48 protein-coding genes and 1 tRNA gene (1 of these 49 running past the window's edge) are annotated in these 57,671 nt (G+C 45.3%); 10 read left to right on the top strand and 39 right to left on the bottom strand.

Features of this window, described 5'->3' with window-relative positions; all coding sequences use genetic code 11:
• Positions 1 to 133: 133 nt before the first annotated feature.
• From FFM77_RS09005 to FFM77_RS09015, 3 genes are all read right to left on the bottom strand, one after another.
• Positions 134 to 952, bottom strand: coding sequence for a CAP domain-containing protein (locus tag FFM77_RS09005; protein WP_137635442.1), 819 nt, complete (start codon positions 950 to 952; stop codon positions 134 to 136).
• A 99-nt stretch (positions 953 to 1,051) separates the two neighbouring features.
• A complete protein-coding gene (locus FFM77_RS09010; RefSeq protein WP_137635443.1) occupies positions 1,052 to 1,924 on the bottom strand; it encodes an alpha/beta hydrolase in 873 nt (290 codons plus the stop codon).
• Positions 1,911 to 3,230 carry a PTS transporter subunit EIIC gene (locus FFM77_RS09015; protein ID WP_137635444.1) on the bottom strand — a complete coding sequence of 440 codons (1,320 nt, stop codon included), beginning with the start codon at positions 3,228 to 3,230 and terminating at the stop codon, positions 1,911 to 1,913. Before FFM77_RS09015 ends, FFM77_RS09010 begins: the two co-directional genes overlap by 14 nt.
• Positions 3,231 to 3,368: 138 nt before the next feature.
• On the opposite strand from FFM77_RS09015, the gene FFM77_RS09020 reads away from it, so the two are divergent.
• On the top strand, positions 3,369 to 3,809 hold the full coding sequence (locus tag FFM77_RS09020) for a universal stress protein (RefSeq protein ID WP_137635445.1): 441 nt from the start codon (positions 3,369 to 3,371) through the stop codon (positions 3,807 to 3,809).
• 437 nt (positions 3,810 to 4,246) lie between these two features.
• On the opposite strand, the gene FFM77_RS09025 is transcribed toward FFM77_RS09020, so the two are convergent.
• From FFM77_RS09025 to FFM77_RS09040, 4 genes are all read right to left on the bottom strand, one after another.
• Positions 4,247 to 4,471, bottom strand: coding sequence for a hypothetical protein (locus FFM77_RS09025; protein ID WP_137635446.1), 225 nt, complete (start codon positions 4,469 to 4,471; stop codon positions 4,247 to 4,249).
• Positions 4,472 to 4,516: 45 nt separating this feature from the next.
• Positions 4,517 to 5,332, bottom strand: coding sequence for an ImmA/IrrE family metallo-endopeptidase (locus tag FFM77_RS09030; protein WP_137635447.1), 816 nt, complete (start codon positions 5,330 to 5,332; stop codon positions 4,517 to 4,519).
• Complete coding sequence (locus FFM77_RS09035; protein ID WP_137635448.1) at positions 5,325 to 5,663, bottom strand: helix-turn-helix domain-containing protein; 339 nt, start codon at positions 5,661 to 5,663, stop codon at positions 5,325 to 5,327. Before FFM77_RS09035 ends, FFM77_RS09030 begins: the two co-directional genes overlap by 8 nt.
• Positions 5,664 to 5,782: 119 nt before the next feature.
• The gene (locus tag FFM77_RS09040) at positions 5,783 to 6,313 is read right to left on the bottom strand and encodes a DUF1697 domain-containing protein (RefSeq protein WP_137635449.1); all 531 of its coding nucleotides are present in this window, start codon (positions 6,311 to 6,313) and stop codon (positions 5,783 to 5,785) included.
• A 173-nt stretch (positions 6,314 to 6,486) separates the two neighbouring features.
• Between FFM77_RS09040 and FFM77_RS09045 the strand changes: the two genes are divergently transcribed.
• Entirely contained in the window at positions 6,487 to 7,209 is a 723-nt protein-coding gene (locus tag FFM77_RS09045; protein ID WP_137635450.1) for a hypothetical protein, read from the top strand.
• Positions 7,210 to 7,578: 369 nt separating this feature from the next.
• Here FFM77_RS09045 and FFM77_RS09050 read toward each other — a convergent pair.
• The 3 genes from FFM77_RS09050 to FFM77_RS09060 form a co-directional block, all read right to left on the bottom strand.
• Positions 7,579 to 7,651, bottom strand: a tRNA-Arg gene (locus FFM77_RS09050).
• Positions 7,652 to 7,699: 48 nt separating this feature from the next.
• A complete protein-coding gene (locus FFM77_RS09055; RefSeq protein ID WP_137635451.1) occupies positions 7,700 to 9,055 on the bottom strand; it encodes a DEAD/DEAH box helicase in 1,356 nt (451 codons plus the stop codon).
• Between the two features lie 12 nt (positions 9,056 to 9,067).
• Positions 9,068 to 10,078 (bottom strand): Gfo/Idh/MocA family protein, encoded by a 1,011-nt coding sequence (locus FFM77_RS09060; RefSeq protein WP_137635452.1) that lies wholly within the window; start codon positions 10,076 to 10,078, stop codon positions 9,068 to 9,070.
• A gap of 218 nt (positions 10,079 to 10,296) precedes the next feature.
• On the opposite strand from FFM77_RS09060, the gene FFM77_RS09065 reads away from it, so the two are divergent.
• Positions 10,297 to 10,683, top strand: a complete 387-nt coding sequence (locus FFM77_RS09065) for a DUF4828 domain-containing protein (protein ID WP_137635453.1) — start codon at positions 10,297 to 10,299, stop codon at positions 10,681 to 10,683.
• A gap of 254 nt (positions 10,684 to 10,937) precedes the next feature.
• On the opposite strand, the gene FFM77_RS09070 is transcribed toward FFM77_RS09065, so the two are convergent.
• The gene (locus FFM77_RS09070) at positions 10,938 to 11,711 is read right to left on the bottom strand and encodes a GH25 family lysozyme (protein ID WP_137635454.1); all 774 of its coding nucleotides are present in this window, start codon (positions 11,709 to 11,711) and stop codon (positions 10,938 to 10,940) included.
• 27 nt (positions 11,712 to 11,738) lie between these two features.
• A complete protein-coding gene (locus FFM77_RS09075) occupies positions 11,739 to 12,617 on the bottom strand; it encodes a MurR/RpiR family transcriptional regulator (protein ID WP_137635455.1) in 879 nt (292 codons plus the stop codon).
• Between the two features lie 411 nt (positions 12,618 to 13,028).
• On the opposite strand from FFM77_RS09075, the gene FFM77_RS09080 reads away from it, so the two are divergent.
• Positions 13,029 to 14,522, top strand: a complete 1,494-nt coding sequence (locus FFM77_RS09080) for a gluconokinase (RefSeq protein ID WP_137635456.1) — start codon at positions 13,029 to 13,031, stop codon at positions 14,520 to 14,522.
• Positions 14,523 to 14,547: 25 nt separating this feature from the next.
• Here FFM77_RS09080 and FFM77_RS09085 read toward each other — a convergent pair whose 3' ends face one another.
• The 5 genes from FFM77_RS09085 to FFM77_RS09105 all read right to left on the bottom strand — a co-directional run bounded on the left by FFM77_RS09085 (position 14,548) and on the right by FFM77_RS09105 (position 19,803).
• Positions 14,548 to 15,870, bottom strand: coding sequence for a hypothetical protein (locus FFM77_RS09085; protein WP_137635457.1), 1,323 nt, complete (start codon positions 15,868 to 15,870; stop codon positions 14,548 to 14,550).
• Positions 15,871 to 15,933: 63 nt separating this feature from the next.
• Positions 15,934 to 16,620, bottom strand: coding sequence for a matrixin family metalloprotease (locus FFM77_RS09090; protein WP_137635458.1), 687 nt, complete (start codon positions 16,618 to 16,620; stop codon positions 15,934 to 15,936).
• A 621-nt stretch (positions 16,621 to 17,241) separates the two neighbouring features.
• On the bottom strand, positions 17,242 to 18,564 hold the full coding sequence (locus FFM77_RS09095) for a DUF4097 family beta strand repeat-containing protein (RefSeq protein WP_137635459.1): 1,323 nt from the start codon (positions 18,562 to 18,564) through the stop codon (positions 17,242 to 17,244).
• Positions 18,557 to 18,907 (bottom strand): PadR family transcriptional regulator, encoded by a 351-nt coding sequence (locus tag FFM77_RS09100; protein ID WP_137635460.1) that lies wholly within the window; start codon positions 18,905 to 18,907, stop codon positions 18,557 to 18,559. Before FFM77_RS09100 ends, FFM77_RS09095 begins: the two co-directional genes overlap by 8 nt.
• 332 nt (positions 18,908 to 19,239) lie before the next feature.
• Entirely contained in the window at positions 19,240 to 19,803 is a 564-nt protein-coding gene (locus FFM77_RS09105) for a TetR/AcrR family transcriptional regulator (protein ID WP_137635461.1), read from the bottom strand.
• Positions 19,804 to 19,968: 165 nt separating this feature from the next.
• Here FFM77_RS09105 and FFM77_RS09110 point away from each other — a divergent pair, with 165 nt between their 5' ends.
• The 3 genes from FFM77_RS09110 (at position 19,969) to FFM77_RS09120 (ending at position 23,760) form a co-directional block, all read left to right on the top strand.
• Positions 19,969 to 21,414 (top strand): MDR family MFS transporter, encoded by a 1,446-nt coding sequence (locus FFM77_RS09110; RefSeq protein WP_137635462.1) that lies wholly within the window; start codon positions 19,969 to 19,971, stop codon positions 21,412 to 21,414.
• A complete protein-coding gene (locus tag FFM77_RS09115) occupies positions 21,411 to 22,127 on the top strand; it encodes a DUF4811 domain-containing protein (RefSeq protein WP_137635463.1) in 717 nt (238 codons plus the stop codon). Before FFM77_RS09110 ends, FFM77_RS09115 begins: the two co-directional genes overlap by 4 nt.
• 259 nt (positions 22,128 to 22,386) lie before the next feature.
• Complete coding sequence (locus FFM77_RS09120) at positions 22,387 to 23,760, top strand: NAD-dependent succinate-semialdehyde dehydrogenase (RefSeq protein WP_137635464.1); 1,374 nt, start codon at positions 22,387 to 22,389, stop codon at positions 23,758 to 23,760.
• 56 nt (positions 23,761 to 23,816) lie between these two features.
• On the opposite strand, the gene FFM77_RS09125 is transcribed toward FFM77_RS09120, so the two are convergent.
• From FFM77_RS09125 to FFM77_RS09185, 13 genes are all read right to left on the bottom strand, one after another.
• The gene (locus FFM77_RS09125; protein WP_137635465.1) at positions 23,817 to 24,959 is read right to left on the bottom strand and encodes an MFS transporter; all 1,143 of its coding nucleotides are present in this window, start codon (positions 24,957 to 24,959) and stop codon (positions 23,817 to 23,819) included.
• 663 nt (positions 24,960 to 25,622) lie between these two features.
• Entirely contained in the window at positions 25,623 to 26,993 is a 1,371-nt protein-coding gene (gene rlmD / locus FFM77_RS09130; protein ID WP_137635466.1) for a 23S rRNA (uracil(1939)-C(5))-methyltransferase RlmD, read from the bottom strand.
• A gap of 187 nt (positions 26,994 to 27,180) precedes the next feature.
• On the bottom strand, positions 27,181 to 28,197 hold the full coding sequence (locus FFM77_RS09135) for a diacylglycerol kinase (protein WP_137635467.1): 1,017 nt from the start codon (positions 28,195 to 28,197) through the stop codon (positions 27,181 to 27,183).
• 213 nt (positions 28,198 to 28,410) lie between these two features.
• On the bottom strand, positions 28,411 to 29,835 hold the full coding sequence (gene gatB / locus FFM77_RS09140; protein WP_137635468.1) for an Asp-tRNA(Asn)/Glu-tRNA(Gln) amidotransferase subunit GatB: 1,425 nt from the start codon (positions 29,833 to 29,835) through the stop codon (positions 28,411 to 28,413).
• A complete protein-coding gene (gatA, locus tag FFM77_RS09145; protein ID WP_137635469.1) occupies positions 29,836 to 31,299 on the bottom strand; it encodes an Asp-tRNA(Asn)/Glu-tRNA(Gln) amidotransferase subunit GatA in 1,464 nt (487 codons plus the stop codon).
• Positions 31,299 to 31,613: an Asp-tRNA(Asn)/Glu-tRNA(Gln) amidotransferase subunit GatC gene (gene gatC, locus FFM77_RS09150; protein ID WP_137635470.1), complete on the bottom strand. Its 315-nt coding sequence runs from the start codon at positions 31,611 to 31,613 to the stop codon at positions 31,299 to 31,301. Before gatC ends, gatA begins: the two co-directional genes overlap by 1 nt.
• A 364-nt stretch (positions 31,614 to 31,977) precedes the next feature.
• A complete protein-coding gene (locus FFM77_RS09155; RefSeq protein WP_137635471.1) occupies positions 31,978 to 33,156 on the bottom strand; it encodes a CamS family sex pheromone protein in 1,179 nt (392 codons plus the stop codon).
• Complete coding sequence (gene ligA / locus FFM77_RS09160; protein ID WP_137635472.1) at positions 33,153 to 35,195, bottom strand: NAD-dependent DNA ligase LigA; 2,043 nt, start codon at positions 35,193 to 35,195, stop codon at positions 33,153 to 33,155. The genes FFM77_RS09155 and ligA overlap by 4 nt, the downstream gene beginning before the upstream one ends.
• Positions 35,196 to 35,217: 22 nt before the next feature.
• Entirely contained in the window at positions 35,218 to 37,476 is a 2,259-nt protein-coding gene (gene pcrA / locus FFM77_RS09165; protein WP_137635473.1) for a DNA helicase PcrA, read from the bottom strand.
• A gap of 662 nt (positions 37,477 to 38,138) precedes the next feature.
• Positions 38,139 to 39,311, bottom strand: coding sequence for a 5-(carboxyamino)imidazole ribonucleotide synthase (locus FFM77_RS09170; RefSeq protein ID WP_137635474.1), 1,173 nt, complete (start codon positions 39,309 to 39,311; stop codon positions 38,139 to 38,141).
• A 424-nt stretch (positions 39,312 to 39,735) separates the two neighbouring features.
• Positions 39,736 to 40,275 (bottom strand): DUF2179 domain-containing protein, encoded by a 540-nt coding sequence (locus FFM77_RS09175; RefSeq protein ID WP_137635475.1) that lies wholly within the window; start codon positions 40,273 to 40,275, stop codon positions 39,736 to 39,738.
• 25 nt (positions 40,276 to 40,300) lie between these two features.
• On the bottom strand, positions 40,301 to 40,885 hold the full coding sequence (locus FFM77_RS09180; RefSeq protein WP_137635476.1) for a xanthine phosphoribosyltransferase: 585 nt from the start codon (positions 40,883 to 40,885) through the stop codon (positions 40,301 to 40,303).
• A 36-nt stretch (positions 40,886 to 40,921) separates the two neighbouring features.
• On the bottom strand, positions 40,922 to 41,566 hold the full coding sequence (locus FFM77_RS09185) for a glycoside hydrolase family 73 protein (protein ID WP_137635477.1): 645 nt from the start codon (positions 41,564 to 41,566) through the stop codon (positions 40,922 to 40,924).
• A 138-nt stretch (positions 41,567 to 41,704) separates the two neighbouring features.
• On the opposite strand from FFM77_RS09185, the gene FFM77_RS09190 reads away from it, so the two are divergent.
• The gene (locus FFM77_RS09190; protein ID WP_137635478.1) at positions 41,705 to 42,676 is read left to right on the top strand and encodes a Gfo/Idh/MocA family protein; all 972 of its coding nucleotides are present in this window, start codon (positions 41,705 to 41,707) and stop codon (positions 42,674 to 42,676) included.
• A 70-nt stretch (positions 42,677 to 42,746) separates the two neighbouring features.
• Here the strand turns inward: FFM77_RS09190 and FFM77_RS09195 are convergent, their stop codons facing one another.
• Positions 42,747 to 43,658 (bottom strand): 1,4-dihydroxy-2-naphthoate polyprenyltransferase, encoded by a 912-nt coding sequence (locus FFM77_RS09195; RefSeq protein WP_137635479.1) that lies wholly within the window; start codon positions 43,656 to 43,658, stop codon positions 42,747 to 42,749.
• Positions 43,659 to 43,779: 121 nt separating this feature from the next.
• Here FFM77_RS09195 and FFM77_RS09200 point away from each other — a divergent pair, with 121 nt between their 5' ends.
• Positions 43,780 to 44,757 carry a polyprenyl synthetase family protein gene (locus FFM77_RS09200; protein ID WP_137635480.1) on the top strand — a complete coding sequence of 326 codons (978 nt, stop codon included), beginning with the start codon at positions 43,780 to 43,782 and terminating at the stop codon, positions 44,755 to 44,757.
• A 360-nt stretch (positions 44,758 to 45,117) separates the two neighbouring features.
• Here FFM77_RS09200 and cydC read toward each other — a convergent pair whose 3' ends face one another.
• The 4 genes from cydC to FFM77_RS09220 form a co-directional block, all read right to left on the bottom strand.
• Positions 45,118 to 46,860 carry a thiol reductant ABC exporter subunit CydC gene (gene cydC / locus FFM77_RS09205; protein ID WP_137635481.1) on the bottom strand — a complete coding sequence of 581 codons (1,743 nt, stop codon included), beginning with the start codon at positions 46,858 to 46,860 and terminating at the stop codon, positions 45,118 to 45,120.
• The gene (cydD, locus tag FFM77_RS09210) at positions 46,860 to 48,593 is read right to left on the bottom strand and encodes a thiol reductant ABC exporter subunit CydD (protein WP_137635482.1); all 1,734 of its coding nucleotides are present in this window, start codon (positions 48,591 to 48,593) and stop codon (positions 46,860 to 46,862) included. The genes cydC and cydD overlap by 1 nt, the downstream gene beginning before the upstream one ends.
• Before the next feature lie 119 nt (positions 48,594 to 48,712).
• Positions 48,713 to 49,708, bottom strand: coding sequence for a cytochrome d ubiquinol oxidase subunit II (cydB, locus tag FFM77_RS09215; protein WP_137635483.1), 996 nt, complete (start codon positions 49,706 to 49,708; stop codon positions 48,713 to 48,715).
• A complete protein-coding gene (locus FFM77_RS09220; RefSeq protein ID WP_137635484.1) occupies positions 49,701 to 51,128 on the bottom strand; it encodes a cytochrome ubiquinol oxidase subunit I in 1,428 nt (475 codons plus the stop codon). Before FFM77_RS09220 ends, cydB begins: the two co-directional genes overlap by 8 nt.
• Before the next feature lie 234 nt (positions 51,129 to 51,362).
• Here FFM77_RS09220 and FFM77_RS09225 point away from each other — a divergent pair, with 234 nt between their 5' ends.
• On the top strand, positions 51,363 to 51,539 hold the full coding sequence (locus FFM77_RS09225) for a DUF2187 domain-containing protein (RefSeq protein WP_137635485.1): 177 nt from the start codon (positions 51,363 to 51,365) through the stop codon (positions 51,537 to 51,539).
• Between the two features lie 844 nt (positions 51,540 to 52,383).
• Here FFM77_RS09225 and FFM77_RS09230 read toward each other — a convergent pair.
• From FFM77_RS09230 to FFM77_RS09245, 4 genes are all read right to left on the bottom strand, one after another.
• Positions 52,384 to 52,974: an ECF transporter S component gene (locus FFM77_RS09230; protein WP_137635486.1), complete on the bottom strand. Its 591-nt coding sequence runs from the start codon at positions 52,972 to 52,974 to the stop codon at positions 52,384 to 52,386.
• Between the two features lie 189 nt (positions 52,975 to 53,163).
• Positions 53,164 to 54,588, bottom strand: a complete 1,425-nt coding sequence (locus FFM77_RS09235) for an amino acid permease (RefSeq protein ID WP_137635487.1) — start codon at positions 54,586 to 54,588, stop codon at positions 53,164 to 53,166.
• Between the two features lie 249 nt (positions 54,589 to 54,837).
• Positions 54,838 to 55,809, bottom strand: a complete 972-nt coding sequence (locus FFM77_RS09240) for an AEC family transporter (RefSeq protein WP_137635488.1) — start codon at positions 55,807 to 55,809, stop codon at positions 54,838 to 54,840.
• A 472-nt stretch (positions 55,810 to 56,281) separates the two neighbouring features.
• Positions 56,282 to 57,671 carry the 3' portion of a malolactic enzyme gene (locus tag FFM77_RS09245; protein WP_223876814.1) on the bottom strand. 275 nt of this gene lie beyond the right edge of the window, so the window shows 1,390 of its 1,665 coding nt (coding positions 276-1,665); its start codon lies beyond the right edge, outside the window; its stop codon occupies positions 56,282 to 56,284.

The following is a 57,671-nucleotide window of genomic DNA, read 5'->3' on the forward strand; positions in this document are numbered from 1 at the left end:
TTTGAGGATGTGTCCTTTTAGTTTACACAAAAATTGGTGTTGATGGGAAATCCATCAACACCAAATATTGTAGAACCCAAATAATCACGTAAAACGGTCCGCCGGCATGTTATGCTAGCGAACCGTTTTTTTATTAATTCGTTTGATCAATCACATTATAGACCGTTTGTGTCTGTGCCTTGACATACCAGCCAATCCCAATCTGGGTGGCAGCCGGATCAATCAGATTCTTACGATGACCCCAATCCGAATCAGCATCGTCATAGAGATAGCTATCCGCAGCATCTTTGCCAAAATTAAAGCTAAGGTCATTGTAACTCGACATATACAAGCATTCTGACCACATCGTCTCACCTGTAACACCAAATTGCGCAGCTTCTTTATCGAACATAGCATTGCCTTGAGCATCCGTATGCGACAACGTGTCAATCGCGCCATTATCTTTAGCCCGTTGATTAGCCAAGTTAGTTAAATTGGCATTCATCGTTAAAGGTGCCGCTCCGAACTTCGCCCGTTCTTGATTGACAATGGCTAAAAAGTTCTGTGACATCTTGATAGCCGCAAAAGTTGCCGGCGTGTTTTTAGTCACGGCCACCGTCTTTTTGGGGGCTTTCCCCGCTGTCAAATAACCATGCCAGATCCAGCCCTTCGCCTTACCTTTGCCAATATAATAATAGACGGCCTTTTTATGGTTCGCCTTGCGTACCGTGGCATGCTTAGTAATATAAAAAGTCGTGTGCGGATAATTTTTAGCGTGATGGGTCACTCTAATCAACTTGGCACTGCTATAAATCGTCCCTTTAGTCGCATGATAAGCGGTTGACTTAACCTTGGTCGTTTTAAGGACCGTCGCCGCTTTAGGCTTAGCTGCCACCGTCGTCACTGAACCTGCTAAGCCCCCGACTGCTAACGCCAACACTAATAATCCCTTTAATCCCCGTTTTAATTGCATGACCAACATCCTCCTTTTGACTAAGTTAATTATAAACCGATAATTTCCAACCAACAATCTAAAAAAACAGGCCAGCCGCTAAGCCAACCTGCTATTATGCTAATCTTCACCACGTAACTGTTGTTGATTTTGCCGCCGCACCTTATTTGGCACATCTTCTTCTAATAAGTATTCCCGAATCAAGCCAACAATTTGCTTATTCTGCGGTAAATCCGAATGAGTCGTATTCGCCCCGGTCACCGTCACTTCCGTAAAATGTTTGATCTGATTCTGGAATATATACTTACCAGCATTTACACTGTTATATGGTACCGTTCCATCACTCGTATAGTTTTCCGTCCCGGCAATCGAATACATAGTCAACGAATTCGGCAAGCCAGCGCGATACTTATACAGTTCTTGATACATACTCGTCTTCGGCGTCGTACTGGTCGATTCCATATTATACGGTGTGGCAATCGTCATGAAACGATCAATCGTAATCTTTGGCGATTGTTTAAGATAACGTTCCAAGAACAGCGTCCAGATCAACCCACCATTAGAATGTCCCAAGGCTCGGAAATGATTAAAGCGATACGTTTTCACCAATTCCTTAAACGCGATATTCAACCAGACCGCCTGCTTGTCAATATTGGCTTTACCATCCTTATTATTCGCAAAACCAATCACGATAAACGGTTCATTATCATTTTGTTTGAGATGACCACTATAGGTGATACTGCCATCAGTCGCGACCGTCAGCTTCAGCACACTGTGTTTTTGAGGCGTTTCTTTTCCTAATTCCGTAATCAGACTGTCGAACCGGTTCTGACTAGCACTGGAACCCGGCACCATAATCACGGGGGCCATGCGCGTCCGACCGGCATCTTTTAACGTTTTAATGTTTGCGCGCGTCCAATTATAAGCCGGCCAGCAAACACCGACTAAAATCACGACACCTAGTAGCCACTGCCACCAATTACGCTTCAGCATCGTGATCACCTCCGAGTTCAGCCTGGTTATTAATCAAAATAAAGGGCAGATAAATCGCTGTCGCCACAGTTAAATTAATCACGCTGACTAATAACGCGTGCCAATCGCCACCGGTCCCCAGCCAGCCCATCAAAAAGCCGGGCATCGTCCGATAAATCGGATACGCTACGGGCGGCATAAACTGTAATTTCAACGCAACCCAAGTAATGCCCATACTAGCCATCGGTGCCAGCAAGAATGGAACCGCTAAGATGGGACTATACATAATTGGCAACCCCACTAGGAGCGGTTGATTGAAGTTAAACAAGCTTGGTAATAAGCTCGTTTTAGCCACTAACCGGAAATCATGATTGCGAGAACGCCATAAGATGGCAATAATCAACGCTAACGTCATCCCAGGACCGCCAACGTTTGCGAAAGCATCAAAAATCGTATGCATCGTGATTGGATTCGGGGCACCCCAGGCGGAACCATGTTGGAGCGCATATTCCAAATTCTGAACGGTGCGGACCGAATTATTGCCGCTAAAACTGATAGGTCCGATAATCCCAATCAACCAGAAAAAGTTACTTAGCAAGGTCGCACTAAAAATCAATAGCATCACTTGACCCACATGTCCAAATGGATAACGAAATAATTGATAGAACAGGCCATTGACCCCGCCGTTACTCAGATAACTAACACCATAGCCGAGTGCCCCAAAAATCACCAAGGTCACACTAATTGGTAACAAGTTGGCTTGCGCGCGGGCCAACAGATGCGTCCGCGTCTCGATCAATTGATGGACATGCGGTCGCCGTGCCAATTTACTGAATAACCACCCCGTCAATAACCCGACTAACAAGGCTAAAAAGATCCCTTGCATTCCCAGATTACCTTCCAAAAATTGTGATGTCGCCGTCCGCCCATCTTTAGAGAATAATGCAAAGTTAAAGTTCAACATGACAAAGCTCAGACTAGCCGTTAACCCGGCCATTAAATCATCATGATTGGTCGGCCGGACGACTAAGTTAGCGACCGCAAACGCCGCAATGACGGCCAACACCCCATTGACACTCACACTAAGCATCCCGGTATAACTCGCTAAATCTTCAAAACCTGGCACCCAGTGACTCAAATAATAGATATGATTAAAAAAGCCGTTTTTTTGAAAAATAGCCTGGTTCAAGACGTTAATATAAGCCCCAATCAACACAAACGGAAACAGCAAAGTCAACGTGTCCCGAATCGCCCGGAAATACCGCTGTCGCGCCATTGTTTGGTCAAAACACTGAAGCCCCAAAAGTAAACTTTTAATCGTTCTCATCTCCCGTTACCTTACTCTGCTAAAATCATACCGCAGCCACTCACAAAAAAATACGAAAGCCACTTAAAAGGTGCATTTAGCTTCCTAAACGTCAGTGCATCGGTTATGATTAAGGCAAAATAACGGAGGTGGTCAACCATGCCAAGTCCTTACACGCACATTCTAGCGCCCGTCGACAGCTCCGCTCAAGCCCAAGCAGCCTTCATTGAAGCGGTTAATATCGCCCAGCGGCATCACGCCCAACTCACTGCTTTATATGTCGTCGATGATAGCGCCTATCACGCGCCAGCCATGGATCCCGTCTTAACTGAACTGTTAGAAGCCGAAGCTAGCCATGCCCAAGCTGACATGCGCGACCGCCAACGCTTCGTGACCACAACGACCGTGCCCCAATTTCGGGCCGAAGTTGCATATGGCAACCCGAAACGATTGATTGAAGCCTATGCCAAACAGCATACTGACATTGACTTGATTGTCTTAGGCGCCACTGGTAAAGATTCGCCGCATCGCGTGGCCGTTGGATCGACCACGAGTTATGTGGTTGACCAGGCACCGTGTAATGTGATGGTCATTCGGTAAAATCAAGTTTACACAACTAGCCAATAAAAGGCATCGTAGAATGGACAGAATACCCATTTCTACGATGCCTTATTCTAATTATGTCTATCAGTCAAAATAGCAGCTAGCCGTTGGTCAAATTCAGTTAACTTCTGTTGTCGCTCATACTTATTGTCAAAAAGCGATTTATAAAAGTGACATACCTTAGACTTAGCAATCCCAGCTTCAACGACACAATAATAGCAAAAATCAGCTAATGAATCTTGAACAATTAATTGTTCCAATCCAGTTATTGCATCAACATAGGTATACTGTTTCTTGCTCAACTACCGTACCAATATCAGCATCATTACTGCAAATTAACTGTGCGTCCTCTAAAAGACACACTGCTAAAATTGCAATTTCACCAGTATCAGTTATGTATTTGACGCGCTTACCTTGTTCAGCACGATGCTGATTCATTCGGCGAAGGCTGCTTTTATTTGATTGACCTGAGCCTGATAAATAACTCGTTCATCAGTAGTCAGCGTTACCGGATCAAATACATGCCACGCCCGCCTTTGAATTTCACGCTCAACAACTTGCCGTGCAACCAATAATTCATCTAAAACATCAACATGAATCCAAACATTATCATATAGTTCATCAATCCACTCAAAAACATTTGTTTTTAAATGCTGCAAAAATCAACATATTTGTATCAACAAAGACTCGGACTGCTCGTCGATTCATTCAACGGTTCCTCCCGATTGCTGTGCCATCAGCTGTTGTCGCCGTTTTAAATAACGATTAGCTCGTTTAGGATCCGTATGGACTAGTAAATTAGCTGCTTCGATTAAAGTTAATTGCTTCTTTTGAACTAAGCCTTCAACAAAATCCGCCAACACGTTAAAGCTTTCAAATGGGGCTGGCTGATTTAAAGGGCTTGGTGGAAAATTCGCTTGTACCAAATATGCCAACCAATCTTTTTCATGCCACTTAACCAACTTGACATCTGACGATAATAGCCCCAACTCTTGCAACCGACGTGTAACTGCGACATAGGGCATTGCCGACAAGTTTGCCAGTCTCACAATTGCAGCACACATCGCGTCAATTTCAGGACTTTTCTGATTTTGCATCGCTTTCTGCCAAGTTGTACTTACCATAGTTCTAGGTAACATGACCGCAGCCGCAAAATGATCGGCTGCTCGCTCAGCATCAAAAAGATTAAGCGCCGTTTGTGCTTCAATCATTGCACTAGCAGTACCAAACCACTTTGTCCCTAAAGCAAGCTGCCATAATTCATGCGCAGCACTATAATAACGTGCTCGCAAATCTTGGTGCGTATTTAACACGACAAATGTCTGCTGACGATAATGAATTGATGCGCCAGCATAAGTCGGATCATCACTATTTTGATAAATAACAGCCGTTCGCTCAGCCAAAACAGTTTCAATATCAGCGCCAATAAACAGTTCCAAGCCAAAGTTAGTTCTCAAAAAAGCATCCGCCGCTAACTCAGCCAGATTCTCAGAAAAAGCCTTCTTATCAGCACTAATCATGGATGCTCTCCTTTAAATCAACATATCGTTCGACATCCCAAAGTAGCTGTTCAAAATCATGCTGGGCTTTAGGCTTAGAAAAGTGCCCCCGCAACTCGTACTGTGGTTGATGCTCAGCTTTAACTTGTGGACTAGCTGTTAGCTCAGCCAGTGGTACACCAATGATTTTGGAGATCTTAATCAATTGTTGTGTTTGTAATTTTCGTTTACCATTTAAAATTTGACTAATTAATGCTGGCGTAATCACTAACTTTTCTGCCAACCATTTTTGTGAGCGCTCATGTGCTAATAACCAAGCTTGAATATTAGCAATTGTCGTTTGATTATTCATCTTGCCATCCTCTCTCGCTAATGTCTGAACTACTGGCTATGATATCGGTTATTATATCACGCTTGTTAATATTAACAAACGCATTGGCTTAATTGTTAATCAAGAGACAAAAGCTGTCTTCAAAATAAGTCTTTCAATTTCATCGTCGTATTATAGTTCCGAGCACTCGTCTGCTTATAAAACGGCGTACCGATTAACTTGGAATAGAATGACTTGCTAAAATTCACTTTTAAAGTTGACGTCCAGAAAATAACATTGGGCGTGATCAAGACCTGATCATAGTCAGTTAGCTTGGGCAATAGCCACTGTTCCAGTTCAGAATCATATTTGGTCAACTTAAACAACGCGTTGTGACGCAGCTGTGGATCTTGCCCCCACCATGCCGGCGCTAAAGCCAAATCAGCCATAAATTCTGGCTGGGTCAATACGCGAAAATCAATTGGAAAGTCAAAATTTGTCTTTAACAGTTTGGACGTTAATTCAGTAACTGCCGCTGTGGCTAAGGAACTGGTAAAAAATAAATTGCCACTATTGATGTAGGAATGCACGTCGATACATCCAGCGGTGGTAAACACCGCCCGTAAATCGGCCATTGGCACGCGATGGTTGTCGCCAACATTGACACCGCGTAATAATAATAGATATTTCATTGGTTCATCCTCGTTTTTAATTAGTTATGGTTATCGATCATCATTGAACTAAGTTTAGTATACGTGATGTCCTAACTTTTATCCTATTTCGATTATTAATATTCTATCTATCCATTAAATATTAAAATGATATAATTATCATGTCAAAAATATTATTTTGGAGGCGCAATAAATTGCGTAAATTTGTCAAATTAGCAGCAGTCGGGGTCTTATCATTGAGTATGGGTGTCGCTGCTATGCCTAGCAACACGTTGAATGTCTTAGCCAAAACAAAGGCCGCAAAAGTGATTAGTTCCAAAAACATTAAGAAAACGGCTTATCATATTAATGCGGGCTACCTCTATTCAAGTGCCAAGTTAACTAAGAAACGTCATAATGGGAAGAATTATCTTAAGACAACTTTCTATGCCACAAAATCAGCCCATGTTAAAAAGGCTAACGGGAAAAAAGCGGTTTACTATTACATTAAGAATAGCAAAGGCTCCGTTAAAGGCTGGGCTTGGCATGGTAATTTGACTAAGTTCAACGTGAAAGCCGCAAAACAACATAAGTCAGACATTAAAAAACTAGTCGCAATTGTACGAACCATGTCCCCAGACGATCAAGACTCAGTATTATCCAACTTTACTGGTATTAATACGAACATGCCATACTACAATCTAGCTAATGCCATCGATGACATGGGCTTGGGGGATACAATTGAAGATGCTAAAGCAATGTCGGCTGCCTACCATCTCTTTGCTGGTCGCTTCGATTCAGCAACTAATGCCCAATTATCTGCCCAGAATAGTCGATTAGAAGAAGCTACTAATAGTGCAAATTCTGATTCAGACTATTCGACAGCTACTTATAACTTGGGCAGCTCATTATTTGAAGCCGTTACAACCCTAAAATAGTCTAAGAATCAATTATAGATAAACGTAAAAGTCGTTATTATATTCATCCATATAATATCAATTTCAATCTAAAGTAGAGCAGCACTACAATTCCGTTATTAAAGGGATTGTAGTGCTGCTTTAACTATAACTGGCCACCAAAAATAGTGCCTATTATGTTGGAAAACGGAAAATTAGAAACCGCTCCAATCCCTTGCGGTGCTTAACGCTATGAGTGCTCTGGTACACAACTTGGTGCACACAATTTCTGAAAATACCAAATATCACCAAAATATCGATTTATATCGTTTCGCAGCATTTCGCGAAAAATAAAAACCGCTTTATAGCAACGTTTAGCGTCGATATGAAGCGGTTTGATAGAGATAATAATGGCCTTACCCGGACTCGAACCGGGATCAACCGCTTAGGAGGCGGGTGCCCTATCCAGTTGTGCTATAAGGCCAAAAATCAATCCGTCAAATATCATCTCACGGATTGACTAAATTTTCAATTACTTCTCGCTAAAGCGCTCGCGATTCTTTTTACGCATGCCCTTTTTCTTAGAATGCTTATTATGCCCACGATGCTTCTTCGGAGTTTCAGCTGACTTCTTGGCTGCCTTAGCTGACCGTTCAACGCCAACAATGGGTTCTTCACGGACAGAGTCTGGATGACCCGCGCCAGCGACCCGATGTAACGCTCCGGCTGGTTCCGTGGCACTAGCTGGATGATCAAAAGCTAACGTTGGTTTGACCTTCGCCGGCTTGGTATCCACAACTTGATATCCGGCCAGATAAGCCGGTTTGATCTCATAATCCGTTGACTTCATCATCTTCTTAAAGTCACGAATATCATGATCATCGCCCAGTGTGATGACTAAGCCTTCTGCGCCCATGCGACCAGTCCGTCCACTACGATGAATATAAGTCGTCACATCTTTTGGCAACTGGAAGTTGATAACCGCTGGCAATTCAGGCACGTCTAAGCCCCGAGCGGCTAAATCAGTTGTTAATAACAAATCAACCTTACCTTGTCGGAATAAACGTAGCGCTTTTTCCCGGTCAACTTGCCGTTGCGTACTCGTCAATGCAGCAAAGCTGACATGTTGATGGCGTAGGTCCACTAAAACGTGCTGCAATTCTTGCATCTTATTGAAGAATACTAACGCCCGTAAATGGTCGACACGGCTAATCCGTTTTAACAAATCAGCGCGATGACGGTTACCGACTTCCATGGTTCGATGACGAACGACCCCTTGGGTTTGGTCAATGGCTCGGACATCGATTTTCTGAACTTTTTGCCCAAACCACCGATCAAGTTCATCTAAAATCTTAGTCTCGGTCGCTGAGAAGAAGCCTAGTTGCAATGATTCGGCAAAGGTTGCATCCAAAATTTCACGGATTTGGTCCAAAGTTTCGTCAGTCAATAATTCGTCAGCTTCATCCACGATCATTGTCTTCAAATGACCAAGCTTCAGCTTACCATCACCAATTAAATTGGTAATTCGACCCGGCGTCCCGACAATAATCTCAGGATGTTTTTTGAGTTTTTCCAATTGGCGCTTAACATTAGCACCACCAGTAATCGCCAAGACTTTAGCATCAATCAATTGCGCCCAGTCGCGCACCACATTAGTTGTCTGCATCGCTAATTCTTGCGATGGCGCTAAAATCAAGGCTTGCGTACCTTCACCAACGTGAATTTGTTCCAAGATTGGCCAAGTAAAGGCCAACGTCTTCCCAGAACCCGTGGGCGCTAAGCCTAACACGGATTCACCAGCCAACATTGGCGTTTCGACCGCCGTTTGAATCGGTGACGGTTCGGTAAACCCTTGGGCCGTAAATTTTTCTTTAAATACGTCTAACATAGTTCCTCATTTCTATTCAGCGGGCGTGTCGCGTTCATCATCTGAAAAGTACAGATGTGCGGATTGCCGTAAATTAAATAGTAGTTTATTGACATTGCGACTCAATTGCCGCCATGCTTGATAGTCAGCCACGTGACCAGCCGGATCATTAATCACAGCCGCAAAGTCACGAGCTTCTGCTAACATTGGATTCTTATCTGGGGCCACCCCAATATTTTGGGCGTGCCCGTCGATATCATAATAAGTCACTTTAGCCAATTCGGCGGCATTATCCATGACAATCGTATCTTTCAAGCCATAAATTTCTGATGGCAAATAAGAGTTACTGGACTTCCCCATATTCAGCGTCACGTTAAAGCTTGGATATTGTAAAATGGCAATCCCTTTATTATCCACTTTTGTCGGCGCCAAACTAGGATAGTACGCCACATCATCAGGCATGCCGAACCAAGCGACCGCATCATAAGCGACATACACCCCAAGATCTTGCAAAGCCCCACCAGCAAACTTCAATGAAAAGATGTTCGGTTCTTGACCAGCCAGGACAGCGTCATACCGTGATGAATACTTCATATAGGTCAGTGTCGCACCTTGCATCCGGTCCATCTGTTGCAATTTGGCTTGGATCCGTTTGAAGTTTACTTCATGAACTTGACGGGCAGCTTCAAAGCACAAAATATCTGGATGGGCCGCCAACAACTCATCTAATTGTTCAAACTGCGCCTGATTAGCCACGGCTGGCTTTTCAACAATCACATGCTTGCCATGCTCAATGGCGAGCTTAGCTTGACTAAAGTGTAAACTATTTGGCGAGGCAATATAAACCGCATCGAATCTCCCCTGACTGAAAAATTGTTCCAAATCATCAAAGGTCTCCGTAGCGCCATTATGTTCGGCAAATTCATCAGCACGATCCAACCGTCGTGAATAAACGGTGGTTAGTTGCCACTCACCCGACTCGTTGGCCGCATCAATAAATTGTTGCGTAATCCAGTTTGTCCCGATAATTCCTAATTTTAACATACTAAGCATCCCTTCAATTCCGTGTAACCGGTTTAATTTTAATAAAACTGATTAATCTCAATAGTTACAGTTTACCAGTTTTATGGCGAAAAGATGTCTTTCATTACCCAAAAATGTCAGTAACGTAAAAGCTTTGCTAAGAAAACCATATTTCGTGACGGACGCGGCTGAATAGTGGTATATTTTAGTTGTAAACTTAAGGAAAGAAGGTTGATCCGGTGAAGCGACGTGGCGCCATTTTATTTGGCCTATCATTACTGGCAGGACTCTCAAGCACATTTTTACGTAAGCAACACCCAACTGATAACGCTAGCGACGATTTACCCGTTTTTTATGCGGGAACGTGGACGTATCGTGACGAAGAGCATCACCGCGATCACAAGTTAGAGATTGATCTAAATATGCTCATTAAAATTGATGGCCGCGCGATGCCGGCCACCGTTGAATCAATCTCTTCCAGTGAGCTGGTTTTGCTTGATCAATATGGCTTCCATTTGGAAGTTAAGGCCAACGAACAGCGGCCAGTTGCCCTATTCGATGAAGCCGATAATCGTAATTATGTCATTTTATCGCCCAATATCGGCAAACAAGATGCCGCCTATTAACACTAAAAAGCACTTGGACTCTTTTGAAGTTCAAGTGCTTTTATAGTTAAAATTATCGCTCCGATTGAGCCGAGAAGTTGGTTCCTAAAATGCTCAGCCGTGTCGTTGACCTTAGTGCGAGTGGTCTGCTCGGACTTAGACCAAGGTCAGTTTTGAAGACCTCATCTTTGGCTTCAAAATGGCCCATGGCGTGCCAGTATTTTATGATCCAACCGGCAGGCGGCAATTCAACTAACACCAAACATAAATATGACCTAATTCAACCCAGCCGCAATCACCTTCTGAAACGCATCATCATTGCCATTAAAGATCAGCCCGTTAAATTCCTGACTAGTCCCATTTTGCCGATAAACTGCGCGATTGGTATAGTGCATAAACAGCACGCGCTTACTTTGTTGACGCGTCTGAGTTGTATCTAGCCATAACGGCGTCTTTTTAATAACTGGCTTGACAATTTTCTTAGCAATCGTTGGCGTTGTCCAGATGACACAGTTGCGGTTATAATGATCGGTTAGATTTAAGACCAACGTACGTAACTGCTTTTGCGCCCGTTTGACATTGACGGTGTCACTAGTGTAGTCGCCGTAATACTGGACTTGAATGCCAATCGGCAAGTTACCGATATTGTTATTGACCGTTTTTTCAAAATAAGCGGTCTGGGCTTGTCCGGAACTCGAAAAGCTGAAAACATGGTAAACGCCGACACCTAGACTAGTCCCCAAGATCCGCGAATAACTGCTACTAAAGTTATCATCACTATAACTGGCACCCTGAGTCGCTTTTAAGTAGACAAATTTCAAGCCGTCTTTTTGTAGCGCTGCAAAGTCTAAGTAACCGTCATTTTGACTGACCGCTACCCCGCGAACATTAAAGCCTTGCACCACGGCATCACGGCGAAATTGTAGCCACTGCAGGCCACCCCAGATTAACAACGCTACCAGCCCTAAGATCAAGACTAGTCCGAGGCGGTGTCGCCATTTAGCACCACGCGTGCGTGCATAGATTGGTCGTGTATGTTGTGTTGGCATCTTTATTAATCACCATCCAAAAATCGCCTATAATTCCGTTCGCGTCTGACTAATCGCATCGCGTACTCGCCCTAAGCTGGCCGCCATTTGCCGGTTACCATGCACGGCCGTCATCAAGAACAAACTATCAATAATACTCATCTGCGCAATTAGAGACGTCAATCCTTCTGAGCGATAATTAATTTCTTCCGCAACGGAAATGAATGCCACGGTACTCCCTTTGGCTAACGGCGAATTGCCAAAACTCGTCAAGGCAATCACAGGCACCTGATGTTCAATTAACGTACTTAATATTTGTAAGGTTTGTTGATTCCGGCCAGTATGCGAAATCACGACCGCAACGTCTTTAGCGGTCATTTGGGCCGCCTGCATCAACTGCATATCATAGTCCGTATTATGCGCACATAAAATCCCCGTGCGAACGAACTTATGATAGCCATCCAAAGATGCCACCGCGGAACCACCGAGCCCGTAGAATCCAATGATGCGGGCGCCCAATAATAATTCAGTGGCGGCTTTTAAGTCGGCCTCTGTCATCACTTGACTAGTCTGATCTAAGGAACTGCGAATACTATTGAAAGTTGAATCGGCAATGCCTTTAAAGGTCGTTTGCTTCTCAACATCTTGAAACGCTTCCGCATTCGATTGTTCTAACGGTTCAGCCGCCGTTAATTCTCTTGAAAAATCACGAAAACTATTAAAACTAATACGCTTTACAAAACGTGACACGGTCGCCGTTGAAACCCCCACGGCTGCCGCCAAATCAGAAATGGATTGCGCCGCTGTTTTAACTGGGTCTTTTATAATGTAATCAGCAATTTTGCGATCGGTGTGACTAAGGTTAGGATAGTACGACCGAATCAAGGTCAAAACGCGATTACGATGTGCAGATTTTTGTGTGGACAAAGCGGCCACCTCCATGACCAAATTCTACCACAATATTGAATTTTGCCCTAGACTGGTTCTATTGCGTGACCCCGCCTTTACTTGTAAACTGAAACATAGCTTTTACACTTGGTGCTAGTTGAGATTGCTGCCTGCCAGTTAGGTCCTAAATAACTGAACTGAAAATAATCAATTGTTAGTTTCTGTTAGTTAACGCCGGGCGGGCCAGCATTGGCTCAGTGGTGTCGTTTGACTTAGCCGGGAATTTTCCGGGTCAGCCAAAGCCCGGCTTATGAGACCGCCTTTCGACTCATAAACGCGGTCACCACGTTCCAGCCGATGCTGGCCCAACCAGAGTGGCAATTTAACGCCAACTAAAACATTAGCAATCAACTTCAAATACATAACACATCATAAAAAGGAGCGTTCATCATGCAACCAATGTTAGGTGTCGATATCGGCACCACCAGTACTAAAGTCGTCTTATACAATGCTAACGGCCAAGTTGCCGCCAGCGCTAACCACGGCTACCCGCTTCATCAAGACCTACCGGGAATGGCCGAAGAAGATCCCGCTGCTATTTTCACAGCCGTTTTAACCGGCATTCAAGCCGTCATCCCACAAGCTAAACAACCGATTGGCGGCATTAGTTTTTCGGCCGCCATGCATAGCTTGATTTTATTAGATGACGCCCATCAGCCGTTGACACGCATGTATACTTGGGCTGACAATCGCGCCAAGGCTGCCGCTGACCAGCTGCGAGCACTGCCTCAAGCACATCAACTCTATTTAAATACTGGCACCCCTATCCGTCCCATGACGCCGCTGGCTAAATTAGCTTGGCTCGCCCAGACCAATCCCGATCTCCTGGCGAAAACACGTTGGGTAGTCGATATTAAAAGTTATGTGATCTACCAACTCACCGGTCAGTTAGTCATGGACTACTCGATTGCGAATGCTACTGGTCTTTTTAACTTGCACGCTTTCGACTGGGACCCATTAGCTTTAAAGCTAGCGCATATTCAAGCCGAACAGTTACCCAAACTAGTGGATACCACTGCTCAAGTCATTGGGTTAAACCCAGCTTTTGCAACCAAATGGCAGCTCAATCCCCAGACACCGCTGATTGTTGGTGCCAGTGATGGTTGTCTATCCAATCTGGGCGTCAACGCCATTGAACCAGGGGTGGCGGCACTAACCATTGGGACATCGGGCGCCATTCGAGTTGTGACCGACCAACCGCAACTTGATCCTAAAGGCCGCTTATTTTGTTACTACTTAGCGCCAAATCGCTGGGTCGTTGGTGGTCCAGTCAATAATGGCGGTAACGTTTTAAAATGGGTCCGCGATGCTTTCTTTGACGGTGCTGACTACGCGACCATCACCCAACTAGCGAGCCAAGTTCCCGCTGGCAGTCATGGGCTGTTAATGCATCCTTACCTAAACGGTGAACGGGCGCCACTATGGAATGCCAATGCTCGCGGTGCTTACTTTGGGTTGACTGCCCAACACACACGTGCTGATTTAAGTCGAGCCGCTTTAGAAGGCATCGGCTTTAATCTCGTCCAAGTTGCTGAGTTAGTTCAACAATTGACCGGTCCTTTTAAAAGTCTACAAGCCACGGGCGGCTTCGCTAATTCTGCGACTTGGCGCCAACTGTTAGCCGACATCTTCGCGACACCGTTAATTATCCCCGACAGCTTTGAAAGTTCCTGTTTAGGAGCGGCGGTTTTAGGCTGGGTCAGCTTAGACCAATTAACTGATTTAACAGCCGTGGCAAAGCTAGTCGGTCATAAACAAGTCGTCACGCCGAATGCTAAAGCGGTCGCGACTTACCAGCGACTGTATCCAATCTATCAAGACCTAACAACCGCCTATCAGCCCCTTTTTGAGCAACTAGCGGCTTTCACGACTAAAAAAGATTAGCTTAACGGCTAATCTTTTTTAATTTCTACCAAGTCTGAGTCATCGCCACTTCGAACGGCTGAGCCAACCGGACTTCTGCCGCTAAAATTGCCGGCGACACGCCTAGCTGATGTAATAGCCACAAGCGTAGCAAGGTCTTCATCACTAACTGAAAGCGATATTTCTGACCAATTGTGGTTAACCCTTTAACGGTAGTCACAGCCAATGAACTGTGAGCGGAAACGTTGCGCGCATCGCGAATCAAATCTAACAACTGATTAGTTGTCCGCACGACGGATAACGCGCCCATCGCTTGCTGCACGTCCTGCCGTTCACAATTCTCCAACACGATTTTAACTTTGCGACGATAATAAACTTCTTTTTTACGACCCTTATTTTTATAAAAAGCATCAAAGATCACATTCAAACAATTACAAATACGTTGAATTTCGCCATTAATATCCTGAACCGGGCGAGTTGGCGTTAGCGTGTTCACCACCGGCACCAGCTTGTCATAGGTCATCAGCCAATTGCGTAATGACAACGCCATCGCTTGATACCACCCATTATCCCGTGGAATAGCTAGCCGAGTGAATCGAAAATCACAGCTAGCCGCGTGATCCGGGGTCGTCTCAAAAATCATTAACTTGTTAGCGCCAGCTTGACCTAACAGTCGCGTGACCACGGTGGGCCGGCCACTGACAACCGCTAACCAATCCGCAACCTGCTTCGCAATCAGAGACACTTCTCGTAAACTGCCGCCAGTACCAAGGTCCACGCCAATACTTTGATGGACCTGAAACCCGGAAACTTGTTGTTCGCCTAACAAAGCCCCCACTAATGGCCTGGTCGTCGTCAGTAATTGATACGTTTGCTGGCCAATCATAAACTGAAACCAATCTTGGGGCTTACCAGTTGGCGTTGACGACCGCTTCACCGTCCCTACTGCCGGCTGGAGCCACGCGGTTAAGTTCAACAAATCAAGTTGTAATGCCGCCAGCCGGGTCGCACCCGTCACAAACCCACCGAGAACCATGCCGAGTACCCCATAATCCAGCACAGCTTGTTGACCATCACCTTGAAACGTCTGTTGTTGGTGTATCGGATAGATCCCGCTTAAGCTGACTTTAACCGGCAAATAAATGGGCGCACCGTTTGCCACCGGCAGGACCACCGTGCCGTGTCCATATAAAAAGGCTTGTTGATGCTGCGAAATTGTTAAGTCAGTCCCCGTCAACAATAAATGCATCGCCTGTGGTTGATAATGCAGGGTCCCGTTGTATGTCAACTCAGTCGGCGTAAAGCCCCACTGTCCGACAATCTCAAACGGTTGCTGACTATCAAGATCTTGGTAAGTCTGCCACGTCATTTGACTCGCCCCCAAAGCAAAAAATAAACGAGCACCTCCTAAAAGGTTGCTCGCTAGTGACCGTTAAAATGGTGTTAAGGTAAATTGTGACGCTTCTTCGCAATCATGATCGTGACCAAAGACCGTTTGAATCTCTAAGTAAGGATTGGCCTTAAGTGATGAGTTTGCTACGTAAACGGTATCATTTGTGACCGTCTTATATGGGGTTTGGTAACGCCGCTGCATGCCTTTGACGTCGACCCCTTTAATCGCATATGATCGGTTAGCCGGATTCATCACGGACACACTGCCCCGTTGATTATGAGCTAAACCGAGGGCATGGCCCAGTTCATGTTCCGCAACTTTAACGCGTTCAGTTTTGTTGTATTTAAACTTCTGGAACGATGCTCGGTTGAGCATGACCTTATTCTTAATAATTCGCCCACTAGCCGTATAAGTCGTCTGCTTCATCCCAATATAGACGACACCTTTGGCCGAACTATCGGCATACGATGTCAATGTTGTTTTACTGCTGTTCTTAGTTGATTGCCATTTAAAGCCTTGTTTTTGCCAATTTTTCGTTGCTTGCCGCCAAACGTCCTTGTAATATGGCGAAGTTGATTTATCACGGTACGTGGTCGTCTTTTTGTCATAACGCCATGGCGCAATTGGTGTACTGGACGATGTGGCCGCTGCGATTGGTTGGGCCGTCATCATTAGTGCGCCCACAGTCATTAGACTGGCGATGGCTAGTTGATGCTTGGACTTCATTAATATAACCCCCTCAGATTATCGACGGAAGATCCCGTCACATGGTTAATTTTGGTTTAAAGTAATTAACGGGTTTGTTAGTTCGTACTATAAACCCTAATTGACTAAGTGACCCTTGATTTAATTCCCTAAGACCATCATAACGGGTTTCACTCAACTTGACCAACAATATGCAATTACTTATTTTTCCAGTAGTCGGTACCGTAAGCATGCCGATTAACGGCCAGCATTGGGCTTAGCTACGACTACTATCGCGGTAGCAACTCATTTATTGGTCAAACCAGTTAGGATCACTTAATCTTCTAAACTGCTCTATGTAGATTATATGATACCTGCTTTTAGAAACGCCACTATTTGCGTTCGTAAAATTTGCAATCACAAAAACGGTGCGCACCCGGTTAGGGGTGGCACCGTTTTTGTGAGTTCTGAAAGATACTTTGCACATCGTTAGTGGTTAATCAATCGATTGACAGTCTCTGCTAACCGATTTATTTGTGACGAAGAAAAACCGAGGCACGTCATAATTAACACTGGGCGGATCATAATTGGCTCACAACCGTGGCCGCCACATTCCAACCGATTATGGCCCAGCCAGAGTATCCAACTAGTACCAGATACGTCCTAATACAATTTAATCGACCCACTATGTGCCCGACCATTAATCAAATATTGCGCAGTTGGTCCGACGTAACCCGCTTGATACCCATCCGCAACGTGTTCCTTAACGGCTTGGGCTGGTGAGGTGACCCGGCCACTATGCGATTCTAATTGATAACGGTAACTGGCATCAACTGGCATTGCTAACTTAATCGACCCACTATGCGCATTCAAGTTAACGTCACCGGTCAATTGCTTAAGGGCCAGTTTAATAGATCCAGAACGAGCAGTCCAGCTCCCACTGCCAGTCACATCAACACCTTGAATACTGCCGCTGGTGGCATTAACTGTAAATTGCCCAGCTTGAACGGTGGCTAACTTGATTCGGCCACTTTTAACCAACATGCCGAACTGATCGGTAACGGTCACTTGGTTAAGCTTTAAGCTCCCAGAAATAATATCTGCACTCATGGCGGTCGCCGCAACATTGTCCACTCGACAGCTACCACTTGTAATCCGTAAGTTGACGACCTGCAGTTGTTTAAGTCCTGCTAACAGTACCGATCCCGACTTGCTAGCAAGCTTCAAATCACCTGTATAGCTGGCTGGGACATGAATCTGAACGTGTACCCGCAACGGGATTAAGAACGGCACTTTTCCTTGTTCAATGCTTAAAGCACTACCCTGTTGGCTCGTGTGCGCATAATAGGCCGTATTATTCGGTTTCATATATTCGCGCACAATAATCTCATCTTCACCACCAACCGTTGGCAACACTTTGACCGTCGCAGAACGATAGGCAATTGATAAGTCATTAATCTCTGCGGCGGCAAACCGTTGTTCATTGACTAATCGCAAATTATCTTGATATTCACCAGCCAAATTCAACGGCTGGACAGGGTCACCAAAGTCTGGCTGCATGACTGGTTCACCGTCGTAGTTAATCCCGGATTCATCCATCACCAATTTGCCAATTTTCAACCCATGTTCATCTGCTTTGATAGCCCCATGATTGATCGAGACCCCGTCATGATTAATCTTCAACGTGTTTCCATCATCAATGGAAACACCCGCATCGTCGACCACGATATGATGTCCATGTAAGTCCTGTGCCGTCCCGTTTTCAGCGTTCACTTGCTGGATTAATTCATTAATATCACCAAAGTCGCTAAAGGCTTCAGCAACGGCAGCTTCTGGTTCTTGACCCGCTTTGACTTTATCGTTCGCAGCTTCGTTTAAATCGGTGGCCAGTTCCGTTTTTAATTCGGTTAACGCTGGCGTCATCGGCTGTGTCTTAAAATAAGTGTTTAGCCGCATCGACACTAACTGTTCAATTTTTTCACTCATGTTCGTCAATCCTTCCTAAGATCAAATCGTCAATGACTTGTTTGGCAAACTGCCATTCGTCAATGTTGTGTTGTAAGGTGGCCTGACCTTGCGCGGAAATCTGATAGTATTTGCGCCGGCCCCCCTGAGTCTCATTACCCCAATAACTTGTAATATCGCCATTCTTTTCTAACCGCCGAAAGACCGTATAGAGCGTGGCTTCGTTAATATCATAGGCCGCATGGCTCAACGTTTTAATCGTCTTTGCAATCGCATAGCCGTAGCTATCGCCTTGATTTAAAATATTCAAGACAATCGTCGTCGTATGGCCCCGAATCGTTTCTTTAGAAATTTCCGGTTTCATCATGGACTTCCTTTCAAAATAGTATTATGTGTCACACAGTAATTATCGATGACAATAATGTACCACCAATTACTGTGTGTGTCAAAGTAATTGGTGACGAAAAAAGACTAACTTCGTTTTTGGAAGTTAGTCTTTTTTTGATTAGTTGCTTTTAAGCGCGATGTTTCAAGGCAAATTTACTGTGACCTGAAGTTTTGAGTCGTGTTTTTGTTTTGCTGAAACGTGTTCGGTCCAACTGCCACTTCCGCTTGCTACGCCAGTCAATCATCCCGGAAAGTTCACCGGCAGCATTGCCTAGCTAGGCAATGCTCAGTGGCAACCCGTTGGCCCTCTCACTCTTTAGGCATATGCGTCTGATCAATCGCCAACTGCATCGTCTGTGTAAACCGCTTGTCCAAGGCTTCTTGTGACATCGTAAAGAAGCCCCCGATTTCTTGAATAATGAACCCAAATAAAGCTGACCGGTACAAGGTATTTTCAACCCGAGCACTGTCATCTAATTGTAATGGTCGAAACATGTCTTGGTACATCTTGACCAAGGCTTTCCGGGTCCGTGGAATTTTTAATGAATCGTTCATGTCTAACATGACTGGCGTTAAGCCCTTATGCCGTTCACAAGCGACCCGGAATTCTTGGGCGAATACCATTAAGGCGGCATCGCCTTCGACCCCGTCCATCTTTTCATTTAATTGGTCGGTCACGCCTTGAATAAATTGAATACCGACTTGGTCGAGTAAATCACTCAAACTATCAACATAGTTATAAATCGACTGTGGTCGTACATCTAAGACGAGCGCCAAGTCACGGATTGTTAAACCATTAATACCCTTGGTTTCAATTAGTTGGTTAGCGGTTGCTAACACTTTCGCCTGGGTTAACGTTCTTCTTTTAACCATTGTTTTTCCCCCACCCTCAAAGTTGATTCGTTAGTTATTATACCGCATTTTTATAATTTTTATTGTGTTCATGCAGTCAAACTATTTAAATTTTTAGTTAAAAGGCTTATAATAACGCTAAACTGATTTAATAAGTTTATTATGAAAGATAAATGAGGCGAAAAAATGGTTGATACAACTGGTCATCGTTACAGTCAATTGTGGCTGACGCTGACCTTGATTTTAGGGACTTTCTGTACCGCACTGACCACGAATATGCTGGTTACCGCGTACCCGACACTAATGACAAAATTTTCAATTTCCAGTGCTACCGTCCAGTGGTTGACGACTGGCTCCTTGTTAGTGATGGGAATTATGATTCCCGTCAGCGCTTGGCTGCTCAATAATTTTAGTTTACGTGTCATTTACGTGGCCGCCCTCAGCTGTTTTCTCGGCGGTCTGATTATTAGTTATACCGCGACTAACTTTCAGCTGATTCTACTAGGTCGATTAGTCCAAGCCTTGGGAATTGGGATTACTTTTCCAACGATTCAGACCGTGCTACTCGTCATTTATCCCCCGGAAAAGCGGGGCACGATGATGGGACTTGGCGGGATCGTGATTGGCTTAGCCCCCGCCCTTGGTCCGACCGTTTCTGGCTGGATCTTGGATAATGCCAGTTGGCGGGACCTCTTCGGGATGATGATTCCACCAGTAATCGTTGTCTTGTTACTAGCCATCTTCACCGTTAAACCAGTGATTCCACTGAAGAAATCACCACTAGATGCGGGCGCAATTGCCTTATCAACGCTGGGCTTTGGCAGTCTGCTCTATGGCTTTTCATCAGTCGGTAATTCTGGTTGGGGCGCCCCGATTGTTTGGGGCAGCATTATTGTCGGCATCCTGTTAATTACCGGGTTCGTTTGGCGTGAATGGCCGCAAGCCCAACCGTTGCTCAACATTCGACTATTAAAAGTGCCATCATTTACGATTGCGTCCCTCATTACAGCGCTAGCTAATACAGCTATGATTGGGATTCAAGTCGTCCTGCCGATGTACTTGCAAAACGTACGCGGATTAACGCCTTTACAATCAGGTTTAATGATTCTCCCCGGAGCCCTCTTATATGGGGTCATCAGTCTGGTTAGTGGGCGCGCTTATGATCATATTGGCGGTCGCCGGTTAGCCTTAATGGGCATGTTCTTATTAACATTGGGCACATTACCCTTTGCCTTTTTAACGCAACAGACGCCTTATCCCTACATTTTATTCGAATACATCGTCTTAATGAGCGGGGTGGCGTTAGTCGCCATGCCATTAACGGCAGCAAGTTCCGTTGATTTAACTGGGATTCAGCTCAGTCATGGCACCGCCATTAATAGTACCATGCGTCAAGTCATGACCTCGATGGGGACCGCAATCTTAGGCAGTGTCTTGACCAATGTCACGAATCAAGCGAAACCTGCCGCAGCCTTACTTACCCACGCCCCACTAGCCTACCGGGACCAACTATATACCGCCGCTATGCAAGGCTTTCACGCCGCTTTTTTAGTCGCAACGGTTATGGGAATTCTGGGTTTAATCCTAGCCGGGCTTGTTAAAAAGCCGCAGAAAGCTCAGGTGATCAAATGATTTTAATATTGCTTATGCTGGGTTTGCTCGGCTTTATCGTGGGCTTTCTAGCATTAAAACACCGGGCACAACGGTGGATTGTTGGGGGCGCTAGTCTCCTAATCTTAGTCATGGCGGCCAGCTTAATGATTGGCAACGATACGCAACATTGGGGCATGCAACCGGTCACTAAAACGACCACGACACCTTTGCAGTCTGCGGTCAAAAATGATTATGTCTCACTACTACTGTACCAACCGATTAAACACGCGACCACTGAAAAAGTCTACGTTTATCGGCCAGTGAATCAGACGAAACGTCAACATACGGCAGCTGACTTGACGACGCACGTCACTGTTCAAACGTCGAAAGCCAACACCGCGGTCTTAACAACCAAGACCACGCGTTGGGCGTATCGTAACGCGGCTTGGCGGTGGTTATTCAGTGCCACTGGCAACCATACAACGTTGATCAAGCGTCGCCAAATCTTTAGTCTGCCAAACCACTGGGCCACCTTAAGTGTCAGTCAGGCGCAATGGCTGGCAAAACAGGCCAAAGCCCTGAAAGCAACCGAACAGACGACGATGGCAACTAAAGTCAAGCAATTACGGAGCGCTGATCCGAGTCTAAGTGCGACGCAGGCTAAGGCTCAGGTTGAACGACAACTCAACCAACAAACCCCCAGTGTGCTTGCTAAACTCATTAAACAAGCCCAACAACAGTCTAAATATTAATCCGAACCAAAGACCATTAGCTGGTCAACTTAACCACCAGCTAATGGTCTTTTTATAACTCATCTGGTCGATAAAAATAACTATACCAATTTTAAATCAATTTCACCACAACCCTAATAAAGACACCGGATTGCCGATAACGCGATTAATAATTACAACGCTTTCACTTGACTTTGACCCCCTTGAACGGGTATTTTAGAAGACAAACCCGGTTAGAAAACGATTTCATAAAGACAAATCAGACAAAGGAGCAATTAACATGGCATACCAAACAATCAATCCATATACCAATGAGCTTTTAAAAACGTATTCAAACACCACTGACGCCGAACTCGAACAGGCTTTAGCCAGTGGTCACCAACTATACCAACAGTGGCGTACGGCCACGCCAAGCACCCGTGCGGCCACCTTACACCAACTGGCTACTTTGATGCGGACTGAGAAGCATCAACTGGCCACAGTTCTAACAACCGAAATGGGTAAGTTGATTGGTGAAGCAGAAGCAGAAGTCGACCTTTGTGCCGATATTGCCGACTACTTCGCAGCGCATGGCGCGGACCTGTTAGCCCCCACCCCACTAACAACTGATGCCGGTAAGGCTTATTTTGCCAAGCAAGCTGTCGGCATTTTAGTGATGGTCGAACCGTGGAACTTCCCTTACTATCAGATTATGCGAGTCTTTGCACCCAACTATATGGTCGGTAATCCGATGATTTTGAAGCATGCCTCCAACACCCCTGGTTCGGCGGCCGCCTTTACCGATGTCGTCACCCGGGCTGGTGCCCCTGCTGGTAGTCTGACCAATCTCTTTATCAGCTATGACCAAGTCAGTGCCGCGATTGCTGACAAGCGGGTGGCAGGCGTGGCCTTAACTGGTTCGGAACGTGGCGGCGCCGCCGTTGCCCAAGAAGCCGGCGCTAACTTGAAGAAGTCAACGATGGAACTCGGTGGCAACGATGCTTTTATTATTCTAGATGATGCCGATTGGGACTTAGTTAAAGAAATTGCGCCGCAAGCCCGCCTATTCAATAATGGCCAAGTTTGTTCAGCCTCGAAACGTTTCATCGTGATGGCTGATAAATATGATGACTTTTTGGCTTATCTAAAGGCTGAATTTGCCAAAGTCAAACCTGGCGATCCGCTTGATCCGGCAACCACTTTGGCACCGATGAACTCAGCACGCGCCAAACAAAAGTTGCAAAAACAAGTCGATGCGGCGATTGCTGCAGGCGCACACGTTTACGCTGGCAATCAGCCAATCGACTTTCCCGGCCAATTCTTTGAACCGACCATTTTAACCGATATTACAAAAGACAATCCGGCTTTCGATGAAGAAATGTTTGGCCCCGTTGCTGCAGTCTACAAGGTTAATTCCGAAGCCGAAGCCATTGCTTTAGCCAATGATTCTAGCTATGGTCTCGGCAGTACGGTCTTCTCACAAGATGCGAAGCGCGCTGACCGGGTTGCCCAGCAACTAGAAGCTGGGATGACGACAATTAACCGCGCTTGGATTACGGCACCGGAATTACCATTCGGTGGCGTTAAACATTCTGGCTACGGTCGCGAATTATGCGAATTAGGGCTGAATGCCTTTGTCAATGAACATTTGATTTTGAATGCTAGTGAAAAGTAAAGGCACCAAAAAAATGGTCGTGCGACTGAAAATCCGTCGCACGACCATTTTTAATATCATCCTAACTGATTTGCTGAGCGACTAGCCCTTAACGCCACACCAATATAACCCAATGCGACCAGCGCCAATACCCAAAACATGCCTTGATAAGTCACCCCTTCGACTAGCCAGCCTAAGCTCACGGCACCTAATCCCATACCCAAATCATAGGCATTTAAAAACATGCCCGTCGCAGTATCCCGATTATCAAGCGTGGTGACTTTAAACAACCATGCTTGCAACGTTGGATAAATCGCCCCATCAGCCACGCCGTAAAAGATCCCCGCAACAATCAAGAGCCAATTACTAGTCACCATCGCAATCAGTATAACCCCAATCAACAGTAAGCCTGTGCTGATCATTAGAATTAGCCGAGGTCCCCGCTGATCAAAGGTCCGGCCAACAATCGGTCGAATGACGACGCCAGCAATCGCAGCAACGAAAAAGAAGCCCGAGATAGCTGTTAAATGCCGTAATTGAGCATAAATGGGCGTAAATGTCATCACCCCGCTCATTAGAATCCCTAAAATAAAAACGAGACCACATTGGGGTAAAAACTGCCGATCAAAAATCGGCGCTTTAACAGTAGCCTGTACACGCCGAGGCTTAGTCGTCGTCCCTAAAATAGCGACCAAGGCTGCGGCTAAAATCCCAATACAAGTTAAAAAAAAGGCTTGAAAGGAATAATGTTGAACGACGGCTAATGCTAGTAATGGCGCTAACGACGCGGTCACCATCGTGCCAATTCCAAAGTAACCCATCCCCTCACCAATCTTTTGGTGCGGTAATTCATCCGCAGCCGAAGTGGCAAAATAAGTGGTGGTCAGGCCATGACCTAACCCGTTGAATAATCGCAATAAGACCAACAATCCAAAACTACCAAGTAACGGATAACCGACCGCAGCTAATAAATACAAGAGGATACCCACCATCAATAAAACTTTTTTAGAAAATTGATTCGAAAACCACGGTACAAATAATCGCGTGACTAGTGCTGCGAACATAATCGCACCGACAAAAATACCAATCTGGCCAGGTGTTAATCCCAACTTTTTCCCATACAACGGCAAAACTGGGACCTGCATGTTGTAAACCATAAATAAGAGTGCATTCCCAATTAAGATTAAAATAAAATTCCGATTCCAATACGATGTTTCCATAGCTATTTCCTCCCCAAAAGACAAAAAAGGCGACCAGAAAAGATAGTTTAAACCATCTTATCTGGCCGCAGCCCTCCGATACTCAGACGAGTACCTTATCTAACTTATAAGTCTTCCGAATTAATTATTTTGAATTTAAGATAAAGTCTACCGTATTACTCATTGAAAAATCAAGGACAATTTTCATGAACGAAGGGATAAAAACAGATATAGTCCTAAACGTTTGGTACTAGTAAAAATTGCCGCCTGCCGGTTGGTTCCTAAAACGCTGGAACGCCATGGGCCATTTTGAAGCCAAAGCCCGGTCTTCAAAACTGACCTTGGCCTAAGTCCGAGCAAACCACTCGCACTAAGGCCAACGACACGGCTGAGCGTTTTAGGAACCAACCTCTCGGCTAAATGACCGAATTGAAAATAATCAATCGCTAATTTTTTAATAGCCATTAATTAACGCCGGGCGGGCCAGAATTGGCTCAGTGGTGTCGTTGATCTTAGTTGTCTGATTTTGGGCAACTTAGATCAAGCCCGGCTTGCGAGACCGCACTTTGGCTCGCAAACGTGGCCACCACGTTCCAGCCGATTCTGGACCAACCAGAGTGGCACTTTTTATACTCATGAACGAAAAAAGCAAGCCAACTAACTGTCGGCTTGCTTTAATCAGATTTAGTCGCGTTCTAAGACGGTTACACTTTCAATATGTGGTGTTTGTGGGAATTGGTCCACTGGCTGAACCGGCGCACAAATGTGGTAGCCGTGTTCACCAAAACGTTGGACATCGCGTACTAAGGTCGATGGGTTACAGCTAATGTAAACCACGCGCTTTGGCCCCATTTCAGCGGCACTTTCGATAAAGGCCGCATCCAGACCTTTACGTGGCGGATCAACGACAACAACATCTGGTTTGATGTCATCTTCCGCCCACTTAGCCATTGCTTTTTCAGCACTATCCAAGACAAACTTCACATTGTGGATATCATTCTTGTCAGCGTTTTGACGAGCATTGTCAATCGCTGCTGGTACAATATCAACCCCATAAACTTGCTTGGCATGTTGCGCCATCGTCAGTGAGATGGTCCCAATCCCAGAATAAGCATCGATAACCGTTTCATTGCCAGTCAAACCAGCCTTGTCGATCGCCAATTGATACAACTTTTCAGTTTGTTGGGGATTAACTTGGTAGAATGATTGTGCTGAAATAGCGAACGTTAACCCTAATAATTGATCATCAATGGTTGATTTACCCGCTAACACGTTGTTAACTGGCCCTAAGATGACGTTAGTCTGCTTTTGGTTGACGTTCTGGATAATGCTGACTACTTCAGGTAAAGCGGCTTGAATCTCCGATACGACCACGTCAGCCATTGGCAAATGTTTCGTCCGCGTCACAATCACAACCATCATTTCATGGCTGTAGTAACCACGCCGAACCATGATCGTCCGAATCGTCCCACTATGATGAAATTCATCATAAGGGGCTTCATGGTATTTCCGTAAGATATCCCGAATAACCACAATAGCTTGGTCAATTGCTGGATCTTGAATATAGTAATCTTCAATCGGCATTAATTGATGACTATTCTTCTTGTAAAAACCAGTCGTCAATTCGCCTTGGACTTTCCGAACTGGCACTTGCGCCTTATTCCGGTATTGGGTTGGATTTTCCATTCCAATGGTTGGTAAGACTTCCACATCATCCATATGCACTTTGGCAAATAATTCAGCGATTTGATGTTGCTTGAACTTCAATTGTTCGCTGTATTCCAAATGTTGCAAGGGTGCGATCCCAGTTTGACGGTAGACCCGGCCTTTAGGGTTGACCCGATGGGGGCTGACTTGCTTGATTTGTTCGACATCACCAAACGCAAAGTTTTTGGTCGTCTTGGTCACTTTAACTGAGATTTTTTCTTCTGGTAATGCATTATCGATAAAGATTGGGTAATTATCGACTTTCGCCACACCCATCCCTTGATAAGTTAAGTCCATGATATCAACATCTAAGACTTCACCTTTATAAACTGGTAAATTTACTTTCATGAAATTCCTCGTTTTTCTTTCTTGACTAGTTTAATTATTTTATATAAACAGGTTTGTTCACCTGACGGATTTAGTTGAAACGCCCTTAGATTAGGCAACCAGGACCACTCACTAGTTATCCCATCGATTCAGGTCGTTAAAAAAATTACCGTTCACCATTGTATCGGTAAACGATAATTTAAGCAAGCTATTCAGTTTCCGTTTCTGGTCGATCAGCTGGTAATTGATCGACAGCCGAGACGAAATTCCGTTCAGCGTTTTGCAATTCAGAATCTGAATCCGTAATGGCGTCTTCTGGAATCCGATCCGTATCGGCAAAGAATTCAATATGCTGTTTGAAGTCTTTAAACGTCATCGGCGCATCGCCACCGTATTCGCCATCTAAGTTGATCATTAATCGACCCTCGACCGGCTTAGCGACCACTTTATTGGTCTTCACATAAATGATACTTGGATCATTAATATGCTTCCCACCGTTCAAGACTAAGGTCATCAAATGCAGGATTTTCGCTAAATTACTGGTCTTCACAATAATCATCGTGAACTTACCATCATCTAACGAGGCATCCGGTACAATCTTTTCAAAGCCACCGACTGAATTCGTCAGCGCTAAGAAAAACATCGAGGCCTTACCTTTAAAATGGCCGCCATCATACTTCAGGTCCATCTCAATTGGTTTAACCCGTGGCAGTAATTCAGCCCCTTTGGCCAAATAAGCCGCGTAACCAAAGATTGACTTTAATTGTGATGGCACATCGTAAGTCAGCTCAGTCAGCATCCCACCAGCCGCAATGTTGATGAAATACTGTTCCCCGGCTTGACCGATATCCATCTTAACCGTTTGTTGCTTTAAAACGACTTTCGCCGCCGCGACGGGATTATCACGGGGGATGTGTAACGCCCGAGCATAGTCATTCGTCGTTCCAGCAGGGATAATTGCCATCTTAGGCCGCCGCTTTAAGCCGGCTAACCCATTGACCACTTGGTTGATGGTGCCATCGCCACCGGCTGCGACAATTAATTCAAACCCATCTTTGGCACACCGGCGCGCTTCGTCAGCCGCCGAATTTGGGGTTGGCGTGGTCGCATAAGCACTGGTCTCGTACCCGGCCTGTTCAAAGATCCCTAAGATTTCAACTAGATCATGGGCTAAGGCCTCACGTCCAGAAGTCGGGTTATAAATTAGTCGTGCCCGTTTACGCATGTTACTTTCCTCCGCGTCCTGTCTTTTTTGTTCTGTGTCTTAACTTACCGTTGCTTGGTCAGGCGGTGGTTGGCCGCCTAGTGGCCGATTGGCTGAAACGTGTTCGGTCCAACTGCGCCCTGTGCTTGCTACGCTATCTCAACCACTCGGAAAATCACCGAGTAATTGAGATAGCTAGGCAATGCTCAGGCGCAACCCGTTGGCCCTCACACTCTATCTAGCTTGCAACGAAGCCATCAACAACTTATTAACAACCTTCGGATTAGCCTTACCATGGGTCTGCTTCATAATTTGACCCACTAAGAAACCGACTGCCCGGTCTTTACCATTCTTAAAGTCATCAATTGATTGTTGGTTATTTTCCAAGACATTATCAATAATTGGTTGTAATTGTGCTGGATCTGACAATTGGACTAAGCCCTTGTCATTGACCCACTTAACTGGATCTGAACCAGCCATGATGGCCTTGAAGACTTTCTTGGCAATCTTGCTAGAAATGGTTTCATCGGAAATCATCTTGATCATGCCAGCTAAGTTTTCTGGCGTTAACTTGGTGTCTTGTAAATCAACTTTGTTTTCGTTCAAGAAGGCATTAACGTCCCCTTGTAAGTAGTTTGAAGTCAACTTAGGATCAGCACCTTGAGCCACCGTTGCGTCAAAGAAGTCTGACATTTCCTTAGTCTGTGTTAAGACGCCCGCATCGTAAGGGGTCAGCCCAAAGTCGTTCACATAACGATTGCGACGTGACCCTGGCATTTCAGGAATCGTCGCTTTAACGTCATTGATCCAATCATCGCTGATTTCAACGACGGGGATATCTGGTTCTGGGAAGTAACGGTAATCATCGCTACCTTCCTTGACCCGCATCAAGATCGTTTTACCGGTAGTTTCATCGAAACGCCGGGTTTCTTGTTGCACTTGGCCACCTGACATTAAGACCCGTTGTTGCCGTTGTTCTTCATATTCCAAGGACTTCTTAACGTAATTAAAGGAGTTCAAGTTTTTCATTTCAGTCTTAACGCCATAGGTATCGGAACCGGCCGGCCGAATCGAAATGTTGACATCGACCCGCATTGAGCCTTCTTCCATCTTAACATCAGAAACACCGGTAAATTGAATCCGTTGACGTAAGGCTTCACAATAAGCATACGCTTCGGCTGGTGAACTGATATCAGGTTTTGACACGATTTCGATCAAAGGCGTCCCTTGACGGTTCAAATCGACATATGAATGAGTGCTGGCATGGGTGTTTTTCCCAGCATCTTCTTCAATATGCATTTCTTCAATCCCAATTTTCTTCTTTTGACCATCCACTTCAATTTCAAGCCAGCCATCATGGGCTATCGGCTTTTCGTGTTGGGTGATTTGGTATGCTTTCGGGTTATCTGGGTAGAAATAGTTCTTCCGATCAAAATAAGTTTCTTGTTCGATTTCGGCATGTAAGGCCGTTGCCGCTTTAATCCCAGCTTCAACCACGCCTTTATTGGCCGTTGGTAAGACCCCGGGATAGCCCCAGTCGATCACGTTCGTGTTGGCGTTAGGTTCTGCACCGAATTGCACGGGTGATGGACTAAAAATTTTGGAATTGGTTTTTAATTCAACATGGACTTCAAGTCCGATCGTCGTCACAAAATTCATTTAGTTCGTCCCTCCTAAATCTGGGGTCGCCTGATGAAAATCAGTCGCTTGTTCAAAGGCATAACCAGCCTTGTAAAGCGTACTTTCATCAAAAGACTTACCAATTAATTGTAACCCAACTGGCATACCATCAGCTAAACCAGCTGGAATTGACATCCCAGGTAAACCGGCTAAGTTAACCGGAATCGTCAAGACATCGTTCATATACATCGTGACTGGGTCAGAGATTTCATCACCAATCTTGAACGCAGGAGTTGGTGCAGTCGGCCCGATGATTAAATCATAGTCATTGAAGACCTTATTAAAGTCATCAATAATCATCGTCCGCACTTGGCCAGCCTTGTGGAAGTAGGCATCGTAATAGCCAGCTGATAAGGAGAACGTCCCTAACATAATCCGACGTTTAACTTCATCACCAAAGCCTTCAGAACGACTGCGAACATAGACGTCTTCCAAATTCTTCACATCTTGAGCGCGGAACCCATAGCGAATCCCATCGAACCGTTGTAAATTAGATGAAGCTTCAGATGACGCGATGATATAGTAAGCTGAAACCCCATAACGACTATGTGGTAACGAGACTTCTTCAACCGTGGCCCCTAAGTCTTCGAATTGTTTGACCGCATTTTTAATGACTTCGCGGACTTTAGGATCAATCCCATCGCCCATATATTCTTTTGGCAATGCGATCTTCATACCCTTAATATCGCCAGTTAAGCCAGCGGTAAAGTCAGGGACTTCCCGCTTAGAAGACGTACCATCATGCACATCATTACCCGCAATCAGGTTCAACGCCGCAGCATTATCTTTAACCGTCCGCGTCATTGGTCCAATTTGATCTAATGATGATCCGAAAGCAATTAAGCCCCAACGAGAAACACGGCCATACGTTGGCTTCATCCCAACGATACCGTTAAATGACGCTGGTTGACGAATCGAGCCACCGGTATCAGACCCATAAGCGACCGGTACTTGACCAGAAGCGACTGCAACCGCTGAACCACCGGATGAGCCACCAGGAACGCGGCTAACATCCCAAGGGTTTTTGGTGACTTTAAAGGCTGAGTTTTCAGTTGACCCACCCATGGCAAATTCATCCATGTTGGTCTTACCGACAATGACCATATCATTCGCTAACATCTTGTCAACGACCGTGGCATTATAAACTGGCACAAAGTTTTCCAACATCTTGGAAGCCGCCGTCGTCGTTAAGCCTTTGGTCACAATGTTATCTTTGACCCCAACAGGAATCCCAGCTAACAAGTTGTCAACATTGATCCCTTTGGCATCGATAGCTTGGGCATTTTTCAAGGCCGCATCAGCATTCAAGTTTAAGAATGCATCAACTTTAGCATCGGTTTTTGCCATATTGTCAAAGGTTGCTTGGGTCAATTCGGCTGCACTGATTTTTTTAGCAACTAAATCAGCATGCAGACTCGTTAAATCTTGGTTGAAAAAGTCCATTATTCGCCGTCCCCGCTTTCGTCAATAATTGTTGGTACTCGGATTAAGCCTTCTGCCGTTTCAGGCGCATTCGCTAATAGCGCTTGCCGTTGGTTACTTTGAACGGCAACGTCATCACGTAAAGCATTCCGCCGATCGTTAACTTGCGACGTTACGGGTACCCCAGTCGTATCAACTTTGCTTAATTCTTCAAACATGCCAATAATTTTTTCCAACTGACCAGTAAACATGTCTAATTGGTCGGGGGTAAATTCGAGCTTCGCGAGTTCCGCGACATGCTTAACTTGTTCGGCATTAATGCGTTCTTCAGCCATCAAATTTCCTTCTTTCTTAATCTTTTGCGTTATACGTGATTAATCATCACTAATACATGATTGTTCGTAGTTTTCAAATAACTGCTCATTAGACCTTTGTCTCCGTTGACCAGCGTTGACGTTATCAACCAGTTGCAGTATTAACCATACTGATAACAGTCAAACCAGCTAGCGTAGGGCGGGCTGGATGATACTCAGTGGTGAGATTTCACTAGGTTGAGTGATTTTCTCGACCTAGTGAAAGCCCAGCTTGGAAGACCGCACTTTGGCTTCCAAATGTGGCCACCACGTTCCAGCATCAATCCAGACCAACCGAAGTGGCAAATAACCATTATTCTTAGACGACGAACGTTATGCTCCTAGCTTAATTATCGCCTTGATCACTAAAGACATGTGTGTAATACGAACTGCCTTTAGCCGTCCGTGCTAAGAAACTTTGGATATCACCATTGGCACTCTTAACCGTAATCTCAACGGGCACCCCAGATGGTAAGTAACGCTTAGCAGCGGTTGCTAAATACTGCGTAAAGCTGATAATTTCGGTTTCACTATAGAACTTCGTCGTGATATTAACGCTTAACTTGCTCAACGACTTGTCTTTGTAGTGGGCATTCGCCGTCACACCTGACAAGTTCGGGAAGAAGTTTTGCACATGCGACTTAAATGATGAGAAATCTGATTCATCATTACTATTCGCACCACTATTCTTCGATTCCGTCGTTGCTGGGAAGACGTAATTTTGCCAATTCAATGATTTCCAGTTTGAAATCGACGTTGCGCCATTCTTAGAAACGGCGTAGGCAATCATATTCCCACCTACTAGACTATCATTTGACGACTGCTTGTAAAGGGCTAAGACAATCGGCACATTCTTTAAGGCCGACTTTTGACGTAGCCGTTGTAACACGGTGTTGGCCATCTTCTTACCTTGAGCCGTTAATTCAGTCGTAGTAATGTCCGTCTCATAGGTCGCCCCATATTCAACCTTCGTGTAGTAATCCACGGAGTTCATCCCTAAACCGACCGTGACACCACCAAGGCTCAATTTACTGCCGCTTTGAACCATATAATCTTGTTCTTCTAATTGTTGTAAATAGATTGGGTTCCGGGTATCGGCACCGGTCTTCCCGTTACTCTTAGGGTTTAACCCATCCTCATTATCCTTGGTCTTACGACCCAACCAATTTTCAACCGTCGACGTACTCAAATACTGACCTTCTTGATAAACATACTTGTTTGTTGGGAAGACTTTCTTTGAAACATCTAATAACCCATTTTCGAAACTCTTTAAGTTCATGACGTTATCATTTTGTGAGACGTTGACCCCGCGCGATTTACTCGTCCGGTAACGCCCCTTCTTAATAACCCCTTGATAAAACTCTGAGTCCGTGGTTCCAGTCGTCGTGGTCGTTTTCGACCCCGTTGTTGTCGTCTGACTCGTACTATTAGAGCCAAATGACGAACTCTTCAAATTTCCGCAGGCGGCTAGAACAATCGCGGTAATTGCCACTAAGCCCATCGTGCGTATGCGTTTAATCGTCACGCTTGTGCATCCTCCCTCATTGTCGTGCTGAACCGTGCTTCATCCCAAACGGTAATGTCCAGCTGTTGTGCTTTTTGCAACTTACTCCCGGCATCGGTCCCGGCGACCACTAAGTCTGTCTTTTTAGAGACACTCCCAGTGACCGTTGCACCGTGATCTTGTAACCACTGTGTCGCGGCCGGTCGAGTGAAGCTCTGTAACTTACCCGTTAAAACCACGCGCTTACCAGCAAACCAACTATTGCTGTCTAAAGCGGCCGTTTCACTAGGGCCTTGGTAAGTCGTATTGACACCAACAGTTTGCAACTCTTTAACTAGGGCTTGCGCACCATCACTATCAAAATATTGAACGACCGCGTTGGCAATAATGTCGCCCATTGAGTCAATCGCCGCAATCTCTTCCTGACCGGCTGCCATTAAAGCGTCAATCGTTTCAAAATGTTGGGCAATTAATCGGGCTACCTTGGCGCCAACGTGACGAATTCCAAGGCCGAACAATAAACGTTCAAGTGAATTATTGCGACTACGGTCAATCGCTGTCAAGAGGTTTTCAGCAGATTTATCTTTTACTTTATCTAATGCTAATAATTGATCCTTGGTCAACCGGTATAAATCCGCCACATCGCTGACCAAATGATTGGTATAGAGTTGGGCGATTAACTTCGGTCCTAAACCATCAATGTTCATCGCATTCCGCGAGGCGAAGTGGACTAAGCCTTCTTGCACTTGGGCGGGACATTTCGGGTTAATACAGCGTAAAGCCACTTCATCTTCTAAATGCACGAGTAATGCCCCACAAGATGGACAATGGGTTGGAATCGTTAACTTTTCAGCATCTTTTGGTCGTTTCGTTAAATCTACGGCCGAAATTTCCGGAATAATGTCACCGGCTTTGTGTAACAACACGGTATCACCGATGCGCACATCTCTAGCGGCCACATAATCTGGATTATGCAGTGAAGCGCGCGCAACGGTGGTCCCGGCTAATTGTACGGGATCCATCACGGCTGTCGGGGTCACAACCCCGGTCCGACCGACTGTCCACTCGACATCTTTAAGTAGCGTCGGTTGTTCGTCCGGTGGAAACTTGAATGCAATCGCCCAGCGCGGCACTTTGACGGTGGCGCCTAACGACCGCTGCAATGGTAACGGATTCGCTTTAATGACAATCCCATCAATCCCATAGGCTAAGTCCGGCCGCTCATTTTGATAATGGTCAATATAGCTAAACACCTCGGCCATCGAATGCGCGACTTTGAAGGTCGGATTAATCGTCAACCCTAAGTCCGCAAATTCTGCCAGCATCTCGCTTTGGGTCCGGGCCTTCAACGGCTCATAATCCGCCACATTATACATAAAAGTACTTAATTGACGTTCAGCTGTGACTTTCGTATCTAGCTGCCGTAAGGACCCAGCTGCCGCATTCCGGGGATTAGCAAAGACACTTTCACCAGCGGCTTCACGGCGTTCGTTCAAAGCAGCAAAAGCCGCTTTCGGCATGTAGCATTCGCCCCGAACTTCAATGGTTAAGGGCCGGCTTAGTTCGTGAGGAATGGAGTCAATCGTCATGATATTACGGGTAATATCTTCACCAACGGACCCATTGCCCCGCGTTGACCCTTGAACTAACTTGCCGTTCTCGTATTGTAGCGACAACGCTAAACCATCAATTTTTAATTCACAATTATAGTCAAACGGATCATCCACATTTTGCCGTAAACGGTCGTCAAACGCCTGCAGTTCAGCTTGTGAAAAGACATCGCCTAATGACAACATCGGAATCGGATGTTGAACTTTCGTAAAGCCAGCTTTAACCGTTCCACCAACTAATTGGGTTGGCGAATCACTCGTCACAATGCTGGGAAAAGCCGTTTCTAATGCCACTAAGCGCGCATATTCACGGTCATAAACATCATCTTCAACTTTAGGGGCATCATTATCATAATAATCTTGCCGCCACTGATTTAATTCAGTCCGTAAACTGGCAGCTTCGGTCGCCGCTGCTGCTTGATCCAGCTCACTGATCGGTTTGTTTGCCATTATTGCTGGCCTCCTTGACCACTTAGTCCTGAACTTTTTGAATTGGGGCAAACGCGGCTAAGAGCCGTTTAATCCCCTCTGACTTAAAGGCAATATCGAGTTCAGCATCTTCACCGGCACCGGTTACTTTCACAACAGTCCCAGTCCCCCACTTACGATGTGTCACTTTGTCGCCAATCCGCCAACTATTCTTGTCAGCGCCAGTTCCGGCCGCCTTTTTAACGGTTGGTCGCGTCCCAACAGGATTCTTCTTATAACGTGGCGTCAAGGCTTTCTTAGTGGCAAATGGCACATTTAAGTCACTGCTGCTCGACCCTTCTAGGGTATTATCATTCTTAATCAAACTTTGGTCGATTTCAGCAACAAATCGTGATTCTTGGTTACTTTGCCGCCGACCATATAACATCCGCGAATAGGCGTTGGTCAGATAGAGTTGCTTTTCAGCACGGGTAATCCCCACATAGGCTAACCGACGTTCTTCTTCCAATTCATCCTCGTCCATCATCGCCCGTGACAATGGGAAGATACCTTCTTCTAGGCCAATCAGGAAGACAACTGGGAATTCAAGCCCTTTAGCCGCATGCAACGTCATTAACGTCACAGCTTGGGGTTCTTCCTCCACGTTATCCACATCTGAAACTAAGGCTAAGTCAGCTAAGAAGTCCACAAACTTATCGCTATCTTCTTCTTCTGGTTGATACCCATCATCGAATTGCTTCGTGACAGATAAGAATTCTTGAATGTTTTCGATCCGGGTTTGCGTTTCGAGCGGTTTAGCGGTCTTTTGGGCCTTGAGTGCCTTCATATAACCCGACCGGTCCAAAATTTCTTGCGTTAAGTCAGTCACTGACAAGTACTCGCGCATGGCGCGTAACTCGTTCATCGTCGCGGCAAACTTCGCTAAGGCCCCCTTAGTCCGGGTGGCAATACCATTGGCCATATCGACATTAGTCGCGGCCTCTAACATTGAATAATTCGCTTCGTCAGCAAAGGCCCGCAACTTATCGACACTAGTCTGACCAATACCCCGTTTCGGTTCATTAACGACCCGTTCAAAGTTGACAGAATCTTGGTCATTAACAACTAAGGTTAAGTAAGACAAGATATCCCGAATTTCTTTACGATCGTAGAACTTGTTGCCACCAACCATCGTATATGGAATATTGGCTTTAACAAGTGATTCTTCCATCACCCGGGATTGGGCGTTAGTCCGGTATAAGACGGCGAAATCCCCATAGTCATATTTATTAGTTCGCATTTGTTCTTGAATCTGGGCAATCACATAGTGGGTTTCATCATTTTCGCTTTGCCCACGATAATAGTGAATCAGCTGGCCTTCATCATTTTCAGTCCATAACTTCTTGGGGCGCCGCGTGGTATTGTGGTTAATCACTTGGTTTGCCGCCGCCAAGATCGTCTTGGTGGACCGGTAATTTTGTTCCAATTTAACGCTATCAGCTTCTGGATAATCTTGTTCAAAGTTCAAGATATTTTCCATATTAGCGCCCCGCCAACCATAGATCGATTGGTCAGCATCCCCGACAACGCAGAGATTCTTATACTTTTCAGCTAATAAGTTAACCAAGGTATATTGGGCATTGTTAGTATCTTGATATTCATCCACATGAATATAATGGAATTTATTTTGATACCAGCCCAACGTTTCCGGGTGCTGCTTGAACAGTTGAATCGTCAACATAATCAAGTCATCAAAATCGACGGCTTGATCCGCCGCTAATTCGTGTTGGTATTGATCATAGACATCAGCCACGATACTTTCAAACGGACTAGCCGCAGATTCTTTATACATCGCGGGTGTCTGTAAATCGTTTTTCGCATTGGAAATGGCCGATAAAATCGACCGCGGATCATACTTTTTAGAATCAATATTTTGATCGTTTAAGATACGCTTAACTAATGTCCGTTGTTCACTAGTTCCGGCAATCGTGAAGGCCCGATTATAACCAATCTGGTCAATATCACGCCGCAAGATTCGGACACAGAGTGCATGGAACGTCGAAACCCACACATCACGGGCGTCTTCACCCAATAAATTACCAACCCGTTCACGCATTTCGCGAGCGGCCTTATTCGTAAAGGTGATTGCTAACACATTCCAAGGATTAACGCCTTTTTCTTCAATCAAGTAAGCGACTCGATGCGTCAGCACCCGAGTCTTGCCCGAACCGGCCCCCGCCATAATTAGTAGCGGTCCTTCGGTGTCTAATACGGCTTCTTGCTGCTTGTCATTCATTCCTGCCAATAGGCTTTCTTTCGACACGCTGTTCGCCACCCTTTCTAAAAATCAGTCAACAAATATTATACCAAATTTCAGCCTGATATGCTGGCCTTTCAACCGGCTTTTTCGAATGTTTGTTCTATTAATTTGAAGTACTTATGACCATCAGTTTGCTTAAAATTATCACACTGATTGGCTAATCGATGACACATTCCACTAGCTAACACCTGGTGCTGGCTAAAATTGCCGCCTGCCGGTTGGGTTCTAAAACGCTGGAACGCCATGGGCCATTTTGAAGCCAAAGTGCGGTCTTCAAAACTGGCCTTGGCCTAAGTCCGAGCAGGCCACTCGCACTAAGGCCAACGACACGGCTGAGCATTTTAGAACCCAACCTCTCGGCTAAATCTATGGTCGACAATAAGATAGTCATTAATTCACGTTAATTAACGTTGGGCGGGCCAGCATCGGCTCAGTGGTGCCGTTTATCTTGGTCGGTGATTTTCCGACTTAGATAAAGCCCGGCTTTCGAGACCGTACTGTGGCTTGAAAACGCGGCCACCATGTTCCAGCCGATTCTGGCCCAACCAGAGTGGCAATTTAAGCCAACTAGTACCAAGCGTAACCAGTGATTAACGGCAAGCCCATTACTTAACGACAAAAAGAGTTCAGGTCTACACCCAAACTCTTTCGTTTTAATGCACTACTTAATCACTAGTTTCCGTCGCCGCACCTTCATCAGGTGCTGGTTGTAGTTGCCAGATGTTAGTATCATCAATTTGCTCCAAGGCTTCTTTAATAGAATCGGCTTCAACCATCACATGGCCCGCAATCGCGGCTTTTTCAGCTTGCAATTTCGTTCGGTGATAGAAGTTGAAGAACCAGTTCGGTTTAATCTGCCACTGAGTTCGAATCACATTTGCTTGTGCTGGTGTGAAGTAAACCGCTACAACTGGCAACAAGGACTTGATTGGCATTAATGGTAACCCGGCAATCGCCCGTAAATGTTGTTCAGCCATGCTAATATTAGTCGCTCGTTCAAAAACATAGCCTGATTGGTGCATCGCGGGAACAATCCGCTTTACATATAAGTTACCACTATCAGTCAAGAAAAAGGCCACTTCAAAGATCCCGGTATACGTCAAATTATCACTAATTTCTTGTGTAATCCGTAAGATTTCATCATTGACCGCTTGATCAATCTGCGCTGGCACCATGGTCATCATTAAGTGGTGATCCCGGTACCGATTTTCAACAATTGGGAAAAACTTAGTTTCATCCGGCGTTTTGGCAACAATCACGGACAATTCTTTCTTAAATGGAATTAGGGATTCTAACATATAGGTTCCCCAGTCCAATAGATCAGCGGCTTTGACAATATCCGTCTGCGTCTTAATGACCAGCTGCCGGTTATGCCCCAACCCCTTTTGAATCGGCTTCAAAATACTTGGGTAGCCGATTGAGCCAATCGATTGATACACATCGTCCAAACTGACAATCGTCGCAGAGGGTGCAACGTTTAAGTTTAACTGCGCAAAGAAAGCGCGTTCCAATGACCGATCTTGCATGATTTCTAACGCATCGGTCCCTTGAGGCACGCGGGTATGGGCAGCTAAAAAGCCCATCACTGACGCATCGATTGTTTCCGATTCATACGTCACCATATCACAGCGTTCGGCGAAATTTTGTAATTGTTGCTGATCATTGAGGGCCCCGACAACACGAAAATCTGCCAGTTCCATGGTCTCAGTATTTTCGTTATCACCGTAAACACCGACATTGATGCCGGCATTGCGCGCGGCAATCACCAATCCAACACCGTTGGTACTATTACCGATGATGCCTAAAGTACCACCTGGATTTAAAACCGAGTTGTCCACATCCGTCCCTACTTTCTTAAATAAATATTAAATGAATTTTCGATTAGTGATCCGTTAATTATCATACGTTGCCAGTAGCCTGCATGCAAGTATTGACACGAATCTTTCTGAATATTTAGCGTTTTCGTTTTTTAACCTAAATAAAGTATCCTATTGTCCACTTCGGTTGGCCTGGATTGACGCTGGAACGTGGTGGCCACGTTTATGAGCCATAGTGCGGTCTCATAAGCCGGGCTTTGACTAACCCGGCAAAAAACCACCGGCTAAGTCAAACGACACCACTGAGCGTCATCCAGTCCGCCCTTCGCTAATTTCATCAACATTGCTAATTGCTTCGCTCAAGAACAAGTTCACCCAATTTATAAGTATCAATAATATCTATGCTAGCACGCTACCGATATCGATAAATTAGCAACCCAATAAATTATCGACGAGCATTGCGGCGTTTGACCCGTTTCAGCCAAAAGCCACCTGAAATATATTTGGGTTCATAGGCAATTACGAACGCATTTGGAGCTTCCGTTTTAATCAAGTCGTATAATCGCCGCTCATTCTTACGCGGTGCCAGAATCTCTAGTGCTAGCCGTTCACCTTCTAAACCGTAAGCTGCGTGTTGTGTCACCCCAAACCCATTTGTCCGTAATACTGCGGGCAACGTCGACTTGGGGTCTGGCAAGATGACCGAAATCATCGTATACCCTAGCGCCAGTTTGTCTTCAATCAACATACCGACATAGACCCCGACCCCGTAACCAAGGGCATAGACCACTAGATTCAATGGATTATTCAAACGATTCAAAACTAACGATAGCCCTAACACATACACGGTAATTTCAATCACACTGGTAAAAGCTGCAAAATAGCGGTACCCACGCATCACTAATAAAAAGCGTAACGTGTTCAAGGTGATGTATACCAAATTAATCACAAAAATTAACGCTAACATGCCCGGATTAACTTGCATCTCAATCCCAGCTTTCTAAGCTAAATTAATCGGTTGCTTCTGACGCAAAGTGCACACGGTCGCCGTCAAAGGACGTAATCTGCGCTAAAGATTCTAAGCGAACCCCACGATCTGCGACTAATTGATGACCGCTTTGGAAGATTTTTTCAATCACGATCCCCACACCGGCAATTTCAGCTTGTGCTTGGTCACAAATTTCAAATAAGCCTTGAACTGCTTGCCCGTTTGCTAAGAAGTCATCGACTAATAACACCTTATCATCTGCGCTCAAAAATTTCTTGGAAATCGAAATATGATTGGACGTTTTTTTAGTATATGAATAGACTTCAGCGGTGTACAAATCGTCGATCAAGGTCACCGATTTGTGTTTACGGGCAAAAACAACGGGGACATGCAACTGCAACCCAGCCATCACTGCGGGCGCAATCCCCGATGATTCGACCGTCAAAATCTTGGTAATCCCGGCTTCGCGGAATAGTCGTGCGAATTCGGACCCAATCGTAAACATTAAATCTGGGTCAACTTGATGATTCAAGAAACCATCGACCTTCAAGACTTCACCAGGTAAGACCCGGCCATCGGTTAAAATACGTTGTTCAAGTTCTCGCATAGTGCCCTCCTACTAATTTCATCTAGTTTAAAAGTTCTACTTACTATCATACCGTTCTAAGTCATATTTTTGAATAACATTAATTATTTTTTGCGCATAATCCGGATCAGTCGCATAGCCGGTCTTGGCTAAGGCTTGGGCGGCGTCTTGATACGTCTTGGCCTTGATCACCGTTTGATAATGACCGGGGTCCCAAGCCGGGCCATTCGCCAGTCGTTTCGCATGGGCCACCATCGACGCATGCCAACTGGTGTAAACTCGAAACCGGCGCTTGACTTGATGATAGGCACCATCGTAATACTCTTGCGTCGTCATCACCTTGCCGGGTTCTGCCGCGGTCGCTTTAACCCCAAATAAATTATTATTTTCCGTCGCGTTCGTACTTCGCCCCCAATCCGACTCTAAGATAGCTTGTGCCAGTGTAATACTCGCCCGCACGTGATAAGTCGTCTGCATGGCCTTAGCATCCGGTGCTAGGCGCTTGATAAAGTCAGCATGCGTTTTGACGGTCACTTCCTGATGAACTGGCAGCCAACCGGTCCAACGGGTACTCACCACCCACCCAAGGCCACCAAACACGATCACTAAGACGATCACGTTCAACCATTGCACGCGGCCTTTTCTGACTAAGAATCCGGTTGCTTTAGACCGGCGTTTACGTCGACGCTTTTTTGCTGCCATGACGGGTATCCTTTCTATGTAAGTTGGCTCTATTTTACCTGCTTTTAGCTAAAATTAAAATGGCTTTTAACGCTGTCCAACCCAACTTTTCTGCTAGAATGAATTTGGATCCTATCATAAAATTGGAGGAACGTGCCTATGCCTAAAAAATATCGGTGGGCAATTGTCGGTCTCGGCAATATCGCTCACAGCTTTGTCAAATACTTTGACCAGCCTGATGGTGAAATCTACGCCGTTTGTTCACGCTCGCAAGCCAAAGCAGATGCTTTTGCTAACGACCATCAGATTCCAAAAGCTTATGGTGACTTGTCCGCCCTATTAGCTGATCCACAAGTGGACATCGTTTACGTGGCCACGCCACATAACTACCACCTCGATACCATTCTGCCGGCATTAAAGGCTGGTAAACACGTCTTCAGCGAAAAGGCCATCACGATGACCAGTGCCCAGTTGAACCAAGCTAAGGCCCTCGCAGCCGCTAATCAGCTCGTGTTAGCTGAAGCGATGACGTTGTATCACATGCCACTATATCAAAAGCTGCACGCCTTTGCCGATGATCATCAGTTAGGTGCTTTAAAGATGGTCCAAGCTAGTTTTGGGAGCTTTAAGGAACCTGACCCAACCAACCGCTTCTTTAATCCAGAGCTGGCAGGCGGGGCACTGTTGGATATTGGGGTCTACGCGTTAGCCTTTGTCCGGGAATTTTTAACGGCTAAGCCCTATATCACCGGAACCACGATGCATCGGTTCAGTACCGGCGTGGATGAAGCCGAAACGATTAGTCTCCGTAATGCCAATGACGAACTCGCCAACATTGCGCTGACTTTCCGCGCTAAAATGCCTAAACAAGGGATTGTAGCGTATGAAAATGGCTACTTCACCATTGACACTTATCCCCGGGCCGACCATGCCCTATTCACGGATAATCAAGGCCAAACTCAAGTGATTCAAGCTGGTGCATCAACCAATGCAATGAACTACGAAATCGCCGATATGCAGCGAATGGTCGCGGGTAACTTAGCCAATACCAGCTTGGTTAAAACGACTGATGTGATGGATATTATGACGGCTGCCCGGCAACAGTGGGATTATCGTTATCCATTTGAATAACAAGCTAACATGCAAAAAACGACAGTGAAATGATTGAATTCACTGCCGTTTTTGCTTATTCTCAGTTCAGTTAAACCAACAACCCTAACCCCATAAATACCGCAAACGACAAACAAATAATCGTCGCATTCTTAATCGCTAAGATAAACGTTTCCCGTTTAACTTGCTTTTGCAAAAACAACCGCGTATTTTTATACACTGGAATCGCACTAATCAGTGTCAACAGGCTTAACGGTGGCAACACACCTAACCACACCGCCGCGACTAAGCACAAGTACCCAGCGACATAGCTCCAAGCAAACACCCGTAACATGATTGGTTTCCCTAAGTAATACAAAATTGTATGCCGGCCTAACGCAATGTCTTCTGCCATATCACAAATATTATTAGCCAACATAATATTCGAAATAGCAAAAATAGCTAATCCCGCCGCGACCAACACCTGAAAGCTCGACAACCACGTAATCGTCGTGACATCGTAGGTATTAATAAACACGGCAATCCAAAAAATCATAAAGCCCATCGTAAACCCTGAGAAGAATTCACCAAAAGGACTGGTTGAAATTGGCTTGGGACCGCCCGCATAAAAATAACCGACCGCGTATGAATACAAGCCCATCCATAATAATGGTAAGCCGGTACGCGTCACGAGCCACAAGCCCAAGACTAATGACACCCCCGCCAGGCCAAATGTAATCGTCCGTGCCTGGCCAATTGAAATCTGATTGACGCCAACGACATTAGTCTCTTCTAAAAACTCCTGATTATCGGCATCACGAGGTGCATGCAAGAAATCTTGATAATTATCATTCGCATTGGTCGCCATATGGAATAATGAAGACGCCACAAAAAATAGGGCTAAATACCCTAAATGAACTTGATGGTAATTATAAATCGCGTACAAACTCCCCAGAACAAATGGCAAAACACTGGCAATCAGCGATTTGATCTCCACGAACTCTAAAAAAACTTTCGGTTTCAAGGACCGACTCCCCCTTTTTGATTGACAACTTTAATAGTTATTTGTACCTTTAAGTTAGATTGTATTTTAGAATGCGTAGGGCTGCAAGTTTTGCTGTCCTACGCCAACGGGGTGACGGTGAATGATTCAAACGATTTGGCAACCAGATACACAGATTCATGCCCAATTAGCAGCGTTAAAACCATACTTATTGGCACACGTTAACATTGATAATCCTGCCATTAATGCACGGGTGCATGAACTCTTGCAAGCTGGTGGCAAATTCTTGCGCCCAGGATTCTTTTACTTATTCAGCCAATTTGGAACGGACCAAGCGGCCGATCGCTTACAAGCCGGGGCGGCGGCGATGGAACTTCTACATGTCGCAACCTTAATTCACGATGATGTCATCGACGAGAGCCCAGAACGGCGGCACGTCACCACGATTCATCAAGACTACGGTCAACGCAATGCCATCTATGCCGGTGATCTCTTATTTACGTGCTACTTCGATCTCGTGGTGCTTTCCGCACGGACGACCAACGACATCCAACGTAATGTGGCGGCCATGCGCGGCATTCTCCAAGGTGAGCTCGACCAGATGGCGCATAACTTTCACCCGCAGACCAGTCTCAATGACTACTTAAAAGTCGCCGCGGGTAAAACCGCACGGCTATTTAGCTTGAGTTGCCAACAAGGCGCCCAACTGGCTCAAGCACCACAGGCTATCGTTGACTTAGGCCAACAGATTGGCCAACAACTCGGCCTAGCCTATCAAATGCTAGATGATATCTTAGACTATACAGGCGATGAACAGCTTACCCATAAACCCGTCTTAACTGACCTACGCGACGGTGTTTACTCCTTGCCATTGATTTACGCCTTACAAGCCGATCCGAGCTTAGCGCGCCAATTACCAATGCCAGGCACCGTTGCGACTAATGACGACCTCTTAGCGATTCGCAATCAAGTGGTCGCATTAGGTGGCGTTACTAAAGCGCAACAGTTAGCGACACAGTATACACAACAGGCACTAACGTTGATTAACCGCTTACCAGCGGGCGGAACGCAACAGACTTTACGCCAATTAGTGACCCAGCTATTGATTCGGAATCATTAATTGCAGTGAGTGACTTGACTATCATTACACTAAATTTATTCTTTAGAATAAACAAATAGTTATTGCCAGTATTTATCACTAACACACAAAGTGCCAGCGACTCTCAAATTAAGTCGCTGGCACTTTTGATATCGAAAGACGCTTGATTAGTTAAAATTGCCGCCTGCCGGTTAATTAACGCCGGGCTGGCTATAATTGGCTCAGTGGTGTCGTTTATCTAAGTAGGTGATTTTCCCCCCAGCTTTCGAGACCACACTATGGCTGGAAAACGTGGTCACCATGTTCCAGCCGATTCTGGCCCAACCAGAGTGGCAAGTTAATCCAACCAGCACTAAGCATATTAACTTTAAACAGTCTGGCTCACTCTTGCCCCTGATCCAAGTCATACAACCGTTTAAACCGTGGGGCACTCGCGTATAGTTCTTGCGGGGTACCCGCCATATCGAACTGCCCATCTTCCAAGAAACGGACTTGATCAACATAGTTAATCCCAGCTAAATGATGTGTGACCCATAGAATCGTCTTATCTTGTAAGACTTTAAACACCGTCGCCAATAAATGCGCTTCTGTGATGGGGTCTAAACTAACAGTAGGCTCATCCAAAATAATTATCGGCGCATCCTGCAATAGAATTCGCGCCAGCGCTAACCGTTGCCGTTCGCCACCGGAAAAGCGCGCACCGCCTTCTTCAACTACTGTCTCATAACCATCCGGCAACGAGTCAATCAGATGATCTAATTCAACCGCCTTTAGCGCCGCCTTCACTTGGTCATCCGTCGCCTTCAAATTCCCCATCCGCACATTATTCATGATGGTCGTATTAAACAAATACGGCTGCTGATCCAAAACACCAAATAACTGAGCCCGCTCATTTTGCAAACGGGCAATCGGAATATCGTTCAATTGCACGGAACCACCATTCGGTTGTAAGTCACCTAAAATAAGTTTCAATAACGTACTTTTCCCAGTACCAGAAGGTCCCAGTAAAGCAACCTTTTCACCAGCTTTTAGCGTCAGGCTTAGTTGCTTAAAAATGGGACGCGTCCCCTCTGGATACGTAAATTCAAGATTAGCCACTTGTAACTGATTAAACGGTTCCGTTAAGACAGTTTGATCCCGCTGATCCGTTGGCGTGGTGTCCAACTGGTTCACCCGCACGATTGACCGTTGATAACTTGGCCATTCGCTGACCCCTTGGCTGACCGATTGAAAGGCATCGACTAACGGAAAGACGGATAAGACAAAGGCCGCAATCCAATTGGCATTAGCATCGTTTTGCGTCCAAGCAAAGCTACTCCAAATAATGAGGGCCAGACAAATCACACCAAAAATAATCTGGATGGTAAAATCACGCCACCACTGAAATTGGTGATCAGCCCGCCGCAAACTAGAAATTTGATCAATCGGCGCCGTCTGACGGTCATTAAAATCTTGTTGCCGACCAGAGATCAACCAATCACCTAAGCCCATCACCGCATCCGTCAGTTGCGTATAAAAGGTCTGCTGAATCTGACGACTGCGAGTTTCACGGGCACCGTTCACTAGTACCGATAATAACGGCATCACGATCACAATGAGACCTAACATCAGTAGCATCAACAACCCGAACCACCAACTAAAGACCCCCAGTGCTAACACGATCAACACATACATCATGAGGGCAATCACGGTTGGAAAAACCGTCCGTAAATAGAGATTTTCAATATGGTCAATGTCGTCAGCTAATAGGCTTAACACATCGCCAGTTTGAAAATTTTGCCGAATCGCGACCGCTTGCTTTTCAACGGCTTGATAGAGCTTTTTACGAAAGTCAGACACAATCCGTAAGACCCAATTATGACTGGTGATCCGTTCCGCATAACGAAACGCTGGTCGCCCAATCCCAAAGGCCCGTGTCAAGACAATCGGCACGTAGATCATCAGAATATTATACGGATGACGTGCCGCTTTACTAATCAAATACCCCGAGTTAAACATCAACGCTGACCCGCAGAAAAAGGTCATTAACCCAAGAAATAACGTCAATGCTAACAACTTTTTATACTTGCGTAAGTACGGCATCACCCAAGTATCACGTTTAAAGGTTGCAAAAAAGTTTTTCATTAGATGGCACCTACCATTTCATCCCGTAACCGGACGTACGCCCCATCCGCCGCGGCTAGTTGTGCCGGCGTCCCTTGCTCAACAATCCGGCCGTGGTCCATGACGAGGACATAATCCATTTGGTTGATCCAGTGCAAACGATGCGTTGCAAAGAAGACTAAGTGATCTTTAAACACCGGTAAAATCGTTTGCTTTAACTCCGCTTCCGTTTCAATATCTAGATGAGCAGTCGGTTCATCAAACAACAAAATACGCCGCGAACTATCTAAGAATGCCCGCGCTAACGCAATTCGTTGGGCTTGACCACCACTAACGCCCCGTGCACCTTCACCAATTTTGGTTGCTAACCCATCCGGTAACGTTTTAATCCAGTCGGTTAAACCCGCCTTTTCTGCGGCCGCCCCAATCGCACTGAGGCCCGCATTTGGTTGATAAAAGGCAATATTTTCTGCCAAACTCGCATGGAACAAATAAGGGTTTTGCGGAATATAAAAGAAACTTTGTTGCCAAGCAATCTGATTCAAGTGCGTTACCGCCTGACCATTCACCGTCAAGGACCCTTGATTAGCGGTCGGCGTCAAAAAGCCTCCTAATAAGTTGATTAAGGTCGACTTACCGGAACCAGAAGCCCCGATAATGCCAATCCGTTGGTAACCTTTTGCTTGCAGCTTAAGCGTACTAAGCGCTGGTTGCTTGCCATCATAGCTGAAGTTAATATTTTGTAAGCTTAACGTACTATCTGCTTGCCAATTTAACGGCTGCGTGCCTAATTGATCACGTTGTGTGGCCACGGGTAAGGCCAACATTTTTTGAACCGCCGCAAAGGCATTCTTCCCGTTTAACGTGGCATGGTAATCACTCGCAAACGTCCGTAAAGGCAAAAAATAATCTGGTGATAGGACTAAGATCACTAACGCTGGTAATAAGGTAATCGTCCCATCAATTAAGCCAAAACCCAAGAAGACCGCCACAACCGCGATCGAAAGCGTCGTAAAGAAATCCAAGGCAAACGTTGATAGCATGGCAATCTTAATCACCGCTAACGTCTGCTTCCGATAGCCTTCACTCACTTGATACACATTGTTGGCGTACTGCCGGCTGAGTCCTAATTGTTTCAACGTGGGCAGGCCGCGCAACGTGTCGACAAAGTGATTCGATAACCGTTGATAACCAACGTATTGTTTGTCAGCTTTAGCTTGGGCCGCGTAACCCAAAATAATCATAAACACAATAATTAACGGAAAAATAGCTAATAAGAATAACGCTTCACGCCACCGTAGCCAGGCAATATAAATTAAAATCACCCACGGAATCACCATCATATCGATAACTTTAATGACGACGAGCATCAAATACGTCTGAACCTTATCGATGCCTTCCAAAGCTGTAGTGACCACATTCCCCGTCCCAGTCTTGGCGACATAACTTGGTCCTAGCCGATATAATTTTTGCATCACTTGTCGGCGTAAATCGCCAGTCGTCTTTTCAACCACTGGATACATCAGCCGATTCTTGATGACGACTAATAACTGCCGCCCAGTCCAAGCCACGGCAAAGATCAGCATCGGCTGCAGAATAGTCCCCAGTTGCTGCAAATGCCACAAGCCAACGATTGCTACGGACATGAACTGTGCTTGAATAATAATAAAAATACCTTCAACGACCGCTAGTAAGGCTAAAATCACCGCTAAGCGCCGCATTCCTGGCAATTTGAATAATGCTGGATCAAACATAACTGTCCCCTCCCCACCTGATATCACAAAAAAGCCGTGACCTGGCACCGGCCAAGTCACGACCACTTTCGGGCTTATTTAATTAAATTGTACCATTGATTCCGTATTTGGTAGCGGTTTTATGACGCAACTCGCTTATAAAAGACCCAATAACTCCAAATGAAGTAAATCAGCATAATCGGCAACGTCGTCAAGGCGATAATCGTCATCAGATGTAACGTGTATGGCGAGTTCGAAGCGTTTTTGATTAAGATACTGTTGGCAGCATTATTCGCCACCATCACCCGTGGGAACAAGCCATTGAACAACAAGATGACCACATCAATTAAGGACAAGCCGCTACTAATAAATGACAGCCATTCGTGGTTACTGTAAACACCCCAAGTGGCAAGCACCGTTAAGAGGACCAGCGCAACCACGATAATCAACGTTGAAATTGGCTTTTTATCGAAGAAGTCGGTGCTGAAGAACAACAAAATGGCAAACAAGACTTCACCAGCAAATAGGAGCCAGTACAGTGGTTTAGCCCATTTCAAAGCACGTTCCCGCAACGCCCCGGTCGTCTTTAACCGGACAAAGTTCAAGCCGTGCAAGTAGCAGAGTAAGGTCACCGCCACCCCACCAACGAGTGAGAATAAGTTCACATAGTCGGTAAAGTGCGCTGAAATATCTCCATGCGCGTTAATTGGCATCCCTTTGACCATCGCAGTAAACAACATGCCAAAGAGAAACGCTGCGAAGAAACTTCCTAAGGCCGCGGCCCATTCCCAGAAGTTCCGCCCACGTTCACTTTCCATCCGACTACGGAATTCAAAAGAAACACCTCGCATAATCAAGGCGACTAAAATCAAGAGTAGGATCAGATAAAAGCCGGAGAATAGGGACGCGTACCACATTGGAAACGAGGCAAACATTGCCCCGCCAGCCGTAATCAGCCAAACTTCATTAGCATCCCAATGCGGGCCAATGGTATGAATCACTGCATCACGTTCCGACCGCGTTTGCGCCAAAGTCTTAATCGACATCCCGACCCCAAAGTCAAACCCTTCTAGGAAGAAGAAGCCGCTGAATAAAACACCGATTAAAATAAACCATAAGAATTGTAAGTTACTCATGATCGAACGCCCCCTTACCATATGGGTCATACGGTGCATCATCTTTCGCTTGTAACAAATCATCTGGACCATAATGCAAGACCCGTTTGGACAAGACGATCATCACGATGCCTAAACCACTGAACAAGCAGAAGTAGACAATATTTGAGATTAATAATGATGCGACACTAACATTCGGCGAAACGGCATCGGCAATCGTCAATAGCCCATAGACGACCCAAGGATACCGCCCCAGTTCGGTAATAAACCAGCCGGCCGTATTCGCCGCAAATGGTAAGAACGTGCAAATTCCTAAGACCCATAAGAACCAGCGCTGCCGCATGATTAAGTCACTGCCGGCGCGATTAAAGAATAACCCGATAATCGCAATTAAGGCAAACAACCCACCAGAAATGGCCATGACCCGGAAACTCCAGAATAACGTCTTGGTTGGGACATAATAGTTCATATTCTTGCCAAACTTCTTATCATATTTCGCATGTAATTCTTTATTGATGGCATTTTGACCCTTAACGTTCCCAGATAACTTGTGATAACTTAAGATATCCAAGACATAAGGCATCTCAATTGACCAGTTCGTCTTATGATTCTTAGTATCTATCCCAGACACAATCGCCCAAGCCGCTGGTGACCCAGAGTCTTTGTATAACCCTTCAGTCGCCGCAAACTTCATCGGTTGTTCTTTAATAATGTAACGCGTTTGGACATCACCCATACCAACCACGCCGATTGTAGCCAACAAACCAATGATCAGACTGACCTTAAGTGATTTACGGAAGAATTCTGGATTGCGCTTCTTAAGCAAACCAAACGCGGCCATCCCGGCAACCACAAAGGAACCGGTGACAAATGCCCCAAATAAAACGTGCGGTAACTCATACCATAATTGCGGATTCTTAATAACTGCGGCAAAACTGGTCATCTGCGCACGACCGGTTTTGGCATTGATCATGAAACCGACTGGATTTTGCATAAAACTATTGGCTGCCAAAATCCACATGGCTGAAATCATCGTCCCAATGGAAGTTAACCAAATAAACGCACAGTGAATACCAGCACTAAACCGGTCCCAGCCAAACATCCATAAGCCGATAAACGTGGATTCCATAAAGAACGCAACTAACGCTTCAATCGCTAATGGCGCCCCAAAAATGTCACCCATAAAACGTGAGTACTCCGACCAGTTCATCCCGAACTGGAATTCCTGAATAATCCCGGTTACAACCCCAACGGCAAAACTAAGTAAGAAAATCCGTCCCCAGAATTGTGCCATATGTTTGTACAATTGATCCTTTTTAATAACATAGAGCGTTTCCATAATGGCTACGACTAATGCTAAACCAATTGATAATGGCACAAAGAAGAAATGAAACACCGTCGTCATCGCAAATTGAAAGCGGGCTAAGGATAAAATACTCATCGTAATCCCCCCTTTATTTTAACTGTTACGTCCACCTACGTAAGCGTAAACATTTAAGTCACCTTTATCATATCAAGCGATAAGTGAAAATTCAATCAAACCCAACTTTTATTAGTAAAATAGTCAAGGGTGCTAATTTTCAAGCCTAGTTTTATCCCCGTTTTCAGTTTGTTAGTTGACATTTTGCTAATCCGTGCTATATTAACGACATTATACAGAAATGAGGCCAAACCAATGGAAATCGGAACTAAAGTGACATTTAAGCTTGAGGGCCAGACCATGACCGGCACAATTGCGAAGGCCTACACGAACTCGTACTTGATTGAGTTTACCAGTACAGATCCAGAAATCGTTGATAAGTATCATGATAAAGTGATTATTAGTCAGAAGAAAGTTACTGAAGTTAAGTAATTGAGCGAATTAATCCGACTCTCCAGCAGTTTACAATCTGCTTGGGAGCCGGATTTTTTAGTTAGTGCTTGTTTATCCGTCTCCGTTGAACAAGCTATAGAATACGCTGGGTGCTAGTTAAAATTGCCGCTTGCCGGTTGGTTCCTAAAATGCTGGAACGCCATGGGCCATTTTGAAGCCAAAGCTCGGTCTTCAAAACTGGCCTTGGCCTAAGTATGAGCAGACCACTCACACTAAGGCCAACGACACGGCTGAGCATTTTAGGAACCAACCTCTCGGCTAAATTTATGGTCAACAATAGATAGTCATTAATTCACGTTAATTAACATTGGGCGGACCAGAATTGGCTCAGTGGTGTCGTTTATCTTGGTCGGTGATTTTCCGACTTAGATAAAGCCAGGCTTTCAAGACAACCCTTTGGCTCGAAAACGTGGCCACCTCGTTCCAGCCAACGCTGGGACAATCAGAGTGGCAACCCACATCCAACTAACACCAAACGTAGTACCTACTTTCACCACGTCAAGTTGTAATCTGAAACTACAGCTTTCTAATGAACAACACATTTGAGCGCTGGATATGGGTTAAAGTTACCTGTTACTGGTCACAATGAATTAACGTTAATTTATAACTACCTGTTAATTAACGTCGGGCGGACCAGAATTGGCTCAGTGGTGTCGTTTCACTTAGTCGGTGGTTTTCCGGCTTAGTGAAAGCCCGGCTTTCGAGACCGCACTATGGCTCGAAAACGCGGCCACCACGTTCCAGCCGATTCTGGTCCAACCAGAGCGGCAATTAACCATCTACTAAAAAACGATCACTCCAATTAAGGAATGATCGTTTTACACTAACGATGGCGCTGTTTAAATCGTAGTAATGGCGTCCCAATTAGCGGTGTGACGATTCCCGCTAGAATTGCTTCGGGAATCCCGTTCGTGCCGACAATGGTCAATAAATACGGCATTAACTTTGATAGGTCGATCTGATAAAATCCGGCCGCGGCATTGCGGTAAAGCAAACCAATCAAACCGAGCACTAAAATCGTATTCACTAATGACCCGGCGACAGCCGCAATCGCCATCCCAACTGCTGGATGTTGCCGCTTAGCCCAACCGGCAAAAATAATCCCGGCAACGACTCCGACCAAGATTCGTGGCAACACAGACACTAAGGGGTTGGTGAAAACAATCGGTGCTAATGGACTAGTTGGTGCCGTAAATGCACGAATCCAGTCGATTAAGCCCCAAATACCACCGATAATTGCCCCGTCTTTGGGACCCAGAATCACTGCCGCAATAATGACCGTGATATGAATCGTCGTAATACTGAGTCCTGGTAAGGGAATATAGCCAAATAATGGCACCACATTTTGAATAATCACAATGGCCGTTAAGACCGCTAAGACACTAATTTGATAGGCGTTGGATTTTCGTTGCATCCTTAACGTCCTTCCTCTCTCCGGTTTTGCGGCTGGGGTCACCGCCAGACAGTACTACAATCAGTCAAATCAAGCCAGACTTAACTAACCGCGGTCCTGCCTCCTGATCAAGTTAGCAAGTCGACTAACTTAACTTGCTCTTATTTTACCAAAAAAACGTGCCAGCAACCGCCGACACGCTTAAAAAAATTATTTAGTTTCTTGTTCACGCAAACTTTCACGAATCCGTGAATGCCGATAGCCATAAATAAAGTAAATGATAATCCCGAGCGTAATCCAAATGGCAAACATCTTCCAAGTAAATACTTGTAGATTAATCATCAAGTAAGCACAGGCTAAAAATGACACAATTGGCAACACTGGGAAGAATGGCACTTTAAACGAACTTTCAATCTGTTGTAAGGTTTCGTGCTTCCGTAAAAAGATAACCCCGATTGAGACCATTGCAAAAGCAAACAACGTCCCAATGTTAACTAATTCGGCAATCTTATCCAATGGAATCACCGCCGCAAAAACACTTGAAATAATCCCAAAGATCCAAGTACTGCGAACCGGCACTTTCGTATGGGGATTTAATTTGCGGAACGTCTTGGGCAATAAGCCATCCCGACTAATCGCAAATAACAACCGGGTCCCACCATATAGCATGACGATTAACACCGTGGTCATCCCGACAACTGCCCCTAAGGAGACAATTCCGGCAGCCCAGTTTTGATGAATCAAGGCTAACGCATACGCAACTGGGTCAGCAACGTTTAGCTTCGTATAATAAACAACCCCGACTAAGACAACGGACATCGCAATATACAAGATCGACGCCACAATCAGTGACCCGATAATCCCAATCGGCATATCATGCTTAGGATTCTTCACTTCTTCTGAGGCTGTTGACACGGCATCAAATCCGATGTAAGCATAGAAAGCTAGCGACGCCCCTTTGACTAGCCCATGCACCCCATGCGGCATGAATGGGTGGAAGTTGGCTGGTTTCACGAAGAAAATGGCTACCCCAATAAACAAGGCAATGACCAAGATCTTCACCACGACCATGATGGAGTTGACTCGCGTTGATTCTTGAACCCCACCGACTAACAATAATGAAATGGCTAAAACCACAATAAAGGCAATTAAATTAAAGCCGGCATGCGGTGCGCCGGCTGTCCCGGCTGCCGCAGACAAAAAGGCCGGCAATTTGATTCCAAACCCACTCAATAGATTCTGAAAGTATGACGACCAACTAACCGCCACGGACGATACTGAAAAGAGATATTCAGAGATCAAGGCCCAACCGAGAATCCACGCTAAGAATTCACCGAACACGGTGTAAACATACGTGTAGGCACTCCCTGCTAAGGGAATCGTTGATGAAAATTCCGCATAACACAAGGCGGCTAATGAACAAACTACCGCTGCAATCACAAAGGATAGCATGGCAGCCGGGCCCGCATACTTCGCAGCAATGATCCCAGGCATAATGAAAATCCCAGAACCTACGATCGCACCGACCCCCATCATTGTTAAACTGAAGGCATCGAGGGTCTTGGCCAACCCGCTCTTATTAAAATTAGCCGGACTGACTGGTTTTTTTACCAGTAATCGTCGTGATTCTTTCATATTCACCATTGCCTCCTAATTGAATTCTTATTAATATAACGATATTAATTTTATTGATTTTCACATAAATAGTCAAGGATTTCTTTAATATTTTTAACAACAAGGAGCCTAATCACTGTCAAAGCACGACTTTCATAGCTTAGTTATTTTACACAAAGAAAGCGATACTAACCGTTTTCAAAATTAAAAAAAGACGCTGATTCTAAGAATCGGCGTCTTTTTTAATACTATTTTAATTTTAATCGTGTCCTAGATAAATTGAATCAACGACATTAAGATTGGCACCACGACGATGAATAAGACCGTACTGGTCGTCACCACGTTTGTCGCGTATTCAACATCCCCATGCGCTTCGTTAGCCAAGATTGGCAAGACAGCCAACATTGGGGTTGCGGATTGCACAATCAACGTTTGTGAGGCCATCGTTGGGAAGCTGGCACCAAAGTTGCCGGCAACCATCAAGACCGCAATCATGATCGCAGGTGACAAGATGAACCGACCTACTAATGCCACAATCGTATCGCGATCAAAACGGATACTCTTCAAACCAGCATCGGCTAAGACAATCCCAATATAGATTAAGGATAATGGGGTGACCAAGTTACCGACGTAAGTTAACGTAGAGTTCACAAAAGAAATTTTCAAGATTGGAATATTCAATAGTAGGAAGATCAAAGCGACCAAAAACCCAACTAATGGCATTGGAATCACTTTCTTCCAGTCAATCTTGTTATGCGTCTGCTCCTTTGACTTAGTCGGATCATCATTTGAAATCAAGAAGACCCCAAATGCCCAAGTCGAAACGGTATTCACAATATAATAAACCAAGAAGTACGTCATACTCTTGTCACCGAACAAGGCAATGTTCAAAGGCAACCCAATAAAGATTGTATTGGCGTTGACCATCGCATTGATAAAGATCCCCTTACGCCCGGGTTTAATATGCATCAACTTAACTAACGCAAAGGCAATCAAATATCCGATGATGACGGCCAGAAAAGCATACGCCAGGTAACCGGAAAATGAGACCAATTGGCCACGCGTTAAGCGACTTAATACTGAAACGAAGATTGACGCTGGCAAGGCAATGTTCTTAATAAATTTCGAAATCGTCCCACCAAATTTATCGTCAAACCAGCCCGTCCGTCGTAATACATATCCTAAAATCATGATCAAAACGACCACGAGGACACTTTGAATTGAATTCCATAAAACAGCCATAAGTTTTTAGTCCCTACTTCCTACAATTTTTTCTCTCTTTAATGCTTGAAGTTAGTTGTTAGTGCCGCCTGCCGGTTGGGGCCTAAAACGCTGGAACGCCATGGACCATTTTGAAGCCAAAGGGCGGTCTTCAAAACTGGCCTTGACCTAAGACCGGGAAAATCACCCGCTCTAAGGCCAACGACATGGCTGAGCATTTTAGGCCCCAACCTCTCGGCTAAACTAGTCGCTGTTAATAAATATTGACTAGTTTATAGCTAATACTTAAACAGTCTAACCTAATCCATCATTCTCTATAACGTGTTGCACGCTCTCTCTAAAAACGCGACCACTATATTGATTTGTTGCAATTTTATTGCTTACAATTTAGCTAGTAAGCTAATGACCAAAATATGCGATGAACCCCCATGTTTAGGGTCATTAACATAAGCATATTTTGGCGATCAACTTAGGCGGTAACTATCTTACCAACTTATTTATACTCAGGAACCCACTTCATGTCAGCAACAGCTTGCTTAGCACTAGTAATTGGTTCTTTGTTTAACTTTTGGTCGATAACACTTTGGGCCACGACTTCGGCTAACGTTTGTGAAAATTCAGTAATCTTTGAAACTGGTGGTAAAACGGCCGCACCAGGCTTGCTCGTATCAACGATACCGCCTAAAGCATGGCAAGCAGCAGATAGCGTTTCTGCATTCAAGACTTTGGCTGTTGCCGCAATCAACCCGAAGCCTAAACCAGGGTACATCAAGGCATTGTTCCCTTGACCGATTTGGTAAGTGACACCCTTGTATTCAACATCATCCGCAGGAATCCCAGTTGCAACCAAGGCCCGGCCATCCGTCCACTTGATTAAGTCTTCAGCTTTGGCTTCAGCCAATTTCGTTGGATTGGATAATGGGAAGATGATTGGCCGATCAGTATGGGCCGCCATTTCCTTAATGATGCTTTCGGTAAAGGTCCCTGGTTGAGTAGATGTCCCAATCATGACCGTTGGGTGAACTGCTTTAACAACAGCTTCTAAGTTCGTCAATTCATCAGCATTGCTGAATTCACTGCGTTGACGTGTGAAGGCTTTTTGGGCTGGCGTTAAGTCTTCAGTGTCATCGAACAACAAGCCTTGCTTATCAACAGCATAGAAGTGTTGCTTGGCTTCAGCTTCCGTCAAACCAGCTTGCATGAGTTCATCCATGATTTGGTTCGCAATCCCCATGCCGGCAGTCCCAGCGCCAAAGGATAGGATTTTTTGATCCTTGATACTTTCCTTAGAAATGTTCAAAGCCCCTAAAATCCCAGCTAAAACAACCATCCCAGTACCCTGAATATCATCATTGAAGGTCGCAATCTTGTCTTTGTATTGATCTAAGATCACTTGCGCGTTTGAACGGCCGAAGTCTTCCCAATGTAATAATGATTCTGGGAATAACTTTTGTTCTGCCGCCACAAATTTATCGATAGTTTCATAATAACGGTCGCCATAAATCCGCTTGTGACGATTGCCTAGATACAACGGATCATCAAGTAATTTTTGATTGTTGGTCCCAGCATCGATGCTAACTGGTAAGACTTGTGACGGGTCAATCCCGGCAGCGGCCGTGTAGACCATTAGCTTACCAACAGCGATATCAACACCATTGACACCCCAGTCACCCATTCCTAAGATCCCTTCAGCGTCAGTCACAACGACTAACCGAATGTCACGGCCAGTAGCTGCGTTCTTCAAAGTCGCTTCAATATCTTCAGGTGCATCAACCGAAACAAAGGCCGCATTTTGTGGATCTAAGAACAATTCGTTATATTGTTCGATTGAATCAGCGACGACTGGATCGTACACGATTGGCATAAATTCAACCACGTGTTGA

It is taken from the genome of Lactiplantibacillus songbeiensis (assembly GCF_005405125.1).
Taxonomy (GTDB): domain Bacteria; phylum Bacillota; class Bacilli; order Lactobacillales; family Lactobacillaceae; genus Lactiplantibacillus; species Lactiplantibacillus songbeiensis.

What these genes read in the sequence shown, in the direction of transcription:
- FFM77_RS09110 (WP_137635462.1), top strand. Translation starts at nt 19,969, where the DNA reads ATGGTTGATACAACTGGTCATCGTTACAGTCAATTGTGGCTGACGCTG.
- FFM77_RS09105 (WP_137635461.1), bottom strand. Translation starts at nt 19,803, where the DNA reads ATGGTTAAAAGAAGAACGTTAACCCAGGCGAAAGTGTTAGCAACCGCT.
- FFM77_RS09030 (WP_137635447.1), bottom strand. Translation starts at nt 5,332, where the DNA reads ATGATTAGTGCTGATAAGAAGGCTTTTTCTGAGAATCTGGCTGAGTTA.
- FFM77_RS09220 (WP_137635484.1), bottom strand. Translation starts at nt 51,128, where the DNA reads ATGAGTATTTTATCCTTAGCCCGCTTTCAATTTGCGATGACGACGGTG.
- gatB (WP_137635468.1), bottom strand. Translation starts at nt 29,835, where the DNA reads ATGAATTTTGTGACGACGATCGGACTTGAAGTCCATGTTGAATTAAAA.
- FFM77_RS09115 (WP_137635463.1), top strand. Translation starts at nt 21,411, where the DNA reads ATGATTTTAATATTGCTTATGCTGGGTTTGCTCGGCTTTATCGTGGGC.
- FFM77_RS09125 (WP_137635465.1), bottom strand. Translation starts at nt 24,959, where the DNA reads ATGGAAACATCGTATTGGAATCGGAATTTTATTTTAATCTTAATTGGG.
- FFM77_RS09135 (WP_137635467.1), bottom strand. Translation starts at nt 28,197, where the DNA reads ATGCGTAAACGGGCACGACTAATTTATAACCCGACTTCTGGACGTGAG.
- gatA (WP_137635469.1), bottom strand. Translation starts at nt 31,299, where the DNA reads ATGGACTTTTTCAACCAAGATTTAACGAGTCTGCATGCTGATTTAGTT.
- FFM77_RS09200 (WP_137635480.1), top strand. Translation starts at nt 43,780, where the DNA reads ATGATTCAAACGATTTGGCAACCAGATACACAGATTCATGCCCAATTA.
- FFM77_RS09225 (WP_137635485.1), top strand. Translation starts at nt 51,363, where the DNA reads ATGGAAATCGGAACTAAAGTGACATTTAAGCTTGAGGGCCAGACCATG.
- FFM77_RS09070 (WP_137635454.1), bottom strand. Translation starts at nt 11,711, where the DNA reads ATGCCAACACAACATACACGACCAATCTATGCACGCACGCGTGGTGCT.
- FFM77_RS09020 (WP_137635445.1), top strand. Translation starts at nt 3,369, where the DNA reads ATGCCAAGTCCTTACACGCACATTCTAGCGCCCGTCGACAGCTCCGCT.
- cydD (WP_137635482.1), bottom strand. Translation starts at nt 48,593, where the DNA reads ATGTTTGATCCAGCATTATTCAAATTGCCAGGAATGCGGCGCTTAGCG.
- FFM77_RS09055 (WP_137635451.1), bottom strand. Translation starts at nt 9,055, where the DNA reads ATGTTAGACGTATTTAAAGAAAAATTTACGGCCCAAGGGTTTACCGAA.
- FFM77_RS09100 (WP_137635460.1), bottom strand. Translation starts at nt 18,907, where the DNA reads ATGAAACCGGAAATTTCTAAAGAAACGATTCGGGGCCATACGACGACG.
- FFM77_RS09090 (WP_137635458.1), bottom strand. Translation starts at nt 16,620, where the DNA reads ATGAAGTCCAAGCATCAACTAGCCATCGCCAGTCTAATGACTGTGGGC.
- FFM77_RS09015 (WP_137635444.1), bottom strand. Translation starts at nt 3,230, where the DNA reads ATGAGAACGATTAAAAGTTTACTTTTGGGGCTTCAGTGTTTTGACCAA.
- FFM77_RS09240 (WP_137635488.1), bottom strand. Translation starts at nt 55,809, where the DNA reads ATGGCTGTTTTATGGAATTCAATTCAAAGTGTCCTCGTGGTCGTTTTG.
- FFM77_RS09175 (WP_137635475.1), bottom strand. Translation starts at nt 40,275, where the DNA reads ATGCAAGTTAATCCGGGCATGTTAGCGTTAATTTTTGTGATTAATTTG.
- FFM77_RS09185 (WP_137635477.1), bottom strand. Translation starts at nt 41,566, where the DNA reads ATGGCAGCAAAAAAGCGTCGACGTAAACGCCGGTCTAAAGCAACCGGA.
- FFM77_RS09035 (WP_137635448.1), bottom strand. Translation starts at nt 5,663, where the DNA reads ATGAATAATCAAACGACAATTGCTAATATTCAAGCTTGGTTATTAGCA.
- ligA (WP_137635472.1), bottom strand. Translation starts at nt 35,195, where the DNA reads ATGGCAAACAAACCGATCAGTGAGCTGGATCAAGCAGCAGCGGCGACC.
- FFM77_RS09230 (WP_137635486.1), bottom strand. Translation starts at nt 52,974, where the DNA reads ATGCAACGAAAATCCAACGCCTATCAAATTAGTGTCTTAGCGGTCTTA.
- FFM77_RS09180 (WP_137635476.1), bottom strand. Translation starts at nt 40,885, where the DNA reads ATGCGAGAACTTGAACAACGTATTTTAACCGATGGCCGGGTCTTACCT.
- rlmD (WP_137635466.1), bottom strand. Translation starts at nt 26,993, where the DNA reads ATGAAAGTAAATTTACCAGTTTATAAAGGTGAAGTCTTAGATGTTGAT.
- FFM77_RS09235 (WP_137635487.1), bottom strand. Translation starts at nt 54,588, where the DNA reads ATGAAAGAATCACGACGATTACTGGTAAAAAAACCAGTCAGTCCGGCT.
- FFM77_RS09005 (WP_137635442.1), bottom strand. Translation starts at nt 952, where the DNA reads ATGCAATTAAAACGGGGATTAAAGGGATTATTAGTGTTGGCGTTAGCA.
- FFM77_RS09010 (WP_137635443.1), bottom strand. Translation starts at nt 1,924, where the DNA reads ATGCTGAAGCGTAATTGGTGGCAGTGGCTACTAGGTGTCGTGATTTTA.
- FFM77_RS09190 (WP_137635478.1), top strand. Translation starts at nt 41,705, where the DNA reads ATGCCTAAAAAATATCGGTGGGCAATTGTCGGTCTCGGCAATATCGCT.
- FFM77_RS09120 (WP_137635464.1), top strand. Translation starts at nt 22,387, where the DNA reads ATGGCATACCAAACAATCAATCCATATACCAATGAGCTTTTAAAAACG.
- FFM77_RS09095 (WP_137635459.1), bottom strand. Translation starts at nt 18,564, where the DNA reads ATGAGTGAAAAAATTGAACAGTTAGTGTCGATGCGGCTAAACACTTAT.
- FFM77_RS09085 (WP_137635457.1), bottom strand. Translation starts at nt 15,870, where the DNA reads ATGACGTGGCAGACTTACCAAGATCTTGATAGTCAGCAACCGTTTGAG.
- FFM77_RS09060 (WP_137635452.1), bottom strand. Translation starts at nt 10,078, where the DNA reads ATGTTAAAATTAGGAATTATCGGGACAAACTGGATTACGCAACAATTT.
- gatC (WP_137635470.1), bottom strand. Translation starts at nt 31,613, where the DNA reads ATGGCTGAAGAACGCATTAATGCCGAACAAGTTAAGCATGTCGCGGAA.
- FFM77_RS09040 (WP_137635449.1), bottom strand. Translation starts at nt 6,313, where the DNA reads ATGAAATATCTATTATTATTACGCGGTGTCAATGTTGGCGACAACCAT.
- cydC (WP_137635481.1), bottom strand. Translation starts at nt 46,860, where the DNA reads ATGAAAAACTTTTTTGCAACCTTTAAACGTGATACTTGGGTGATGCCG.
- FFM77_RS09080 (WP_137635456.1), top strand. Translation starts at nt 13,029, where the DNA reads ATGCAACCAATGTTAGGTGTCGATATCGGCACCACCAGTACTAAAGTC.
- cydB (WP_137635483.1), bottom strand. Translation starts at nt 49,708, where the DNA reads ATGAGTAACTTACAATTCTTATGGTTTATTTTAATCGGTGTTTTATTC.